Source organism: Actinomycetota bacterium (assembly GCA_030682655.1).
In the GTDB taxonomy this organism is placed as follows: domain Bacteria; phylum Actinomycetota; class Coriobacteriia; order Anaerosomatales; family JAUXNU01; genus JAUXNU01.
In genome coordinates this window covers 1-57,671 of the sequence record JAUXNU010000045.1, presented here as the reverse complement: position 1 = coordinate 57,671, position 57,671 = coordinate 1, and the positions used below count along the sequence as shown (strand labels likewise).

At 64.1% G+C, this 57,671-nt stretch carries 52 protein-coding genes, 2 tRNA genes and 2 pseudogenes (1 of these 56 running past the window's edge); 46 read left to right on the top strand and 10 right to left on the bottom strand.

Annotated features, from left to right (window positions below; translation table 11 throughout):
- The 10 genes from Q8K99_02555 to holA form a co-directional block, all read left to right on the top strand.
- Positions 1-615, top strand: partial view of a hypothetical protein gene (locus Q8K99_02555; protein MDP2181434.1) — the 3' portion only. 405 nt of this gene lie to the left of the window's left edge; the window shows 615 of its 1,020 coding nt (coding positions 406-1,020); its start codon lies beyond the left edge, outside the window; the stop codon is at positions 613-615.
- A 10-nt stretch (positions 616-625) separates the two neighbouring features.
- Positions 626-1,486: a nucleotidyl transferase AbiEii/AbiGii toxin family protein gene (locus Q8K99_02550; GenBank protein ID MDP2181433.1), complete on the top strand. Its 861-nt coding sequence runs from the start codon at positions 626-628 to the stop codon at positions 1,484-1,486.
- A gap of 174 nt (positions 1,487-1,660) precedes the next feature.
- Positions 1,661-5,107, top strand: coding sequence for a type ISP restriction/modification enzyme (locus tag Q8K99_02545; GenBank protein MDP2181432.1), 3,447 nt, complete (start codon positions 1,661-1,663; stop codon positions 5,105-5,107).
- 1 nt (position 5,108) lies between these two features.
- Positions 5,109-6,017 carry a restriction endonuclease gene (locus tag Q8K99_02540; protein MDP2181431.1) on the top strand — a complete coding sequence of 303 codons (909 nt, stop codon included), beginning with the start codon at positions 5,109-5,111 and terminating at the stop codon, positions 6,015-6,017.
- 133 nt (positions 6,018-6,150) lie between these two features.
- A complete protein-coding gene (locus Q8K99_02535; GenBank protein MDP2181430.1) occupies positions 6,151-6,288 on the top strand; it encodes a hypothetical protein in 138 nt (45 codons plus the stop codon).
- Between the two features lie 250 nt (positions 6,289-6,538).
- Positions 6,539-6,937 carry a protease inhibitor I42 family protein gene (locus Q8K99_02530; protein MDP2181429.1) on the top strand — a complete coding sequence of 133 codons (399 nt, stop codon included), beginning with the start codon at positions 6,539-6,541 and terminating at the stop codon, positions 6,935-6,937.
- 110 nt (positions 6,938-7,047) lie between these two features.
- A complete protein-coding gene (gene leuS, locus Q8K99_02525; protein MDP2181428.1) occupies positions 7,048-9,582 on the top strand; it encodes a leucine--tRNA ligase in 2,535 nt (844 codons plus the stop codon).
- A 123-nt stretch (positions 9,583-9,705) separates the two neighbouring features.
- Positions 9,706-10,401 carry a ComEA family DNA-binding protein gene (locus tag Q8K99_02520; protein ID MDP2181427.1) on the top strand — a complete coding sequence of 232 codons (696 nt, stop codon included), beginning with the start codon at positions 9,706-9,708 and terminating at the stop codon, positions 10,399-10,401.
- 6 nt (positions 10,402-10,407) lie between these two features.
- Complete coding sequence (locus Q8K99_02515) at positions 10,408-12,729, top strand: DNA internalization-related competence protein ComEC/Rec2 (protein MDP2181426.1); 2,322 nt, start codon at positions 10,408-10,410, stop codon at positions 12,727-12,729.
- An 88-nt stretch (positions 12,730-12,817) separates the two neighbouring features.
- Positions 12,818-13,798: a DNA polymerase III subunit delta gene (holA, locus tag Q8K99_02510; GenBank protein MDP2181425.1), complete on the top strand. Its 981-nt coding sequence runs from the start codon at positions 12,818-12,820 to the stop codon at positions 13,796-13,798.
- Here holA and rpsT read toward each other — a convergent pair.
- Positions 13,795-14,061: a 30S ribosomal protein S20 gene (gene rpsT, locus Q8K99_02505; GenBank protein MDP2181424.1), complete on the bottom strand. Its 267-nt coding sequence runs from the start codon at positions 14,059-14,061 to the stop codon at positions 13,795-13,797. The genes holA and rpsT overlap by 4 nt on opposite strands.
- 164 nt (positions 14,062-14,225) lie before the next feature.
- On the opposite strand from rpsT, the gene lepA reads away from it, so the two are divergent.
- The 25 genes from lepA (at position 14,226) to rpoD (ending at position 44,399) form a co-directional block, all read left to right on the top strand.
- The gene (lepA, locus tag Q8K99_02500) at positions 14,226-16,028 is read left to right on the top strand and encodes a translation elongation factor 4 (GenBank protein MDP2181423.1); all 1,803 of its coding nucleotides are present in this window, start codon (positions 14,226-14,228) and stop codon (positions 16,026-16,028) included.
- Complete coding sequence (gene hemW, locus Q8K99_02495) at positions 16,021-17,250, top strand: radical SAM family heme chaperone HemW (GenBank protein ID MDP2181422.1); 1,230 nt, start codon at positions 16,021-16,023, stop codon at positions 17,248-17,250. Before lepA ends, hemW begins: the two co-directional genes overlap by 8 nt.
- A 72-nt stretch (positions 17,251-17,322) precedes the next feature.
- Entirely contained in the window at positions 17,323-18,336 is a 1,014-nt protein-coding gene (hrcA, locus tag Q8K99_02490; protein ID MDP2181421.1) for a heat-inducible transcriptional repressor HrcA, read from the top strand.
- 50 nt (positions 18,337-18,386) lie between these two features.
- Positions 18,387-19,505: a molecular chaperone DnaJ gene (dnaJ, locus tag Q8K99_02485; protein MDP2181420.1), complete on the top strand. Its 1,119-nt coding sequence runs from the start codon at positions 18,387-18,389 to the stop codon at positions 19,503-19,505.
- Complete coding sequence (locus Q8K99_02480; GenBank protein ID MDP2181419.1) at positions 19,505-20,278, top strand: RsmE family RNA methyltransferase; 774 nt, start codon at positions 19,505-19,507, stop codon at positions 20,276-20,278. Before dnaJ ends, Q8K99_02480 begins: the two co-directional genes overlap by 1 nt.
- On the top strand, positions 20,271-21,626 hold the full coding sequence (gene mtaB / locus Q8K99_02475; protein MDP2181418.1) for a tRNA (N(6)-L-threonylcarbamoyladenosine(37)-C(2))-methylthiotransferase MtaB: 1,356 nt from the start codon (positions 20,271-20,273) through the stop codon (positions 21,624-21,626). Before Q8K99_02480 ends, mtaB begins: the two co-directional genes overlap by 8 nt.
- Before the next feature lie 85 nt (positions 21,627-21,711).
- Entirely contained in the window at positions 21,712-22,710 is a 999-nt protein-coding gene (locus Q8K99_02470; GenBank protein MDP2181417.1) for a PhoH family protein, read from the top strand.
- Entirely contained in the window at positions 22,703-24,817 is a 2,115-nt protein-coding gene (locus tag Q8K99_02465) for an HDIG domain-containing protein (GenBank protein ID MDP2181416.1), read from the top strand. The genes Q8K99_02470 and Q8K99_02465 overlap by 8 nt, the downstream gene beginning before the upstream one ends.
- Complete coding sequence (gene ybeY, locus Q8K99_02460; protein MDP2181415.1) at positions 24,783-25,229, top strand: rRNA maturation RNase YbeY; 447 nt, start codon at positions 24,783-24,785, stop codon at positions 25,227-25,229. The genes Q8K99_02465 and ybeY overlap by 35 nt, the downstream gene beginning before the upstream one ends.
- Before the next feature lie 26 nt (positions 25,230-25,255).
- Positions 25,256-25,957: a diacylglycerol kinase gene (locus Q8K99_02455; GenBank protein ID MDP2181414.1), complete on the top strand. Its 702-nt coding sequence runs from the start codon at positions 25,256-25,258 to the stop codon at positions 25,955-25,957.
- A 30-nt stretch (positions 25,958-25,987) separates the two neighbouring features.
- Positions 25,988-27,265, top strand: a complete 1,278-nt coding sequence (locus Q8K99_02450) for a hemolysin family protein (protein MDP2181413.1) — start codon at positions 25,988-25,990, stop codon at positions 27,263-27,265.
- Positions 27,258-27,677: a cytidine deaminase gene (locus tag Q8K99_02445; GenBank protein MDP2181412.1), complete on the top strand. Its 420-nt coding sequence runs from the start codon at positions 27,258-27,260 to the stop codon at positions 27,675-27,677. The genes Q8K99_02450 and Q8K99_02445 overlap by 8 nt, the downstream gene beginning before the upstream one ends.
- Before the next feature lies 1 nt (position 27,678).
- Positions 27,679-28,593 carry a GTPase Era gene (gene era, locus Q8K99_02440; protein MDP2181411.1) on the top strand — a complete coding sequence of 305 codons (915 nt, stop codon included), beginning with the start codon at positions 27,679-27,681 and terminating at the stop codon, positions 28,591-28,593.
- Between the two features lie 5 nt (positions 28,594-28,598).
- Entirely contained in the window at positions 28,599-29,279 is a 681-nt protein-coding gene (deoC, locus tag Q8K99_02435) for a deoxyribose-phosphate aldolase (GenBank protein ID MDP2181410.1), read from the top strand.
- A gap of 10 nt (positions 29,280-29,289) precedes the next feature.
- A complete protein-coding gene (gene recO, locus Q8K99_02430) occupies positions 29,290-30,039 on the top strand; it encodes a DNA repair protein RecO (GenBank protein MDP2181409.1) in 750 nt (249 codons plus the stop codon).
- On the top strand, positions 30,036-30,539 hold the full coding sequence (locus Q8K99_02425) for a YcxB family protein (protein ID MDP2181408.1): 504 nt from the start codon (positions 30,036-30,038) through the stop codon (positions 30,537-30,539). Before recO ends, Q8K99_02425 begins: the two co-directional genes overlap by 4 nt.
- A 106-nt stretch (positions 30,540-30,645) precedes the next feature.
- Positions 30,646-31,584 (top strand): glycine--tRNA ligase subunit alpha, encoded by a 939-nt coding sequence (locus Q8K99_02420; protein MDP2181407.1) that lies wholly within the window; start codon positions 30,646-30,648, stop codon positions 31,582-31,584.
- A complete protein-coding gene (gene glyS, locus Q8K99_02415; protein MDP2181406.1) occupies positions 31,581-33,680 on the top strand; it encodes a glycine--tRNA ligase subunit beta in 2,100 nt (699 codons plus the stop codon). The genes Q8K99_02420 and glyS overlap by 4 nt, the downstream gene beginning before the upstream one ends.
- 6 nt (positions 33,681-33,686) lie before the next feature.
- A complete protein-coding gene (locus Q8K99_02410) occupies positions 33,687-34,505 on the top strand; it encodes a pyruvate, water dikinase regulatory protein (GenBank protein ID MDP2181405.1) in 819 nt (272 codons plus the stop codon).
- Positions 34,506-34,589: 84 nt separating this feature from the next.
- On the top strand, positions 34,590-37,307 hold the full coding sequence (gene ppdK, locus Q8K99_02405; protein ID MDP2181404.1) for a pyruvate, phosphate dikinase: 2,718 nt from the start codon (positions 34,590-34,592) through the stop codon (positions 37,305-37,307).
- A 62-nt stretch (positions 37,308-37,369) separates the two neighbouring features.
- Positions 37,370-37,735: a hypothetical protein gene (locus tag Q8K99_02400; GenBank protein ID MDP2181403.1), complete on the top strand. Its 366-nt coding sequence runs from the start codon at positions 37,370-37,372 to the stop codon at positions 37,733-37,735.
- 14 nt (positions 37,736-37,749) lie between these two features.
- On the top strand, positions 37,750-38,784 hold the full coding sequence (locus tag Q8K99_02395; protein MDP2181402.1) for a deoxyguanosinetriphosphate triphosphohydrolase: 1,035 nt from the start codon (positions 37,750-37,752) through the stop codon (positions 38,782-38,784).
- A gap of 127 nt (positions 38,785-38,911) precedes the next feature.
- Entirely contained in the window at positions 38,912-41,008 is a 2,097-nt protein-coding gene (locus tag Q8K99_02390) for a sodium-translocating pyrophosphatase (GenBank protein MDP2181401.1), read from the top strand.
- Positions 41,009-41,161: 153 nt separating this feature from the next.
- Positions 41,162-42,997 (top strand): DNA primase, encoded by a 1,836-nt coding sequence (gene dnaG / locus Q8K99_02385; GenBank protein MDP2181400.1) that lies wholly within the window; start codon positions 41,162-41,164, stop codon positions 42,995-42,997.
- A gap of 16 nt (positions 42,998-43,013) precedes the next feature.
- Positions 43,014-44,399 (top strand): RNA polymerase sigma factor RpoD, encoded by a 1,386-nt coding sequence (rpoD, locus tag Q8K99_02380; protein MDP2181399.1) that lies wholly within the window; start codon positions 43,014-43,016, stop codon positions 44,397-44,399.
- A 20-nt stretch (positions 44,400-44,419) separates the two neighbouring features.
- Here the strand turns inward: rpoD and Q8K99_02375 are convergent, their stop codons facing one another.
- Together Q8K99_02375 and Q8K99_02370 are read right to left on the bottom strand one after the other, a co-directional pair.
- Positions 44,420-45,901: a response regulator gene (locus Q8K99_02375; GenBank protein MDP2181398.1), complete on the bottom strand. Its 1,482-nt coding sequence runs from the start codon at positions 45,899-45,901 to the stop codon at positions 44,420-44,422.
- A 120-nt stretch (positions 45,902-46,021) separates the two neighbouring features.
- Positions 46,022-46,097, bottom strand: a tRNA-Asn gene (locus tag Q8K99_02370).
- Positions 46,098-46,193: 96 nt separating this feature from the next.
- Between Q8K99_02370 and Q8K99_02365 the strand changes: the two genes are divergently transcribed.
- A tRNA-Ile gene (locus tag Q8K99_02365) sits at positions 46,194-46,268 on the top strand.
- An 88-nt stretch (positions 46,269-46,356) separates the two neighbouring features.
- Here Q8K99_02365 and Q8K99_02360 read toward each other — a convergent pair.
- Both Q8K99_02360 and Q8K99_02355 read right to left on the bottom strand, forming a co-directional pair.
- Positions 46,357-47,571: a tyrosine-type recombinase/integrase gene (locus Q8K99_02360; GenBank protein MDP2181397.1), complete on the bottom strand. Its 1,215-nt coding sequence runs from the start codon at positions 47,569-47,571 to the stop codon at positions 46,357-46,359.
- Between the two features lie 2 nt (positions 47,572-47,573).
- Positions 47,574-48,458, bottom strand: coding sequence for a hypothetical protein (locus Q8K99_02355; GenBank protein MDP2181396.1), 885 nt, complete (start codon positions 48,456-48,458; stop codon positions 47,574-47,576).
- A gap of 80 nt (positions 48,459-48,538) precedes the next feature.
- Here Q8K99_02355 and Q8K99_02350 point away from each other — a divergent pair, with 80 nt between their 5' ends.
- The 7 genes from Q8K99_02350 to Q8K99_02320 all read left to right on the top strand — a co-directional run bounded on the left by Q8K99_02350 (position 48,539) and on the right by Q8K99_02320 (position 51,792).
- Positions 48,539-48,739, top strand: coding sequence for a helix-turn-helix transcriptional regulator (locus Q8K99_02350; protein MDP2181395.1), 201 nt, complete (start codon positions 48,539-48,541; stop codon positions 48,737-48,739).
- The gene (locus Q8K99_02345; protein MDP2181394.1) at positions 48,736-49,083 is read left to right on the top strand and encodes a hypothetical protein; all 348 of its coding nucleotides are present in this window, start codon (positions 48,736-48,738) and stop codon (positions 49,081-49,083) included. Before Q8K99_02350 ends, Q8K99_02345 begins: the two co-directional genes overlap by 4 nt.
- Positions 49,080-49,379: a hypothetical protein gene (locus Q8K99_02340; protein ID MDP2181393.1), complete on the top strand. Its 300-nt coding sequence runs from the start codon at positions 49,080-49,082 to the stop codon at positions 49,377-49,379. The genes Q8K99_02345 and Q8K99_02340 overlap by 4 nt, the downstream gene beginning before the upstream one ends.
- On the top strand, positions 49,376-49,588 hold the full coding sequence (locus Q8K99_02335; protein ID MDP2181392.1) for a hypothetical protein: 213 nt from the start codon (positions 49,376-49,378) through the stop codon (positions 49,586-49,588). Before Q8K99_02340 ends, Q8K99_02335 begins: the two co-directional genes overlap by 4 nt.
- 60 nt (positions 49,589-49,648) lie before the next feature.
- On the top strand, positions 49,649-50,569 hold the full coding sequence (locus tag Q8K99_02330; GenBank protein MDP2181391.1) for a DUF3631 domain-containing protein: 921 nt from the start codon (positions 49,649-49,651) through the stop codon (positions 50,567-50,569).
- Positions 50,570-50,722: 153 nt separating this feature from the next.
- A complete protein-coding gene (locus Q8K99_02325) occupies positions 50,723-50,899 on the top strand; it encodes a hypothetical protein (GenBank protein MDP2181390.1) in 177 nt (58 codons plus the stop codon).
- Positions 50,896-51,792, top strand: coding sequence for a hypothetical protein (locus Q8K99_02320; protein MDP2181389.1), 897 nt, complete (start codon positions 50,896-50,898; stop codon positions 51,790-51,792). The genes Q8K99_02325 and Q8K99_02320 overlap by 4 nt, the downstream gene beginning before the upstream one ends.
- On the opposite strand, the pseudogene Q8K99_02315 reads toward Q8K99_02320, so the two are convergent.
- Positions 51,741-52,276: pseudogene (locus Q8K99_02315) on the bottom strand (helix-turn-helix domain-containing protein). The gene Q8K99_02320 and the pseudogene Q8K99_02315 sit on opposite strands and share 52 nt — an antisense overlap.
- A gap of 210 nt (positions 52,277-52,486) precedes the next feature.
- Here Q8K99_02315 and Q8K99_02310 point away from each other — a divergent pair.
- The gene (locus tag Q8K99_02310) at positions 52,487-53,278 is read left to right on the top strand and encodes a type I restriction enzyme HsdR N-terminal domain-containing protein (protein ID MDP2181388.1); all 792 of its coding nucleotides are present in this window, start codon (positions 52,487-52,489) and stop codon (positions 53,276-53,278) included.
- Between the two features lie 67 nt (positions 53,279-53,345).
- Here Q8K99_02310 and Q8K99_02305 read toward each other — a convergent pair.
- Positions 53,346-53,516 (bottom strand): annotated as a pseudogene (locus Q8K99_02305) (helix-turn-helix transcriptional regulator).
- 172 nt (positions 53,517-53,688) lie between these two features.
- Here Q8K99_02305 and Q8K99_02300 point away from each other — a divergent pair.
- Together Q8K99_02300 and Q8K99_02295 are read left to right on the top strand one after the other, a co-directional pair.
- Complete coding sequence (locus Q8K99_02300; protein ID MDP2181387.1) at positions 53,689-54,312, top strand: DUF4352 domain-containing protein; 624 nt, start codon at positions 53,689-53,691, stop codon at positions 54,310-54,312.
- A 216-nt stretch (positions 54,313-54,528) separates the two neighbouring features.
- Entirely contained in the window at positions 54,529-55,089 is a 561-nt protein-coding gene (locus Q8K99_02295) for a hypothetical protein (protein MDP2181386.1), read from the top strand.
- Between the two features lie 267 nt (positions 55,090-55,356).
- Here the strand turns inward: Q8K99_02295 and Q8K99_02290 are convergent, their stop codons facing one another.
- From Q8K99_02290 to Q8K99_02280, 3 genes are all read right to left on the bottom strand, one after another.
- The gene (locus Q8K99_02290) at positions 55,357-55,728 is read right to left on the bottom strand and encodes a hypothetical protein (GenBank protein MDP2181385.1); all 372 of its coding nucleotides are present in this window, start codon (positions 55,726-55,728) and stop codon (positions 55,357-55,359) included.
- Between the two features lie 343 nt (positions 55,729-56,071).
- The gene (locus tag Q8K99_02285; protein MDP2181384.1) at positions 56,072-56,953 is read right to left on the bottom strand and encodes a carboxypeptidase regulatory-like domain-containing protein; all 882 of its coding nucleotides are present in this window, start codon (positions 56,951-56,953) and stop codon (positions 56,072-56,074) included.
- Positions 56,954-56,962: 9 nt separating this feature from the next.
- Positions 56,963-57,671, bottom strand: a 709-nt coding sequence (locus tag Q8K99_02280; GenBank protein ID MDP2181383.1) for a helix-turn-helix domain-containing protein, incomplete at its 5' end; no start/stop codon positions are given.

The following is a 57,671-nucleotide window of genomic DNA, read 5'->3' as shown; positions in this document are numbered from 1 at the left end:
GCTCTGCTGTCGGACTCGAAACGGGACTGGAAGGTCACTGACCTGGCGGCTGAGGGTCGCGCGTCGCTCGGGGCTGCCCAGAACACGGTCGTCGCACTTGAGGCCGCAGGTCTGCTGGAGCGTTCGGGCCGCGGACCCGCGACGCGTCGTCGCGTGATGGATCCCGCCGGCCTGCTTGATCTGTACGCCCGTGATGCAGTGGCCGATCGCAAAGTGACCGCACGGGGCTTCCTTCTCAACAACGGTGCAGAAGAGACCATGCGCACGGTGGCACAACATCTGACTAACGATGGCCACGGCGTTCAGGCTTACTTCACCGGTGTGGCTGCGGCCCAGATGGTAGCTCCACACGTCACGGCGGTGCGGACCTTCGAGGCTTGGGTGGCCACTCCACATCGTGCCGACGTGGTCTTGAGCGCGATGGGGGCGATGCCCGCCGACGACGGTGCGAACCTTGTCGTACTGCGGGGTCACAAGGGCGTCCTTGTCGGGTCGGAGTACGACCGAGGTGTGCGCCGGGTGTCCTTGTTCAGAATCTACGCCGACGCGCTTGCCGATCCGACTCGCGGCGAGGAACAGGCGGAGCACCTGCGCGAAACTTCCATCGGCTTCTGAAGGGGATTGCATGGTCGAGCAGTACAACAGTGAGGCAACCAAGCGCTGCGAGAGGGTTCTCGGCACGCTGATGCGCGGAATCGGGCAACCGTGGAGAGAGAAGGTCTGTTTGGTCGGCGGACTCGTCCCGCTATACCTCGTACGGGGCGACGGCTATGCCCAGCCGGTCCACGTTGGTTCGACGGATGTTGATGTTGCTCTCAGACTCGCGGTCGAGGCGGAGGATCTGGGCGCATACACGACACTCGAGACGAACCTGAAGAACAACGGGTTTTCGAGGGTGGACGGAAGCTCATGGCGCTGGTCCGCCACCGTTGACGGTGATGTCGTCGTTCTGGAACTTCTCGGCGACAGGGAAGACGTCGAGCCCGGAACCGTGTTTCGACCCAAGGTCACGCCACCCGCCGGTGCGGGTGGCGTGGGTTTGCTGTGCGTGAGGGGTCTTGAGCTTGCGTTCAGGGACTCCATCACGATCACGCGCGACCTTCAGCTGCTTGACGGAGCCTACTCGGAAGTGGACTTCCAGGTTGCGAATCTGGCGCCGTTTGTGGCGCTGAAGGCGGACGCCTATTTGGACCGGCGCAAGCCGAAGGATGCCTACGACCTGGTCTACGTGCTTCGATGGTGGCCGGGTGGGCCCGAGGCTGCGGCCGTCGCGGTTGCGGCGAGTCCGGTCGCGAGCGACCCATTCCTTGCTGACGCATTGATTCGAGTCTCCGGGGATTTTTCGGAATCGAATCGGGTCGGGGCTGTGGACTACGCCAGTCTCGTGGCTCGGGGCGGCTCTGCGACGGAGATGGCCCAAGCGGCGAACGAGGCAGTGCTTGTGATTCGGCAGTTCGTCGGGAATCTGAGTCCGCCCAGCACCTAGCTCGTCGTTCTCTCGGCCGCCCAGAGCGATGTTGCAGTCCGCGTCACGATAATCACCTCCAGAACGTGACTATCTAGCAGCCAACTATATCTGGCCGCCTGTCCCATGTGCTCCAGGGATCCTTCTTGTATGCTGGGCTTCGAGGTCGTTCTGGCATGCCGAGGGGGCAGACGCGTGGGGGAACCAGTCGAGGCGTATTTCACGCAACTACGCGACATCCGCGCATCAGGCGCAGGCGTCGCCGAGACCAGCTACTACGCGCCGCTCGCCAACCTTCTCGATGAGGTCGGCAAGCACCTCAAGCCGAAGGTCCGCGCCATCATCAACCTGCGCAACACCGGCGGCGGAATCCCGGACGGTGGCCTGTTCATGGCACCGCAGCTCAAGGGCTGGGAGCTGGGCGAGAACCCGCTCCAAGGCCAGCTTCCCAACCGCGGCGCGATTGAGGTCAAGGGCGCCAGCGACGATGCATTCGCCGTTGCTGAGTCCGAGCAGGTCGCCCGCTACGTCGAGCGGTACGGCCTCGTGCTGGTCACGAACCTGCGCGACTTCGTGCTGGTGGGCCGCAACGTCACCGGCGCCGGCGTGCGCACGCTCGAGACCTGCAGCCTCGCCACGAGTGAGGCCGCCTTCTGGGCTCGCGTCACCCAGCCCCGCAACTTCGCCGACACCGCGGCCGAGGGCCTGACGGAGTTCCTCCGCCGAGTCCTGCTCCACAACGCACCGCTCTCCGACCCCAAAGACCTCGCCTGGTTCCTTGCGAGCTATGCGCGCACCGCACGTCTGCGTCTGGAGCATCGCCACGAGCTGCCCGCGCTCGACCAGCTCCGCAGCCAGCTCGAAGACGCGCTCGGCCTGAAGTTCGAAGGCGAGAAGGGTGACCACTTCTTCCGCTCTACGCTGGTCCAGACGCTCTTCTACGGCATGTTCGCGAGCTGGGTCCTGTGGGCGCGCGATCGCGACCACACGCAGGCGATCCCGTGGGAGTCGCGCTTCCAGTGGGAGACGGCGACGGCGACCCTGCACGTCCCGATGGTCTACGAGCTCTTCCGCCAGTTCGCCGACGTTCGCCAGCTTGGCGCGCTTGGCATCTCCGAGGTGCTCGAGTGGGCCGAGGAGGTCATCTGGCGCATCGATCGCGCCGCTTTCTTCGAGAAGTTCCGTGAGGAGCACGCTGTCCAGTACTTCTACGAACCATTCCTCGAGGCGTTCGACCCACAGCTGCGCAAGGAGTTGGGCGTCTGGTACACGCCCGACGAAGTCGTGAAGTACATGGTCGCTCGCGTCGATACCGTCCTGCGCGAGGAGCTCGGCATCGCCGACGGGCTCGCCGATGAGAGCGTGGTCGTCCTCGACCCGTGCTGCGGCACCGGCGCCTACCTGGTCGAGGTGCTGCGCAAAATCGACGAGACGCTGCAGGCCAAGGGAGCTGATGCGCTCACCCGCCAGGACGTGAAGCGCGCCGCGATGAGTCGCGTCATCGGCTTCGAGATCATGCCCGCGCCATACGTCGTGGCGCACCTACAGCTCGGCATCCTCCTGGCCGAACTCGGCGTGCCGCTGCGTGACGCCGGCGAGCGCGCACCGATATACCTAACGAACGCGCTAACCGGCTGGGGCGACGGTGCCCAAGTCGCATCGCCCAAGGATCGCCGGGTCGGCGAGGGTCAGATGCACTCCACCCTGCTGTTCCCAGAGTTCGCTCATGAGCGCGACGCAGCGGACCGCATCAAGCGTGAAGAGCAGATCCTCGTGGTGATCGGAAACCCACCGTACAACGGGTTTGCCGGGATGGCGGTTGACGAGGAGCGAGACCTGTCGGATGCCTACCGCACCACAAAGCGAGCTCCCAAACCCGAGGGCAGGGGCCTCAATGACCTGTACGTCCGGTTCTTCAGGATCGCCGAGCGCCAAATCGTGCAACACATGGGGAAAGGCATTGTCTGCCTGATCTCCAACTACTCGTGGCTCGACGGGTTCTCGTACACCGGGATGCGAGAGCGGTTTCTCGATGTGTTTGACTCAATCTGGATCGATAGCCTCAACGGAGACAAGTTTCGAACAGGCAAGGTGACTCCGGACGGGCGTCCAGATCCGAGCGTCTTTTCGACGGCGGCGAACAGGGAAGGGATCGGCATCGGGACTTCGATCTCGGTGTTGTCGCGCAAGGGAGGGGACACTAAGCAGTCCGCCCAAGTGATGTACCGCGAGTTCTGGGGTGCATCGAAACTGAGCGACCTCGCCTCGGAAAGCAGCGATCCCTGCAGGCCTTGGCAACGCCTTGACCCGGACGCCGATCCAATGCTCGCCTTCTCGCCGAGAACCACCGACCCGGATTTCACGTCGTGGCCAACCGTGGAGGACCTCTTCGCCGACTGGTCTCCGGGAATCACTACGGCTCGGGATATCGACCTAGTGGCGATCGACCAGAGCACTTTGCAGGGTCGAATTGATGAGTACCTCGACGCTTCGCGAGGGCTCGACGACCTTCGTGCTCATCTTCCGCAGCTGGCTACGGCCACGCCACAATTCAATGCCCGTGAGGTTCGGGACGCCCTGCTCAGCGCCGGGGACGAAGCGGGCCGCATCATCCGGTACGCATACCGGCCTCTAGACACTCGCTGGGTCTTCTGGACAGATCGCGCCCGCCTGCTCGATCGTCGCAGAGACACGCTCGTCGGTGCTGTCGCCGACGGTCAGGTCTTCGTGGTCTCCCGCCCGAAGGCGGAGCGATCACGCGAAGGTCTACCATTCTGCATCGTCTCGGAGCCCTGTGACCATCACTTCATTCGCCCCAACGGCGCTGCCTTTCCGTGGCTACAGACAAGGGGCAGCGCTACCTCGCTATTCGAGCAAGTGCCCGGTCAGGCCAACGTTTCTGAACGAGTCGCCTGCTACCTGGGGGACGGCGGTACTCAGCGCGAGAGCTTTGCGCTGATGCCCCATGCCGTCGCCGTCATGGCTGCGCCCGCCTACTTGGGGGCGAACGCGGACGGCGTGGCAGCTGGTTGGCCGCGAATCCCGCTGCCAAAGGACTCAGAGGCGCTTGCGGCTTCTGCAGCACTCGGGGAAAGGGTCATTCGGCTTCTAGACCCTGATGCCCCGGTTGGCCTGGCAGCCGCGCAGCCGCAGATTCGCGTCGGCACGCTCTCTTCTTCGACGGGGGATTCGCTCGATTCCGGAGATCTGGCTGTGACCGCTCGGTGGGGTGTCGCTGGGCAGGGTGGCGTCTGCATGCCATCGACCGGCAAGCTCACCGAGCGGCCCTACACCGACGACGAGTGCGCCGCGGTTTCCCGGGAGGCGGAGCCGCTCGGCATGTCGGCCGAAACTGCGATCGCCCTCCTCGGCGAGTCGTGCTTCGACATCTACCTCAACGACGTTGCGTACTGGCGTTGCGTGCCAGCCAACGTGTGGCGCTACACGATTGGCGGCTACCAGGTCATCAAGAAGTGGCTGAGCTACCGCGAGCGCGCGCTCCTCGGCCGCGACCTCAAGCCCGAGGAGGCGCGCTACGTCACCGAGATGGTGCGTCGCATCGCCGCGCTCGTGCTCATGCAGCCCGAGCTCGACGCCAACTACGAGTGCGTGAAGGCCGACGTGTGGGAGTGGGGGAAGTAGGATGACCGTTCCGGACTACCAGTCGATGATGTCGCCACTGCTCAAGTCGCTTGGTGACGGGGGCGATTGGAGATGGGCCGACGCGAAGGATGCGCTGGCGACTGCCACCGGTGTCTCCGAGACGGACCGCGCCGAGCTTCTTCCAAGCGGCCGTCAGGCAACCTTCGACAATCGCGCGGGATGGGCGGCGACGTACCTGAGCCAAGCCGGCTTGGTGGAGCGCCCTGCCAGGGGAATCCTGCGCATCACTGAGCGCGGGCGGGACACGCTGGCTGCACACACAGGACCCATCAACAACGCATTTCTGAAGCAGTTTCCGGAGTTCCTAGAGTTCAAGAATCGGTCACACACGCAGGCAGAGCACTCCTCGGCGGGCGAGGACGCGAGCGACCAGACTCCAGAAGAACTCATGGAGAACGGCTACCAGTCCCTGCGCTCGGATCTCGCGCAGCTGATGATGGAGCGGGTGGGTGCGGTTTCGCCTCGGTTCTTCGAGCAGCTGGTGGTCAAGCTGTTGGTGACGATGGGCTACGGCGGCTCGCTTGCAGACGCTGGTCAGGCCGTCGGCCGCAGCGGTGACGATGGCATCGACGGCATCATCAAGGAAGACAAGCTCGGACTCGACGTCGTCTACATCCAGGCGAAGCGTTGGGCCAACAACGTGGGACGGCCGGAGATTCAGGCTTTCGCTGGCAGCCTCATGGGGCAGGGCGCGAGCAAAGGTGTCTTCATCACCACGTCGAGGTTCTCGGCCGAGGCGCGTGACTACGTTCGGCGCATCGACAAGCGAATCGTTCTGATCGACGGCGAGCAACTGGCCGAACTGATGATTGATCACGGCGTCGGCGTGACGGAGGCCGCGACGTACGTCGTGAACCGGCTCGACGAGGACTTCTTCATCGAAGAGTAGACGTCGCGGCGGTTCGGGCCGGCGGCGGGCAGCTGAATCAACCGACCGCTCGCTTCGCTTCCGATGTCAGACTCGGGGCGCAGACTGATCTTCGCGGCAGTGCAAGACGTTGCGTGCGGAGGGAGGTGTGGTAATGCCGACCACGGGCGAGAAGCCGGGCAAGGGCACGTACAAGTGCACGAACTGCGGGCAGCTGGTTCACTTGGACGACACGACGGATACGCTCCCGCCGTGCCCCAACTGCAGCAAGACGGTCTTCGTTAAGCAGTAGACTGGCGTGCGTCACGGCCCGACGGTGAGAACCTGAACCGTTCGGGCCTTGGCGTGGCGTCACGCGCGTGCTCGCGCCCGGCTAGGCGAGATCCTCTCGACCGACCATGCCTTGGCTCCACCGAGAGGACTTCGAAGCCCGTCGGGAAACCGGCGGGCTTCTTTGCGTGCGCCCTTTGCAGCCGTGCGCGAACCTGCACGCCGTTTGTGGCGTCACAGTGATGGGGACGGACTTCCATAGGGAGGAACACATGCGCACAAGGCTCACATACGTGCTCCTGGCGACACTCGCGGTTGCCGCTGTAGTGCTCGCTGGCTGCAGGTCCAGCGACGTCGTGAAGATCGGCGTGGACGACGAAGGCTCTATCGTCAAGATGCGGCAGGACCAGACCCTGGATGTCTCGCTGCCGGCGAACCCGAGCACGGGCTACAACTGGACGGTCGCCGATGATGGAGGGGTACTCACGCTCGTCGGCGAGCCGGATTTCCAGCTCGATTCGAATGCCATCGGCGCGCCGGGTATCCTCACGATGCACCTGGAGCCATCGGGGACGGGCGAGGGGTCGCTTCGTCTCGAGTACCGCCGTTCGTGGGAGACCACGCAACCGGCTCAAGACGCCTTCACGGTCGGGGTCGTGGTCACCGAGTAGTGCGCCGCGCGCCGTCGTGCACGCAGCGTGTCAGCCGTCCGCCGTTTCGCGCATGCCTCTCCTCGGCTATCATGCCAAGGAGTCCGTTCCCGCATTTCACGGAGGCCGTTGTGGCATCGAAGTACGACCCGCATTCGATCGAGGAGAAGTGGCAGCAGGTCTGGGAGAGCGACCGGCTCTACTCGGTGATCGAGGACGAGACCAAGCCGAAGTACTACCTCCTGGAGATGTTTCCGTACCCCTCGGGCGACATCCACATGGGCCATGTGCGCAACTACACCATCGGCGATGTCGTGGCGCGGTACTTCACGATGACCGGGCGCAAGGTGCTTCACCCGATGGGGTGGGACTCGTTCGGTCTGCCAGCGGAGAATGCCGCGATCAAGAGCAATACTCATCCGGCGACCTGGACGCACGCCAACATCGCACGTCAGGAAGCGTCGTTCCGGCGCATGGGGTTCAGCTACGACTGGGACCGCAAACTTGCTTCGAGCGACGTTGAGTACTACCGCTGGGGGCAGTGGATCTTCCTGAAGTTCTGGGAACGCGGTCTGGTCGAGCGGCGTAAGTCGCCGGTGAACTGGTGCCCCAGCTGCAAGACCGTGCTTGCGAACGAGCAGGTCATCGGCGAAGGCGTGTGCTGGCGCTGCAAGAGCGTGGTGGGGAAGCGTGACCTCGAGCAGTGGTACTTCAAGATCACCGAGTATGCCCAAGAGCTGCTCGACGACCTCGACACGCTGACGGGCTGGCCCGACCGCGTCAAGACGATGCAGGCGAACTGGATCGGGCGCTCCGAGGGCGCCGAGGTCGAGTTCACGCTCTGCGATGCTGCCGGTGAGCCGACCGATCAGAGGATCGCTGTGTTCACGACGCGGCCGGACACGCTCTTTGGCTGCACGTTCTTCCTGCTTGCACCGGAGCACTCGCTCGTTCACGAGCTCGTGCATGGAACCGAGTACGCGGCTCCCGTACGCGCCGTGGTGGACACGGCGGCACGTGAGACGGCGGTCGAGCGTGCGAGCGGCGAGGCGGAGAAGATCGGCGCGTTCACGGGACGCTACGTGGTGAACCCTGTCAACGGCGAGAAGGTGCCGATCTGGGTGAGCAACTACGTGCTGATGGACTACGGAACCGGCGCGGTCATGGCCGTTCCGAGCGGTGACCAGCGCGACTTCGAATTCGCCCGGAAGTATGGGCTGCCGATCCCGCCGGTGGTGGTGGCCGAGGACGACGCGCTCCTTGGCGAGCTTCGGGATGTTCCGCAGCGGCTGCGCGAGGACGTGCCGTGGGATGAGGCCTACGACGGCCCCGGCATCATGGTGCAGTCCGGCGAGTTCACCGGCATGCCCGGTGGCAAGGCGAGCGAGGGCATGCGCGCGGTCACCGAGTGGCTCGATGAGCGTGGCCAGGGCCGGTTCTCGATCAACTTCCGCCTGCGCGACTGGCTGATCTCTCGGCAGCGCTACTGGGGCAACCCGATTCCGGCGGTCCACTGCCCGGCGTGCGGCCTTGTGCCGGTGCCCGAGGAGCAGCTGCCCATCGAGCTGCCGGGAGGCGTCGACATCACCAAGGGCGAGACACTGGCGGACCATCCCGAGTTCTACGAGACGACGTGCCCGAAGTGCGGCGGCCCCGCCAAGCGCGAGACCGACACCATGGACACGTTCACGTGCTCGAGCTGGTACTACCTGCGCTACACCGACGCGCGCAACGCCGAAGCGATCTGGGAGACGTCGAAGGCCGACTACTGGATGCCGGTAGATCAGTACATCGGCGGCATCGAGCACGCGATCCTGCACCTGCTCTACTCGCGGTTCTTCACGAAAGTCTTCCGCGATATGGGGCTCGTGCAGTTCGGCGAGCCGTTCACGAACCTGCTCACGCAGGGCATGGTGAAGATGGACGGCGAGGTCATGAGCAAGTCCAAGGGCAACGTCGTCGCCCCCGAAGACATGATCGCCAAGTACGGGTGCGATGCACTACGCGCTTACATCCTGTTCATGGCGCCGCCCGACAAGGACCTCGAGTGGTCCTACGAGGGGCTCGACGGCATGTTTCGCTGGCTCGGCCGCGTCTGGCGCCTCGTCGCCGAGTCTGCCGAGGAGACAGCGGCGGGCTGCGGCGTCGCCGCGTCGGGTGACGAGACGGCCAAGACGCTGCACCGCGAGATGCACCGCGTCATCGACAAGGTCGAGGGCGACATTCGCCGATTCCAGCTCAACACCGCGATCGCCGCGCTGATGGAGCTCACGAACGCCGCTTACGACTACCGCAACGCTGTTGCCGCGGGTTCGCGCGACCTAGCACTCGTGCGCGACGTCGCCGAGACGATCACGCGCCTACTCGCGCCCTTCGTGCCGCACATGGCCGAGGAGCTGTGGCGCGAGGTCCTTGGCCATGGGGATTCGGTGCACCGCGAATCGTGGCCCGCCTACGACGCGAGTGCCGCCGCCGCCGACGTGACCGAGATGGCCGTCCAGGTCAACGGGAAGGTCCGCGGCAAGATCACCGTGGAGGTGGGCCTTGCCGAGGAGGACGTGATCACGGTTGCGCTCACCGAGGTCGCGAGCTGGGTGGAGGGCAAGGACGTGAGGAAGGTCGTTGTCGTCCCCGACAAGCTCGTGAGCGTGGTGGTCGCGGGGTAGTCACCGCGCGTGGGGCAGCGCGGGTCGGCGTGCTCGCCGGCTCGCGCGGGTTGGATTGCGGCAAGAGCGCGGAAAGGTCGTCGTGTTCCCATGGTCTCCGGCGAGAGACGATGGGACGTACAGGTGGATCTCCGAACTCGAATCGATGAGCTTGCGACACGTGCCGGTCTCTCCGGCGTGCGCCGAAACGTCGCGGTCGCTGTCGCGGCGGTGCTCGCGCTTGCGGTTGCCTGGACGCTTGCGCGTGGTGGCAGGACCGGCGGGGGCGAGGAAGTCAGCTACGAGGGCGCAGTATCCGCCGAAGCCGCAGCGAGCAGTGTCACATCGGCGGTCGCCCCCGCGGTGGAGACCACATCGACTGTGTGGGTGCACGTGGTCGGCGCGGTGAGGGTTCCCGACATCTACGAACTCCCCGCAGGCTCTCGGGCAGGCGATGCGATTCGCGCCGCGGGGGGGCTCCTTGGCAATGCGGCGCAAGAGGGTGTGAACCTGGCGCGCCTGGTTGTCGACGGCGAGCAGGTGCGAGTACCCACGCAGGATGAGTGGGATGCTGCCGGCGGTGCTGACGTGGGAGGCGGGAGCAGCTCCGGTGTGGCCGCCGGGGGAAGCGAGGGCGCGTCCGGGGCGCTCGTCGACCTGAACACGGCTGACTTGACGGCGCTCGACACGCTTCCGGGTGTGGGTCCGGCCACCGCGGCGCGCATCGTGCAGGACCGCGAGGAGAACGGGCCGTTCGCCAGCGTCGACGATCTCGCACGGGTGTCTGGCATAGGCCCCAAGAAGCTTGAAGCGCTGCGGGACCTGGCCTGTGTGAGGTGAAGACGGGTGACGGCGGACCTTGGGAGAGCTGGAAGTAGAGCCCGTCCGACCGCTACGCGACCTTCGATTCCCGTCCTGGCGTGGATCGCGGTCGGACTCTGGGCCGGGACCATCGTTGGCTGGGGTCGCCCGGAGTGGCTCATACCGGCAGCCGCAGCCGCGGCCGCGGGGTCGGCCGTCGTAGCGATTCGTGGTGCCGAGGCGGTTCGAACGGCGGCACTGATCGCGCTCGCCATTTGCGCCGGCGTTGCCGTGGGTTGCGCGAAAGCAGACGGTCTCGAGCGGGACGGGTTGGCACTTGAGACGCAGCGCTCGCGCCAATGGACCGGGGCTGTGGCCTCGGATGCCCGGCGCGTCGGCGACGGCACGCTTGTGGAGGTGCGGCTCCTCGACGGACCGGTTCCGGGCGCAGCAGTGTCGCTGTGGTGGCCGCGAGACATAGCCCCGCCCGCGTGCGGTCAGCAGGTGGGATTCTCGGGACGTCTTGCCCCCGCCGAGGACCGTCTCGTCCGTGCTCGCGCGCTGACGTCGGGCGTTGTGGCTTCGGGCAGCCCGTACCGCGCGACCGTGACTGGATGGGCACCCGGGCTCTCGGGCGCGGTCATGCGTCTGCGAGAGCGTGCGCGCGAGCGCATTGAGCGGATAGGCGGGCGGGGAGAACCGCTTGCCCTTGGCATCCTGCTCGGCTACCGCGAGGGGATACGAGGCACCGATCTTGAACGTGACGTCGCCACGACGGGCCTGTCACATCTTCTGGCGGTCTCGGGCACGCACCTGGCGATCGTGGCGGGCTTCTGCGCAGGCGCTTGCCGGGCGTTTCAGGTGCGCCGGGGCGCTTCGATAGCGGCGGTCATGGCAGGGAGTCTGGCCTACACGCTGATGAGCGGATGTCAGCCGTCGTCGCTGCGTGCTCTCGCCATGGCCGGTGTCGCGGCGGCGGCGGCGATCGGCGCGCGGCGTGCCGATCCGCTCGCCTCTCTTGCGGCGGCAGTTCTCGTTCTGCTGTCCTTCGACCCAACGAACGCGTTCTCGGTCGGCCTGCGTCTGTCTGTCGCCGCTGTCGCGGGCCTGGTGTCTATCGCTCCGTTGGCCGAGGAGTGGTTGGCAGTAGCCCTGCCTTCCCGCGTCCGCCGGATCGCAGGCCCCCTGGCCGTGTGCGTCACAGCGCAGTTGGTCACCTTGCCTCTGGCGATTCCTCTCTTCGGCACGCTTTCGCTCGTGTCGCCGATCGCCAATCTCATCGCGGTGCCGGTGACTGGCGCGGCACTCGCTGGCGGGCTGGCAGGTCTTCTCGCGAGCGGTCCGCTGTCCGCTCCCGGGAATGCGCTCCTGTGGACGGCCTCCCGGGTGCTTGGAGCGCTCGCGTGGGGGATCGAGCGCCTGGCACGGGTCCCATTCGCTGCCATTGCGGTGGGAGGCCATGCGTGGCTGCTTGCGGGAGGGATTGGTTCGGCGTGTCTCCTCGCGTGGGCAGCATGGCCGCACCCCCGGACGCCGGGTCGCATACGGACAACGGGCGCGGCTTGTCTGATGCTTGCAGTGCTGTGGGTGGGGATGCCTGCGACGCGAACCGCCGAGATCGTCGTGCTCGATGTCGGCCAAGGAGACGCGATTCTCGTTCGTGACGCAACCCATGCTGTGCTGATAGACACCGGCCCGGACCGGCGCGAGCTGAGAGAGGCCCTTGCACGTCAGCGCGTGCGTGCCCTCGACGCGGTCATTCTGACTCACGGGCACGAGGATCACACAGGTGGTGCGGCCGCGCTTGCCGGAGTTGTACGGGTTGAGCGCGTGTTCGTGAGCGCCGCCGGTGATGAAGAAGGACTTGTGCGCGCCGCGAAGACGATCAGGGCCCGCAATCCGGACACGGCTTTTCTGGCGTACCCAGATGTGCTCGACTTTGGGACGTGGCGTCTCCGCGTGCTCTCGCCTGAGCGCGGCACGACGTGCGAGTCGGAGAACGAGGCCTCGCTAGTGATCGAAGCATCGAGCGGATCCTTCCGAGCTCTCTTGACCGGGGATGCCGAGGAACCGATCTACCGGTATCTGATGCGCAGCGGGGAGCTGACCTCGTGCGTGGTCGTGAAGGTCCCGCACCACGGCAGCTCCGGGGGCATCGACGGAACGGCATGGGGAATCCTCGGCGCAAGCGTGGCGGTCGTGAGCGTGGGAGCAGACAACGACTTCGGTCACCCGGCGCCCTCCACCATCTCCGAACTTGCCGGAGCGGGAGTCAGGACCTTCCGGACGGACCACAGCGGCGACGTCGTAGTCATCCCTGGTCGATCAGGCATGAGGGTCAGGACCGACCACGGCCCCGCGCCCTGACAGGCGTCGTGGCATCGGCGGCGCGAGGTGTGCGACAATTCTCCGGCACGCGTCCCCCTTCACGACTCCCGTCGGACCGAGGATAACCATGTCGTCAGGGCTTGCTGACCTCAAGACCGTATACCTCATCTACGGCCCCGAGGACCTCCTTCTCGACCAGGCCGTGGATCGCCTGAGGAAGCGACTTGCAGACGGCGCCGGCGCGGACCTCGAGTTCAACATGGACGTGTTTGACGGCGAAAGCGCCGATGCGCACCAGATCGTCGCTGCGGCGAACACGCTACCGTTCATGTCCGACCGCAGACTTGTCATCGTACGCAAGGCCGACAAGCTGGCCACCGACGATCTGGGCGTTCTGGCGGACTACGCCAAGGACCCCAATCCCGACACGACACTCGTGCTCGTGGCCGAGAAGATCGCCAAGAATCTGCGCATATACAAGGCCGTCGACTCACTTGGCGGGGTCGCCGAGTACAAGGCTCCCACCAAGCGCGAGTATCCGCGCAAGGTCGTGGAGATGTTCGGCGAACGTGGCAAGAGGGTCGGAATCGACGGTGCGGAAGTCCTCGTTCGCGCGGTCGGCTACGACCTGCGCAAACTTGCGATCGAGATGGACAAGGTCATCGCGTTCAACCCTGCCGATGACACGCTGTCGCGTGAAGACATCGAGCAGGTCATGTCGACCACGGCGCCGACTTCGATCTTCGACTTCCTGGATGCCATCGGCTCTCGCGACTGCAAACAGGCTCTCCGGCTCCTTTCGGGCCTCATGTCGGAGGGGGAGTCCATCCACGGCGTCCAGGCCATGACGTTGCGCCACGTCCGCAACCTGCTTTCGACACGCGCCCTCGTCGATCGACGCGGTGGGACACCGTCTCCCGAGAGCATCGCCCGTGAAGTGGGCGTGGCTCCTTGGCAGGGGAAGAGTCTGATGCGGCAGGCGGCGCGTTTCTCTTCCGATGAGCTCATCGATGCCCTGCGGGATGCCGCGCGAACCGACGCGGAAATGAAGACGAGCCGGGATCCCCGGCTCGCGTTCGAGAGATGGTTGGTCGGAGTGTGCAGCTAGGCGTCGACCGAGTTCGCGCGCTTGGTGAGGCCGGACTTGCGGTTGGCGGCGTGATTCTTGTGGACGACGCCCTTACTCACGGCCCTGTCGAACATGCGAGACGCCTCGGCGGCAGCCTGCTTGGCAGTGTCCGCGTCGCCCGCGGCGACGGCGGTTTCGACCTTCTTGGCAGCCGTCTTCAGTTCGGACTTGACCGCCTTGTTGCGCAGCCGGGCCTTCTCGTTGGTGAGGATGCGCTTCTTCTGGCTCTTGATGTTGGCCACGTTCAGTCGTTCCTTCCGATTCAGGTGGTGCCCTCCGCAGTGGGGTGCGGACGAACCCTGCGATGTTAGCACACGGCGTCAGGTGTGGCCAACCGTCACGCATGAGGCGGACCAGGCGTCTGCTTCTTCCTCCGCCCCGATGCCCCTGATATGCTAACGCTCCCATGACTGACCCCAAACACATCCGCAACTTCTCGATCGTCGCGCACATCGACCACGGCAAGTCCACGCTCGCCGACCGTGTGCTCGAGCTGACGCACACTATCGAAGAGCGCGACATGAAGGAGCAGGTCCTCGACTCGATGGACATCGAGCGGGAGCGCGGTATCACGATCAAGTCCCAGGCGGTGCGTGTCCTCTTCGAGTCGAGCGATGGTGTGACCTACCAACTCAACCTGATCGACACTCCGGGCCACGTCGACTTCACCTATGAGGTCAGCCGATCCCTGCAGGCGTGCGAGGGCGCGCTTCTGGTTGTGGATGCAGCCCAAGGAGTCGAGGCGCAGACCGTCGCCAACGCGCAGCTCGCCATGAACGCCCACCTCGAGGTCATCCCGCTTATCAACAAGATCGACCTGCCCGCCTCCGATCCCGATCGCGTGCGTCACGAGATCGAGGAGGTGCTCGCGGTACCTGCCCAGGACGCGATTCTGGCGTCGGGCAAGACCGGCGAAGGCGTACGCGAGGCGCTTGAGGCCGTCGTTCGTCGCGTGCCGCCTCCGAAGGGCGATCCGGACGCACCGCTGAAAGCCCTCATCTTCGACTCGTACTTCGATGCCTACAGGGGTGTCGTCGCCCTCATCCGGATCATCGACGGCAGCGTGTCCAAGGGCATGAAGGTGCGCCTCATGGCCACGAAGACCGTCACCGAAGTGGAGGAGGTCGGTGTGCGCCGACCCGCCAACGTGCCGGTGGACACGCTCGGTGTCGGCGAGGTCGGATACCTTATCACCGGTCTGAAGGACCCCGCCCTTGTGAAGGTAGGCGACACGGTCACACTTGCGAAGAACGGAGCCCAGGAGCCTCTTCCGGGCTACCGCGAGGTCAAGCCGATGGTCTACACGGGACTCTTTCCGATCGACGGCGACCAGTACCCGGATCTGCGGGACGCACTCGACAAGCTCACGCTCAACGACCCGGCGCTGATCTACGAGCCCGAGACGAGCCATGCGCTGGGATTCGGATTCCGCGTGGGCTTCCTTGGCCTGCTTCATATGGAGGTCATCAAGGAGCGGCTCGAGCGGGAGTTCGACCTGGATCTTCTGGCTACGGCTCCGAGCGTGGAGTTCCACGTCTACAAGACGAACGGTGAGCATGCGGACGTGCACTCGCCCCAGGACATGCCCGACGCCGGCGCGATCGAGCGCATCGAGGAGCCCTACTTGCGGGCGACGATTCTTGTGCCTCCTGACCACGTCGGCGCCGTGATGGAACTCTCCGAACAGCGTCGTGGCACCTTCAAGGACATGCAGTATCTATCGGCGACCACCGTCGAGATGCACTACGAGATACCGCTTTCCGAGCTCATCATGGACTTCTTCGACCAGCTCAAGAGCCGCACGCGGGGGTATGCCTCACTGGACTACGAATTCATCGGGTATCGATCGAGCCACCTCGTCAAATTAGACATACTGCTTGCGGGCAAGCCTGTTGATGCGCTGTCGTTCATCGTCCACAAGGACAAGGCCTACCAACGAGGCAAGGTGCTCACCGAGAAGCTGCGCGCGATCATCCCGCGGCAGATGTTCGAGGTGCCCATCCAGGCGGCCATCGGCGGACGCATCCTGGCGCGAGAGACCGTGCGCGCGAAGCGCAAGGACGTGCTGGCGAAGTGCTACGGCGGCGACATCACGCGGAAGCGCAAGCTGCTTGAGAAACAGAAGAAGGGCAAGAAGCGCATGAAGGCCGTCGGCAACGTCGAAGTGCCACAGGAAGCTTTCATGGCCATCCTGAAGGTCGATGAGTAGCGGGCCCGATACGTCGGACCTCGCAGGGGAGCTCGCGGGACCGCGCCTGCCCTCCCACGTCTACCTTCACGTGCCTTTCTGCCGCTCAAAGTGCTCGTACTGCGACTTCTACTCGGTTTCCGACCCCGCACGAGCAGACGTCGACGCGGTCTTGCTAGGGCTTGAGACAGAGGTGCACCGGTGGGTGCAAAGCGGACTTCCGGGCGTGCTCGAGACCGTGTACGTGGGTGGCGGAACCCCCACATTCGCCATGCCTCATCTCAGGGATGTTCTGGGGAACCTCGTTGACGAGATCCCGCTTCGCGCTGGTGCAGAGATCACGGTTGAAGCGAACCCGGACTCGCTTGACTCGAGCGTCGCGCGTGCGCTGCGCGGGGTAGGGGTCACGCGCATCAGCGTGGGCGTGCAGTCCTTTGACGACCACAGCTTGAGGGTCCTTGGCAGGGCTCATGACGTGCAGCAGGCGCAGGAGGCGTGTGAGACCGTGCTCGATGCCGGACTCGATCTCTCGATCGACCTGATGTGCGGAGTGCCCGGGCAGAGCGTGTCATCGTGGGTAGAGACGCTCGACCGTGCGGTGCGCACGGGCGCCCGGCACATCTCGGTCTACCCGCTGACGCTTGAGGAGGGCACGCCGCTGGCCGTGGCCTGCGACAGCGGTCTGCTGGATGAGCCCGATCCCGACATGGCCGCAGAGATGATGGTGCTGGCCGAGGAAGCGCTGGCGTTGGCAGGCATCGAGCGCTACGAAGTCGCCAACTACGCCGTCCCGGGGCATGAGTCCGCGCACAATCTCGCGTACTGGACCGGTCATAGCTACCTGGGCGTGGGTCCCGCCGCACACGGCATGCTCGATGCGGCGACCGCACGGGCGGTCGGGCTCGTGGCAGGGCCGCAGCTGCCGGTGGGAACGTCGCGTGTCCGCTATGCCTACGCTGCGGACTTCGAGGCGTGGCTGCTTCAGCGCGACCCGCCGGAGATCGAGACGTTGTCCGAAGACGAAGCGCGCCGCGAAGACGTCATGCTGGGTCTTCGGCTCGTGCGAGGGGTGCCTGCGTCGGCGATTCACGGCGCCCGGTTGGACAGCGTTGTCGAGTCGCTCGCCTCGCAGGATCTGCTCGAGGCCGTCGACGATCAGCGGGACGAGCGGCGCTGGCGGACGACAAGGCGCGGCTGGCTCCTTGGCAACGAGGTCTTTCGCAGGGTGTGGACGCAGGAGTAGCATGCATCGGGTTGGCCTTTCGCCACGGCCGTTAGCACTCGTTATAATCGAGTGCTAGTGAGGTGAACCTGGATGTTGAACGAAAGACGCCGGCACGTGCTGCAGGCACTTGTCGAAGAGTACATACACAGCGGGCAGCCCGTGGGCTCCCGGAGCCTGGTCGACAGGCACCGGCTGGATTGCAGTCCGGCGACTGTGCGCAACGAACTTGCAGCGCTCGAAGAGACCGGCTACGTCTACCAGCCGCATGTTTCGAGCGGGCGAATTCCGACCGACCTCGGCTACCGTGAGTTCGTCGACGACATCCTGCAGGACAGCGCAGCAGCCAGCAGTCTCGGCGCGAGGGAGATGACGCAGCGCTACGCGCGGCTCGCCGGAGAGATCGACGACCTCATGCGCCAGACCTCGACGATGCTTTCGCACCTGACGCACTACGTCGCCGTCGTGCTCGCTCCGACAGTTTCGCTCGCGACAGTGCGCCGCATCGACCTCGTGTCGATGTCGCCCACCCGCGCGCTCGTCGTGCTGATCACCGAGAGCGGCCAGGTCGTGAACCGCCATATCGAGCTGGCCGAGGAGACTTCTCAGGAGCGGTTCAGCCAGGTCGAGGTCGCCATCAACGCCGCGCTTGCGGGCAAACGGGCCTCCGAGGTTCGCTCGTTGCGCGAGGCGCTGGACCCGGCTCGCCCGGGCGACGGTGTCGTGGCCGGCGTCATGGAGGAGCTGCTGGAGTGCCTCGAAGAAGCAGACCGGGACCGCCTGTACCATGTCGGCGTGCCAGAGCTTCTTGCGCTTCCCGAGTTCGCCGAGTCAGCGAGACTGCGCCCGCTCCTCGGCCTGCTTGAAGACGGCCTGGCGATGCTGGACACTCTGTCGGAAACGATGCAGGCGACGGGACTAACGGTAAGCATCGGCAGCGAGAATCGGCGCAGTGAGCTTGGGGGCATGAGCCTCGTTGCTACCACGTACGCCACGCCGTCTGCCGACGGGGTGATCGGGGTCATCGGCCCCACCCGGATGGACTACACCCGGAGTATCGCTGCGGTCCGCGCCGCCGCGGAGGGTCTGGAAGACGTCCTCGGCTAGGCCGGGACGAAGCCGCTTGATCGACGCGAACCCGAAGGGACAACGCTGACGTGTCTGCAGGTACGAAGAACTACTACGAGATCCTCGGTGTGGCGAAGGATGCGTCCGAGTCCGATATCAAGAAGGCATTTCGCCGCAAGGCGCGCGAAACGCATCCGGACGTGAGCCCCGAGCCCGACGCCGAGGAGCGCTTCAAGAGCATCAACGAGGCCTACGACGTGCTGTCCGACCCGCAGCGTCGGCAGACCTACGACACGTACGGCACCGCGGACCCGCGCGCGGGCGGCATGGGCGGGGCCGATTTCGGCGACGTGTTTGCCGGCTTCGGCATGGAGGACCTGTTCTCGGTCTTCTTCGGTGGCATGGGTGGGGGAGGACGCCGCGTTCGGATGGAAGGTCGCGATGTGGTCGCGTCTCTCACCGTCACGCTTGACGAGGCATTCGCCGGTGTCACGAAGGAGATCGTTCTCAATCGTCTTGTCGGATGCGACGATTGCGGTGCGACCGGATCGGTCAGTTCGCACGGGCCGGAGAGCTGTCCCGAGTGTGGCGGCTCGGGTCAGAAGCAGACGTATCGCAAGACATTCCTCGGCACGATGCAGACCCTCACGCCGTGCGACCGGTGCTCGGGGACGGGTGTGGTCGTTGCCGATCCGTGTCCGGAATGCCAGGGCCAGGGCCGCGTCCCCGACCGCGAGCACGTGCCAGTAAAGATACCGGCGGGCGTGGCCGATGGTATGCAGCTGCGCGTGCGCGGCAAGGGTGAGGCCGGGATCCGAGGGGCAGCCCCCGGCGATCTCATCGTGAACGTGCGCGTCGCCGAGCACGAGTTCCTGCACAGACAGGGAGACGACCTGCACTGCCGCGCCAGCATCAGCATCGCTGCCGCATCGCTCGGGGCTGACATCGACGTGTGCGGTTTCGACCCGGACACGCATGCAAGCATCCCTGCGGGCAGTCAGCATGGCGAGACGGTGAGGCTCCGTGGTCACGGAATGCCTCGTGTTCGCGGTGGCGGCAGGGGAGACCTGATCGTGCACGTGGCGGTCGAGGTCCCTCGCAAGCTCAGCAAGCGCCAGAAGGAGCTGCTGGGCGAACTCGGTGAGTCACTGGGCGATCCCGAGCGCCGCTCAACGATCCAGAAACTCAAGGAGTGGCTGACGGGCTGATGTCGCCACACCGATTCTTCCTTGGGGCTGCCCTTCCCGAAGGCGATGGCCCTGTCGAGATCCCGCTTGCCGATGCCGACCGGCATCATCTGGCCGACGTTGCGCGCGTCCGCGTTGGAGAGCGCATCGCGGTTGTGGATCCGGACGGGACCGCGTGGGAGGTCGAGGTATCTCGCGTTGATCGTGCCGGTGTCGAGGGCTTGCGCCTACTGCGTCTTGACGAGGATCCTGCGTGGCGCGTGACGCTCGTGCAGGGGCTGGCCAAGGGGGCCAAGATCGATCTCGTCGTGGAGAAGACGACCGAGATCGGTGTCGAGGCCGTGGTGCCCGTGCTCACGGCTCGCAGTGTCGTGAGACTGGACGGGGAGAAGACCCACGATCGCGGCGAGCGTTGGCGGCGTGTCGCCCGTGCCGCAGCGCAGCAGTCGCAACGTTCCACGATCCCGCGCATTCACGATCCGCAGCCGCTTGCAGTCTTCGTCGAGCAGATTCCCGCCTACGACGTGGTACTTGTCACCGCCGAGGACGCTGCGGACGCGCCCGGGGTCGGCGAAGCACTTGCTTCTGCCGGTGCGCACGCCAGATCGCGTATCGCCGTGGTGGTCGGGCCGGAGGGCGGAATGACCCCCGATGAGGTGCGTACGCTCGTGGACGCGGGGGCCCTGCCGGTCTTCCTTGGAAGAAACATACTGAGATCCGAAACAGCCGGTATCCTCGCAGTCGCGTTGTGCGTTTATGAGATTGGCGGGCTCGGGGGCCGGTCTCGTGGCTGAGTCGTTCGCCAGCTCCTCCACCCAGACCGGTCATTCGGTCCGGCCCCCGGCCGCCGTCCCTGTCTCGCTGCGCACCCTCGGGTGCAAGGTCAATCAGGTCGAATCCGAAACCATCGCATCGAGTCTCCTTGGCATGGGGTGCGTGCTGACTGCCGAGGACGAGGCGCGGATCGTCGTCGTCAATTCGTGCACCGTCACCGCCGAAGCCGATCGCAAGGTGCGCAAGATCGTTCGGCATGCGCTGCAATCTCGCATGGCTCCCGTGGTTGTCGTAACAGGGTGTCTTGCCGCGCTGGACGCGGAGGGAATCACCGCCCTTGGCGAGCGCGTGATGGTGGAGCCGGACAGCTCGCGGGTCGGAGAGCGCGTGGCGCGTCTGCTGGGTGATGTCGCGAACGTCGGAGGAGCGGCAGGTGCGGACACTGGGGCCGGGGCGGTGGACATACGGCCACCCGCCCAGACGGTCTTCCACACGCGGGCAATGGTGAAGGTGCAGGACGGCTGCGATGCTTTCTGTGCGTACTGCGTCGTCCCGTTCGCCCGCGGTGTACCCCGCTCGGTTGCCATCGGTGACGTGATCGGGCGTGTGCGGCAGCTTGTCCGAGCCGGGACGCGGGAGATCGTCCTGACCGGTATCAACATCGGCAAGTACGACGATGCCCCCGGCGGACTCGCCGGGCTGTACCGCGCTGTTGCCGAAACCGGAATCCCGCGGATACGTCTGTCCAGCATAGAACCGCTAGACCTGGACGATGAGCTGCTTGCAGCTCTGAGCGAGACTCCGGCGACATGCGCTCACCTGCACGTGCCATTGCAGAGCGGTAGCGATGCGGTTCTTCGGCGGATGGGCCGGGGCTACACCGCCCATGAGTACGAGGCGCGTGTCGCTGCGGCGCGTGAAGCTCTGCCCGGACTGGCGGTGACGACAGACGTGATCGCGGGGCTTCCCGGTGAAAGCGTGGCCGAAGCTGCCGCTACCCGGCAGTTCTGCGAGCACATCGGGTTCTCGAAGCTGCACGTCTTCAGATACTCGGCCCGCGCCGGAACCGTTGCCGCGCAAATGGACGGACAGGTGGACCCGGGCGAGCGGTCGCGCAGGGCACGCGGGCTACGGGAGGTTGGCCTCCGTCTGCGGGATGCTGCGCTCGGCGCGATGGTCGGCGCACATGCCGAAGTGCTCGTCGAAGAGACGACGGTCGACGACACCGTGCGGCGGCGCCGCATCGGAACGACGCGAGACTACGCACGCGTCGAGATCGAGCGTTCGGAGGCGTGCGCCGGCGATATCGTCGAGGTCGAAATCGTCGGGCGTGGAGTGGATGCGGAACTCCTTGGCAGGGCGCTTTAGCGGGGAAGACCGGCCAAGGGTGGTAGAATCGCAGCAAATGGCAGGTGCGTGCCGTGCTGTCACCGGTGAGGGTGGAGTGGATGGCATGCCCATGACAAGAGGTGCTCGCTTGGTGGAACCGACTCAGATACGGCTCGTTGTCCCGCCCGAACTGAATATGACCGAACTGCTCGGACAGAGCGACAACCTGCTCCGGGTGATCGAAGACCAGTTCGAGTCGCAGATATCCGTACGCGGGAACCAGATCACCATCACAGGCCTGCCGACCGAAGGTCAGGCGGTGTCGTCGCTCTTTGCAGAGATGATCACGCTCGTTGAGCGCGGTGAGCACCTGACCGAGGAGGGCGTCGAACGCTCCATCGAGATGATGCGCGACGGCGAATGCACGCCCTCGTCGCTTGCGTCTGACGTGATACTGGCTCACAAAGGCACAACCATCAGGCCGAAGACCGCGGGGCAGAAACGCTATGTTGACGCGATTCGCTCCAACACCGTCACGTTCGGAATCGGTCCTGCCGGCACCGGCAAGACATATCTCGCTATGGCGATGGCCGTCGAGGCGCTCAAGAAGCGCGAGATGGGCAGGGTCATCCTCACGCGTCCTGCTGTCGAGGCGGGCGAGTCGCTCGGCTACCTGCCGGGGACGCTGTTCGAGAAGGTCGATCCATACCTGCGGCCGCTTTACGATGCGTTGTTCGACATGATGGATGTAGACAAGTCGCAGCAGCTGATGGACCGTGGGGTGATCGAGGTTGCGCCGCTTGCGTTCATGCGCGGACGCACCCTGAACGACAGCTTCATCATTCTCGACGAAGCGCAGAACACGAGTCCGGAGCAGATGAAGATGTTCCTGACCCGACTCGGTTTCGGCAGCAAGGTCGTGATCACCGGCGACGTCACTCAGGTGGATCTGCCCAACGGCGCCTCGGGCCTGAAGCAGGTGCGCGGAATCCTGCAGGGCATTCCGGACCTCGAATTCGTCGAGCTTGGTGCGCGCGATGTCGTCCGTCACAAGCTAGTGCAACGCATCGTCACGGCGTACGGCGAGTATGAGGAGGCGAAGGCGGAACGCCGTCATGGCTAGCCTTCTGGACAGACTGATGCGCCTCGCTCCGACCAGAGGCCCACTTCGCAGTGCGCTTGCGCAACGCGTAGCGCTGGGCTTCGCTGTGATTGCGATTGCCTCGGGCCCACTCGTAGTGCAAACGCCCCCCGTCGGACTCACCGAGGGAGCCCCGGCGCCACGTACATTCCGCGCCAATCGGACGGTGCAGTTCATCGACGAGATCGCCACTCGGGACGCGCGCGATGAGGCAGCCGCGTCCGTGAAGCCAGTCACGGTCTTTGATGCGACCGCACTGACGAATGCTCGAGGGGAGATTCGCGGGTTCTACGACGATGTCGTGGGTGCCAAGGCACAGCACGGCCAGAGCACCACCGCGACAATAGCTGCCCTTCACGGGGAGCTTGCGGCATACGAGCAGGCCTGGATCGAGACGGCCGTCGGTCTCGACGAAGTGACGCTGCAGCAGGTACGCGTTTCCTCGGAGCAGCTTGTGACGACCGTCCTGTCGCGCCGATTCACCGCCGATGAGATCGAGTCCGCCATAGCCCAGATGCGCGAGAGCGCCGATTCGATGCCGTATGATGCCGCGGTTCGGAAGATGATTGCAGGCGTCATCGAGCAGTCGATTCGACCCACCGTGGCCGTGGACCCGGCGGCAACAGTGGCAGCGCGCGAGGCCGCCGCTGATGGTCTCGACGCGGTCGTGATCGTGAAGCAGGCCGGTGAGAATATCGTCCAGCGTGGCGAGATCGTATCAGCGGAGCAGATAGAGATCGTTCGGCGCCTTGGACTGCTCGAGCAGGGCGGGTCCTTCGGCTCTTTGGCGGCTCTAGTCACCCTGTTCGCGTCGATGGTCGCTGTCGCCGGAACGTTCGTGTGGCGCTATGACCCCGGGGTGTGGGAGCGCTTCCGCGATCTTGTGATCATATCGGTGCTGCTGGTCGGCATGGTTTGGATCACACGCGGGATGCTGTGGATCGTTCCGGAACTTTCCGTGTACGTCTTCCCGATTCCACTTGCAGCGATGCTCGCAACCCTGCTGATCGGCCCCCGTGAAGGAATGCTGGTCGCTATCATCACGTCGCTCTCCGCGGTCTTGCTCGGGTTCTCAGGCGGTTCGGCGGTCGTTTCGATGCTGGTATGGAGCCTCTCTGCAGTTGTGGCAATGGCGTTCATGACGGATCGGCGGCGTCTGTTCTATGTGGGCTCGTATCTGGTCGGATCGGGCATGGCGATCGGATTCATCGCCTCCCTCGCGGGAGGTGTTCAGTTGCAGGAGGCATTGACTGCGGCTGGCTGGGCCTCCCTCGGCGGGATGATATCCGCGGTCCTTGGCTATGGGCTCCTGCCGTTCTTCGAGCACATCTTCGGCGTGACCACCGACATCCGGCTTCTCGAACTCGGCAGTCCTGGGCATCCGTTGATGCGGGAGCTAATGACCAAGGCGCCCGGAACGTACAGCCACTCGGTGATGACAGGCAACCTCGCCGAGGCTGCTGCCGAGGCTATCTCGGCGAATCCGTTGCTTGCGCGCGTCGGGGCCTACTATCACGACATCGGCAAGTCGCGACGGCCGGGATTCTTCGTCGAGAACCAGGCCGGTTCGGAGAATCCCCATGACTCCACGGCGCCGAACCTCTCCGCGCTCATCATCACCGCGCACGTTCGTGAGGGGCTTGAGCTGGCAGAACAGCACGGGCTGCCGCGAGAGATCGTCGACATCATCAGGCAACACCACGGCACCTCTCTGGTGTCCTACTTCTACAGCAAGGCGGCTGAGGGCGAAGGCCCCGTCTACGAGGCGGACTTCCGCTACGACGGTGAGCGCCCGCAGTCGCGGGAAGCGGCCCTGGTGATGCTTGCCGACTCCTCGGAGGCCGCCGTACGCGCGGTTCGCAAGCCGACATTGCCCCGCATCGAGGCGACAGTGCGCAAGATCGTTGATGGGAAGGTGGCCGACGGACAGCTTGTCGACGCCCAGCTGACTCTCGCTGACATCGAGAGAATCGTGAAGGTCTACTCCAGGATGCTTGCGAGCATGTACCATCCACGCATCGAGTATCCCGACGCTACTCCGAGGAAGGCCCAGCATGCGAATCCGCATCACGAGCCATCGCGACCCTGAGCCGCTGGACTTGGCGGCCTTCGAGAACCTTGCGGCGTTCGTGCTCGACCGCGAGGACGTACCCGAGCAGGCCGAGTTGTCGCTGGCGGTCGTGGAGATCGCCGAGATGGCGAAGCTCAACTCCGGCTACCGTGGCATCGAAGGTCCAACCGACGTGTTGTCCTTCGGGTGTGATGATCCGTGCCCGGTGGACAGCGACGAGCCGATCACTCTCGGCGACGTGATCGTCGCTCCAGAGGTCGCCGAGACGCAGGCCGAAGAGTACGGGCACACCGTCGAAGAGGAGCTCAATCTCCTCGTAGTGCACGGCATACTGCATCTCCTCGGCTATACGCACGACACCGAGGAAGACGCGGCTGCGATGGAGGCTCGCGAGCGGGAGCTTCTCGACGCGTACGCGGACAGCCTGTAGCGGTAGGACGAGGAGACGGTGCATCCGTGACGAGCAGGTCGCTGCTATGGAGCTTCAATTATGCGATCGCCGGCATCGTCTACGCGCTACGCACCCAGCGCAACATGCGGCTGCACACTCTCGCGGCAGCAACAGTGCTGGTCGGAGCGCTCGTGCTCAACGTGGCACGCTGGGAGCTCGTCGCGTTGCTGTTCGCGATCGGCTTCGTACTCGTGACGGAGCTGGCAAACACCGCGCTCGAGGCGACGGTGGATCTTTCGATCGACCGGTTCGACCCGATGGCCAAGGTCGCGAAAGATGTCGCGGCAGGTGCCGTGCTCATCGCCTCGATCAACGCAGTGGCCGTCGGCTATGTGGTGTTCTATGATCGTCTCGCGCTGGTCGCCGAGGACGGACTGACGCTGGCGCGCCAGTCTTCGGCAGGTCTGACCGTGATTGCGCTGGTGCTCACGAGTCTGGCGGTCGTCGTCGTGAAGGCGGCGACACGCGAGGGATCGTTCCTCCGCGGGGGATGGCCGTCCGGCCACACGGCGCTTGCGGTGGGAGCCGCGACGGCGATCGCCTTCACGACCAACAGCGCCAAGACCGCCGTACTCGCCCTGTTCATCGCGGGCCTCGTGGCACAGAGCCGCGTGGAGAGCGAGACACACACGATTCCTCAGGTCATGTTCGGCGCGTTGCTGGGGTTTCTCATCACGACCGCCGTGTTTCAGATATTCTTTGCCTGACGGACGACTGAATCGGGAGAGTGCCTGATCTTGGTACCACTGCTTACACTTGGTGCTATCGCTGTTGCCACGGCCCTTGCCGCCGTCTTGGCCGCCGAGGAGGCCGCTTCGGCTCTGGTCTCTCCCGGGCGCATACTGCGGCTCGTCGAGGCGGAGAAGCCGGGTGCCCTGGCCCTTGACCGGCTGGTGGACCGGGCCTACCGGTTCCGGGCCGCTGCCGCGTTCTCTCTCGCGCTGGCGTATGGGACCGGCATAGCGATGTCCTCGTGGGCCGTGCGCGACCTGTACGCGGATGCACCGGCGTTCGTCTCGGTCTCCATCGGTGTGGCCGCGGGCGTCCTCGTCGTGTTCAGCTTCGGGCAGGCCCTTCCCAGGACCGTGGCTGTGCAGAACCCCGAAGGGGTCGCTCTCGCATTCGCACGCGTTGCGCTGTCGCTCAGCAGCTTGCTGTACCCCTTCGCAAAGGTCCTTGGCTCGCCGTGGAGTTGGGGTGTGCGACTCGTGACAGGTGAACCGCCGGTGCGGCCATGGATCACCGAGGACCAGTACCGCGCGGGCTCCGTCGGCAACGGCGAGGAGTCAGCGCGCGAGGAGACCGAGGAGGCGTTGCTCGAGGCGCTCTCCGACTTCGCGGAGAAAGTCGTCCGCGAGGTCATGGTGCCAAGAACGGACATGACGTGCGTGCCGGACACTGCGACAGCGCTCGAGGCAATCGAGGTCATCGAGGGTGCGGGCTGTTCGCGGATACCGGTGTACCATGAGACCGTCGACGACATCCGCGGCGTGCTCTATGCGAAGGACCTGCTCGCCGCCGTCGCTCGCGACAGTACGGTGCGGCCCGCGACGATTGCTCGTGCCGCCTACTTCGTCCCGGAGACCAAGCCGGTACAAGAGCTTCTAATCGAGATGCGCCTGAGAACCCACATCGCGATCGTGGCCGACGAATACGGCGGTACAGCCGGTCTCGTCACCATCGAGGACTTGCTCGAGGAGATCGTGGGAGAGATATTCGACGAGTTCGACCTCGAGATCCGGCTCGTTTCCGAGATCGGTGACGGACGGTACCGCGTCGATGCGCGGCTGCCCGTCGATGAACTGAACGAGCTGTTCGACACCGCTGTCGTCTCTGACTCGGACAGTGTTGGTGGTGTGGTTGCCGAAGTCGCAGGGCGCATTCCGGATGTCGGCGACTCGGTGGAGGTCGAGGGCCTCAGGATGACCGTCGAGGAACTCGAAGGAACTCGAATCCGTCAGCTGATAGTGGAATCCGCCGGACCTGCGGCAGACAAGGAGAGGGACGATGCGTAACCTCACACAGACCGACCTGGCGCTCCTCGCGTTTGCCCGCGAGGTGCAGGAAAAGGCGTACGCACCGTACTCGGGTTTTCGTGTCGGAGCCGCTGTCTATGCCGGTGGCGAGATCTTCCAAGGAGTGAACGTGGAGAACGCCGCCTACGGTTCTACCGTGTGCGCGGAACGGGGAGCCGTGATGGCTGCTGTGGCCGCAGGATGCCGCGAGATCGACGCGATCGCTGTTGTGGGCGATTCAGAGGCACCCACGGTGCCATGCGGCGCGTGCCGTCAGTTCTTGGCCGAGTTCAACCCGGAGATGCGCGTGATAATGGGGGGACGGACCGACGAGGTCATGGTCATGACTCTCGATGAGCTGCTTCCCGAGGCGTTCGTTCGCGGGTATCTCGATCAGGACGACGCGAAATAGCGTGACCATCAACGGCCAGGAATCGGTTCTGAGCGGGTTCGTGGCTCTTGTCGGGCGCCCGAACGCCGGAAAGTCCACGCTCGTGAACGCCGTGGTGGGAGCGAAGGTCGCAATCACTTCGGACACGCCGCAGACCACACGGCACCGTTTGCGCGCTGTGCTGGATCGCGATGATGCGCAGGCCATCCTTGTCGACACCCCCGGGCTGCACAAGCCCCACGATGCACTGGGCGAGGAGCTCAACCGTTCGGCCCTGAAGGCGTTGAGCGATGTGGATGTCGCGTGCTTCGTCGTTGACGCGTCCAAGCCCGTGGGCAGGGGAGACGAGTGGGTGGCCAAACATGTGGCTGCCGCGCGCAGCGCCCGGGTCCTGGTCGTGACGAAAGCCGATCTCGTGGATCAGGCGACGGTGACCCGGCAGATAGATGTGGCATCCGCGCTTGCGAAGTTCGACGACGCGCTCGCGGTCTCGGCGAAGACGGGCTTCAACGTGGACGGATTCGCGGACACCGTCATAGGCCTGCTCCCGCAGGGGCCGCGATACTTCCCGCGCGATATGGCCACTGACCAGCCGGTCGAAGTGATGGTCGCGGAGTTCATCCGGGAGAAGGTTCTGCGCACCACGCGAGATGAGGTGCCTCACGCGGTCGGAGTCGCACTCGAAGACATGGTCTTCGAGGAGAAGCGTGACCTTACGACCATCTACGCAGTGATCTTCGTGGAGCGGGAGTCACAGAAGGGCATAATCGTTGGCAAGGGCGGCGAGATGGTCAAACGTGTCGGCACCGAGGCGCGAGCGGACCTTGAGCGTCTCCTTGGCAGTCGCGTGTATCTCGATCTCGTCGTGAAAGTGCGGCGCAACTGGCGCCGCGATGCAAGCCAGATTCGACGGTTTGGCTACGGGGAAGGGCTGTGAACGCCATGGATGCCACGACATTGGCTGCCCATATCGACCAGACTCTGCTGAAGCCGACCATCGGTTTCGCAGAGGCGTCCGAGTGGATGGACGCAAGCTGCGACCAGGGCTTCGCTTCACTGTGCGTGTCTCCGTTCCTCGTACCGCTCGCCGCGCAGAAGCTCTCCGGCACGTCCACGGTGGTGTGTTCCGTGTGCGGGTTCCCCCTCGGGTATGCCAACACAGAGACGAAAGCCGAGGAAGCGGCGTTGCTAGTCGATCTCGGCTGCGTCGAGGTCGACATGGTCATGAACATAGCTGCCTTCCTCGAAGGGGAGTTCGAGTTCGTGCTCGACGACATCCGTGCCGTCGTCGATGCAGTTGCCTCCGTCTCCGACGGGGCGGGGATCGTGAAGGTGATTCTGGAGACTGGATACCTCGACGAGGCCGGTATTGCGCAGGCAAGCCGGATCGCCGTCAAAGCGGGGGCGCAGTACGTCAAGACGTCGACCGGGTTCGGGCCACGCGGCGCGTCCGTGCGCGATATCGAGATCATGCGCGCCGCAGTGGGACCCGACATCGGAGTGAAGGCGGCCGGTGGCATTCGCGACCTGGACACTGCGCTCGCGATGATCGATGCAGGCGCGACGCGTCTGGGCGCTTCTGCGGGAATCGAGATCGTCGCGGCCCTGCCAGTCCAAGACTAGTCGCTCCGCGATGGCCGCATACTCCGTCCGTGCGATCGTGCTTCGCAAGACCAAGCTCGGGGAGACCGACGTGATCCTCAGCGTGCTTGCCGAGGACGGTCGGCAGATACGCGCCGTTGCCAAGGGAATGCGCAAGCCGGGATCGAGGACGTCTGGTCGCCTTGAGCCGTTCAGCGAGGTCGACCTGCTGGTCCACTCCGGGCGCTCGCTCGACGTGATCTCCGAGGTCGAAGTGCTTGTGGCGCATGCACGCTTGCGCGAGGACTTGGACCGGTCCGCTGCCGCATCGGTCGTGGCGGACGTTCTCGACAAGATATCGCTTGAAGGCCAGATCGAGGAGCGGCTCTTCAGCCTGGCACAGGTGACGTTGGCCTCCCTGGAGTCAGGTTCGCTGGAGACCTTGTGTGCCCTCGTCACCGCGTTTCTCGTGAAGGCCATGGCGATGCAGGGATACCGCCCGCAGCTGGAGGCGTGTGCCGCCTGCTCGGAACACGTCAGCGGCGGGAAGTTCTTCTCGCTCGCGTCCGGAGGGGTTCTATGCGCGGAGTGCGGCGACGCAGACTCCTCGGCATTGCGCCTGAGCGAAGCCGGGCGCGTACTGCTGGTGCGGCTTCTGCGCTCGACGATGGCCGATATCGCCGAGATGCCTCCGCCGGAGGCGGACGTGCGCGAGGCTTTCGAGCTGATGCGCTCTTTCGTCGCCTATCACTTGCATGCGCGGCTGAAGGCACTGGACTTCTATGCAGGGCTTCTGACGTGAGCGAGGAGGGGCGGACGGCAACGGTTGTCGCGGACGTACACCTCACTGAGGTCGGCTACCGGCGCGCTCTGGTGCACCTCTCGGCTCTTCGGCTTCGCTATGTTGCTCCGATGCTGACGGCGGTCGTATTCGCGTCGGTTGCGTCGGGGGACTCCGGAGCGGGTGTCCTGTCAATCTACTCGTTCGTCGGCTTCTTGCTCATCGTCTGGGCGTACGTCGAGTGGCAGGTGCGCTCGCCCGTGAATCGCTCGATCTATGAGCCCGTCCGCTACGAGTTCGCCGAGGACGGGGTCTCCTACCGCACGACGGACGGCGAAGGTGAGATTCCGTGGTCCTCGATCGTGCGCTGGCGAGTTGCAGCCGGTCACTACGTATTGCATGCAGCGTGGGGGGCGTTTCTGCTTCTGCCTGATGATTCACTGGTTGTGGGCACACCGGAGGACCTGGAAACGTTACTGCGTGCACACGTTGCACGAGGCCCGCGAGGTCGCGCTCGTTGACCCTGCTTCCGACCATCCGATAGCATGACCTACACACTGCAGGAGGCGCTGATCGCGCGTACCTGCCATCCGCTTCACCGCCGGAGGGGTTCCCTTGACGAACGGCATGACGTTCCAGGACATCATCCTCACCCTGTCACGCTACTGGGCTGATCAGGGATGTGTCGTGCTCCAGCCCTATGACAGCGAGGTCGGGGCGGGGACGTTTCACCCAGCTACCACACTGAGGACGCTGGATCCGACGCCTTGGCGCACGGCCTATGTGCAGCCGTCGAGGCGGCCTGCGGACGGGCGGTATGGCGAGAACCCGAACCGTCTCCAGCACTACTACCAGTTCCAGGTCATCCTCATGCCAAGCCCCGACGACGTGCTGGACCTGTATTTCGACTCGCTGCGCGCGATAGGGATCGAGCCGGCGGACCACGACGTCCGCCTCGTCGAGGACGACTGGGAGTCGCCGACGCTCGGTGCGTGGGGACTCGGCTGGGAGGTCTGGCTCAACGGCATGGAGGTCACCCAGTTCACCTACTTCCAGCAGGTCGGAGGGTTCGACTGTCGCCCGGTGCCGGCGGAGATCACCTACGGGCTTGAGCGTCTCGCGATGTACATCCAAGGCGTCGACAGCGTATACGACATCGTCTGGTCGGTCGGACCGGACGGCCTCACGTACACCTACGGCGACGTCTTCCTCGAAAACGAGCGGCAGTACTCGAAGCACAACTTCGAACTTGCCGACACCGAGATGCTCTACCGGCTCTTCGACACCTACGAGGCCGAGTGCGTGCGGCTGCTGGATGGCGGCGTCGTGCTTCCCGCCTACGACTACGTGCTCAAGTGCTCGCATGCGTTCAACCTGCTCGACGCACGCGGCGCGATCGCCGTGACCGAGCGCGTGAGCTTCATCCTGCGGGTGCGTACGCTGGCCAAGGCGTGCTGCGAGGCCTACGTCGCCCGGGTACGCGGTGCGCTGGCCGAGGAGAACGGCGCAGAGGCGCAAGATGCCGCCGAGACTGCTCAGGTAGCCGAAGGCGGTGATGCGTCATGAGCCGCGATCTTCTGTTTGAGATCGGCGTCGAGGAGATTCCCTCGGCTCCGCTGTATGAAGCCATCTCCCAGCTCCGGACCGATGCGGAGAAGGCCCTGAATGATGCCCGTCTCGGCTACGATACGCTGCAGACGTTCGGTGCCCCGCGGCGGCTCGTTCTCCAGGTGACCGGACTTGCCGAGCGTCAGGACGACCAGACGCTGCGTGCGAGGGGACCGGCAGTCAAAGCAGCGTTCGATGCCGAGGGGATTCCGACGAAGGCTGCAGAAGGCTTCGCCCGCGGCAAGGGCGTGGACGTGTCCGCGCTCGAGCGCGTCACTGACGATTCCGGCTCCGAGTACGTCTACGCTGTCGTCGAGCAGGTCGGTCGCGACGCTCGGGCTGTGCTCCCCGAGATACTGGCGGAACTTGCGGAAGGGCTGTCATGGCCGAAGTCGCAGCGCTGGGGATCGGGAGCGGCACGGTTCATCCGGCCTGTGCGGTGGCTGCTGGCGATCTTCGGCGAGGATATCCTGCCGGTGGAGTTCGCAGGATTGATTGCAGACCGCTACACGAACGGCCACAGGTTCCTATCGAGTGACCGGCGGGTTCCGGTCGCGTCCGCCGGGGACTACGACGCGGCGGCGCGCCGGGGGATGTTCGTCTACGACCACGAGGAGCGTGCGCGCCTCGTGCGCGAGGGCATCGCAGCCGTCGAACAACAGCATGGGGTGCGGGCGGTCGTGCCCGAAAAGACTTTTGCCGAGGTCGTTAACCTTGTGGAATGGCCGACGGTCGTCGTTGGCAAGTTCGACGAGGAGTTCCTTGAGGTTCCGCGCGAAGTAATAGAGACCGCGATGACCAAACACCAGAGGTACTTCCCTCTGGAGGGTCCCGACGGGGCGCTCACGAATCTCTTCGTCGTTGTACACAATGGCGATCCTGCATGCACCGATGGCATCGTCTCGGGTCACGAACGCGTGATCCGTGCGCGCCTGGCTGACGCTACCTTCTTCTACCGTGAAGATCTGAAGGTCAACATGGAGGACTGGGTCACCCGGCTGGACGCGATCACCTTCCAGGAGAAGCTTGGCAGTTCTGGAGCGAAGGTGTGGCGCAACGAGCAGCTAGCTGGCACGCTGGCTGAGCTTCACGGCGCCGACCCAGGAGAGAGTGCCGAAGCAGTCCGCGCGGCCCACCTGTGCAAGGCGGATCTGGTTTCGCATGTTGTGGTGGAGTTCCCTGTCTTGCAGGGGGTGATGGGGCGCTACTACGCCCTGGCCGCTGGAGAGACCGAGCCGGTTGCGAATGCGGTTCTCCAGCACTACCAGCCGCGTTTCGCGGGCGATGCGCTTCCTCCGTCGACCGTCGGCATGATCGCTTCAGCGGCCGACAAGCTCGACACGATGGTCGGCATCTTCGCCATTGGCCAAGGACCGACGGGTTCGGCCGATCCGTACGCGCTGCGGCGCGGGGCCATCGGGATTCTCACGATGATTCTCGACGGTGGGCTTCGGCTCGATCTCACGGCGGCGATATCGGCCGCCTTGGCCGGCTACGAGGGCGTTCTCGAAGGTCTCGCCCCCAATAGCGTCGGTGAGAGCGTGCGGTCGTTCGTCGTTGGCCGCCTCGAGGTCATCATGCGCGACCGGGGCATCGAACCGGACGTTGTAGACGCAGTGATCGCGGCAGCGTTGCGCCACGTCGGCGAGGTTCTGGATCCTGCCGATATCATGCGGCGAGCAACTGCGCTCCGGGCCTTCCGTGAGAGCGAGGCGGGCAGGGATCTTGCAGTGGCATTCAAGCGCGCCGCGAACCTGGCCCAACCGGATCTCGGCACCGAGCCGGATCGTGACTCGCTTGTCGAGACGGCCGAGACGGTGCTCTTCGAGGCGCTGGATCGAGCTGCGTCCGGCGTGACGCTCCTCATGGCGGATCATGACTACGAAGGTGCATTGGCGCTGCTTGCAGAGCTGCGAGAGCCGGTCGACACGTTCTTCGACGACGTGCTGGTGATGGCCGAGGACGAGGCGGTCCGTGCGAACAGGCTGCGCCTTCTCAACCGGTTGGTTGGACTCATCGAGGATTTCGCGGATTTCACGCGCCTGACAGGGTAGGTCACAGTGCTGGAGCGTCCCATCTCGATCCATGTAGTCTCCGATTCGCTCGGTGAGACCGGCGAGATGGTCGCGCGGGCCGTGGCGGCTCAGTACGAGCCCGAGACGTTCGTGATCGAGCGACTAATGAAAGTGACGACGCCTGAGGCGCTCCGGGAGTCCGTGCAGTCGCATTGCGGCAGTCACTGCGTGTTCTTCTACACGCTTGTTGACGACGCCCTCCGTGTCGAGATGGAATCGCTTTGTCGTGGCGGCGTCAACGGCGTCGATCTGCTCGGGCCGGCGATAGCGCTGCTGTCCAGGGCGACCGACATCGAGCCGACCGGCGTTGCGGGCGCGGTTCGCCGTACCGATCAGTACTACTTCGATCGCATCGAGGCGATGGAGTTCGCTGTCAAACACGACGACGGCCGCAATGCCGAAGGACTGATCGATGCGGACATCGTTCTCATAGGCGTCTCACGCACGAGCAAGACGCCGTTGGCCATGTACCTTGCTTTCAAGGGTTGGCGTGTGGCCAACGTGCCGCTTGCGCCGGGGGTAGCCAATCCGCCACAGTTGTTCGAACTTGACCCGCGACGTGTCTTTGGCCTTGTCACGAATGCCGACGTCCTCCTGGAGATCCGGGGAGCGCGGATGAAGGAGCTTGGCGCGTACGTGCCCGGGTACGCGGAGCGAGAGGCCGTGGAGAGCGAGCTCGAAGAAGCACGGGCGATAATGCGGCGAATCGGGTGTCTCGTGGTTCACACGGACAACCGGGCGGTCGAGGAGGCTGCGCAGGAGATCGTCCGTCACATTCGGGGTAGTCTGACGACAAGGGACTAAGGCCGTGCGCCGCACGCCCCCGGCGGGGGCGCAGTGCGGTATCATGCGGTTCACATCGGGTCCCCGAAAGAGAGGGAGAGGGAGTTGTCCGACGTCAAGCGAGTGTACGCTTTCGGTGGGGGACGCACCGAGGGCAACAAGGACTTGAAGTTCATCCTTGGCGGCAAAGGTGCGAACCTGGCCGAGATGGCCAATATGGGTCTCCCGGTGCCTCCAGGGTTCACGATCAGCTGCCAGGCGTGCATGGAGTACTACAACTCGACGCCACCCGCGTTTCCCGCAGGACTTGCCGCCGAGATCGCGGAATACGTCGCCGAGCTCGAGGGCAAGATGGGCAAGAAGCTCGGCGACACGGACGACCCGCTTCTTGTGTCGGTTCGTTCGGGATCACCGTTTTCCATGCCCGGCATGATGGACACGATCTTGAATCTGGGCCTCAACGATCTCTCGGTCCAGGGCGTCATCGCCCAGACCGGCAACGAGCGTTTCGCATGGGACAGCTACCGGCGTTTCGTCCAGATGTTCTCCAAGGTCGTGCTCGACATAGAGGGTGACCTCTTCGAGAACGCTATCAGCCAGATGAAACTCGACCGCAACGTCTCGAGCGACACGGACCTCTCTGCCGAGGACATGCGGGAGCTCACCGGCACCTTCAAGGATATCGTCGCCGAGCATGTGTCCGCCGAAGATTTCCCGGAGCTCGCCATCGATGGACGAATCGCCTTCCCGCAGGACGTCGCGCTTCAGCTCCACCTGTCCATCGAGGCCGTGTTCAGGTCGTGGAACAACCGTCGTGCGATCGACTATCGCAAGATGGAGAGGATTCCCGATGACCTCGGCACTGCGGTCAACGTGCAGACGATGGTCTTCGGCAACAAAGGCGAGACAAGCGCGACCGGCGTTGCGTTCACGCGCAACCCGGCTGATGGCACCAACGAGATATACGGCGACTTCCTCACCAACGCCCAGGGCGAGGACGTGGTGGCCGGCATCAGGGTGACCGAGTCGCTTCCGGACCTGCACAAAGTGCTTCCTGAGGCCGGGGCGGAGCTTTGGAAGGTCTTCGAGACCTTGGAGAATGCCTATCGCGATATGTGCGACATCGAGTTCACGATCGAGCAGGGCACGCTGTGGATGCTGCAGACCCGCGTCGGCAAGCGCACCGCCCGGGCAGCGCTCAAGATTGCCGTCGATATGGTCGAGGAAGGTCTCATCGATCGTGAAGAGGCCGTCTTGCGCATCGATCCGGCACAGCTCGATCAGCTGCTTCACCCGCAGTTCGATGCGTCAGCGCACTACGACGTACTCGCGAAGGGCCTCAACGCTTCTCCCGGTGCTGCTGTGGGCGAAGTGGTGTTCTCCGCCGACACTGCCGTGGAGGCTGCCGCCGAGGGCCGCAAGGTCATCCTCGTGCGCTGGGAGACCACCCCTGACGACCTGCACGGCATGATCGCCGCGCAAGGCATCCTGACCAGCCACGGTGGCAAGACGTCGCATGCGGCCGTTGTCGCGCGTGGAATGGGCAAGCCGTGCGTATGCGGCGCAGAGAAGCTCAAGATCGACGCGCGGAGCAAGCAAGCTACCGTCTCAGGCACCGACATTGTGCTGCGAGAGGGCGACATCATATCCATCGACGGCACGAGCGGCATCGTGGTCACGGGTGCGGTATCTCTCATAGAGCCCGAGGTGTCCGGGGACTTCGACACGATCCTCGGCTGGGCGGACGAGTTCCGCACCATGGGTGTTCGTGCGAACGCCGACACGCCAGACGACGCTGCTCTCGGCCGCAAGTTTGGGGCGGCAGGCATCGGACTATGCCGTACCGAGCACATGTTCCTCGGCGAGCGCAAAGACATCATCCAGGACTTCATCCTGGCCGACGACCAGTCGGTGCGCGATGGGGCGCTCGAGAAGCTTATGAAGGTCCAGACCGAGGACTACCTCGGCATCTTCGAGGCCATGGACGGGCTACCCGTTACCGTGCGCCTTCTCGATCCGCCTCTGCACGAGTTCCTGGACTCGCCGCGCGAGCTCGAAGTCGCTATCGTTCGCGCGGAGTGCGCTGGCGCTTCCGCCGAGGAGCTCGCTCCCAAGAGGAAGCTCCTCTCGCAGATCGATTCGATGACCGAGGCGAACCCGATGCTCGGCCTTCGCGGGTGTCGGCTCGGGATCATGTTCCCCGAGATCTACGGGATGCAGGTCCGGGCCATCACGCTCGCCGCATGCCAGCTCAAGAAGGCCGGCAAGGACCCGCGGCCCGAGATCATGATCCCGCTCGTTTCGCTCATGACCGAGCTTGAGATACTGCGGGCCGAAAGCGAGATCATCGTCGCGGAGGTCAAGGCCGAGTGCGGGATCGAGATCGACATCCCCATCGGGACGATGATCGAGCTCCCGCGTGCGGCGGTAATGGCCGAGAGGATCGGGAAGGTCGCCGACTTCTTCTCATTCGGAACGAACGATTTGACGCAGACTACCTTCGGTTTCTCCCGCGACGATATCGAGGCGAAGTTCCTTCCGCGCTATCTGGAGCGAAAGGTCCTGTCTCGCAACCCGTTCGAGACGATCGACGATGGTGTCGCAGAACTGGTTGCGCTCGGTTGCGCGGGCGGACGTGCCGCGAACCCGAAGATCAAGCTGGGAGTGTGCGGGGAACACGGCGGCGATCCGGAAAGCGTGAAGATATTCTTCGACATAGGGCTCGACTACGTGTCGTGTTCGCCGTACCGAATCCCGCTTGCACGGCTGGCGGCAGCGCAGGCGGCGCTTGCAGCAAAGACGAACGCATCGGACAACAGGTAGCGATCGCGGCGGTCAGGCCCGCATTGGGGGGCCGCCGCGGGTGCGACTTAGGGCGGGTGGCCGTGGGAAGATCCACGAGGCTGTTCCAGAGGACTGGTTCGCCGCTGATCCAGGGAAGCTCCAAGAGCGTCCGACCCTGGTGGCAGGCGCTTGCCGGTTCAGCCGCAGCCGGTGTGTTCGGACCGCTTCCCGTCTGGTGGTACGTGGCCGTATCAGACGGTCGGACTCTCCCTGGTGCGGCGCTTGATGCGCTTCAGACGTGGTTCGAGCGCAGCCCTGGAGTTCTGCTGGGCTCACTGATCGGAGCGGTGCTCGGCGTCGCGCTTGCTAGTTCGTGGGGCGCGCGCCGCAGGTGGATCCCGGGAGTGGTGCTCGCTGTCGCTGGCTCACTGGGAGGAATCTGGGTGTTTGGGATGCTCGCAAGCTGAAGCACGGAGGCGTCTTGGAGATCAACACGAGTGCCCGGTACGAGGCGCAAGAGCACGAACGCCTCTCCCCGCGCGCGGCGTTTGCCGATCACACACGGGGCCGTGCGAGCGTGCTGGCTCCCGATCCGTACCGAACCGAGTTCCAGAGAGACCGGGACCGTATCATCCACTGCAAGGCGTTCCGTCGTCTGTCGCACAAGACGCAAGTCTTCCTGGCTCCCGAAGGAGACCACTATCGCACCCGTCTCACCCACACTCTCGAGGTCGCGCAGATCGGGCGCTCCATCGCGCGAGCGCTTCGCCTGAATGAAGACCTCACGGAGGCTATCGCGCTGGGGCACGACCTCGGGCACACGCCCTTTGGCCATATCGGCGAAGACGCGCTGAACGCGACGCTTGAAGCGCTGGCCGAGGAGTACCCGTCCGCGCCGCGACCGTTTCGCCACAACCTGCAATCGCTGAGGATCGTGGAGAAGCTCGAGTACGATGGGAAGGGCCTGAACCTCACCTGGGAGGTCCGCGACGGCATCGCGCACCACACCGGGGGCCAGCGAGCGCAGACTCTGGAGGGCCAAGTCGTGGCGATCGCCGATCGGATCGCCTACATCAATCACGACATCGACGACTCGATCCGAGGCGACATCCTGCACGAAAGCGATCTGCCGGCGGGGCCCACGGACGTCCTTGGCCACCATCACGGGGCACGGATCACCACAATGGTGAACGACCTTGTGGAGCACAGCCTCGAAGGTGACGAGATCCGGATGTCGGACGAGGTCCGGTCCGCGATGCTCGATCTGCGGCAATGGCTCTTCGACAACGTCTACCTGTCCGAGAAGGCCAAGTCCGAGGAGCCGAAGGCGTTCGGAGTCGTGAGGCGCCTCTTCGAGCACTACATGCAGCATCCGGAACTGCTCGCCGAGGAGTTCGGCGCATCAACCGCCGAAGAGCTGCCGCAACGTGTCGTGGACTACGTCTCGGGCATGACAGACCGGTTCGCCCTGCGCCAGTTCGAGAGCCTCTTCATGCCAAAGAACTGGATGTTCTAGCCCGTGGATGCGGCATGGGTGCCGTTCTGTTGCCGCGTTTCGGGGGCTCCGGTATCATCAGCCGAGCGCCAACCGCCCCGGGAGGGGTATGGGAGAGGTCCATTCGTGGATCGAAAGGAGAGGGTGTATGAATGAGGCAGTAGCGTGGCTTGCGCCTGCCGCTGCGGTCGTCGGCCTGGCCGTCGCCGCGTTTCTTGGCTCGTGGGTCCTGAAGCAGGATCCGGGCAACTCGAAGATGCAGGAGATATCGAAGGCCATCCAGGAAGGCGCTATGGCGTTCCTGAAGGCGGAATGGCGCGTGCTGATCGTCTTCGCCGCCGTGGTCTTTGTCGCACTCGCTGTGAGCGGCACGGGTATCAGAGAGGGTGTGCTGACAGGCGCAGCGTTTCTCACGGGCGGTCTATTGTCCGCCACGGCGGGCTTCGTGGGCATGTACGTGGCCACCCGTGCGAATTCGCGTACGGCCCAGGCTGCCACCACCGGCATCGCCAAGGCGCTCAACGTTGCGTTCCGCTCCGGTCTGACGATGGGCCTCACGGTCGCTTCGTTCGGTGTACTGGGTCTGTCCCTGTGGACTATCGTCTTCATCGTTACCGGCGAGAATCCGATCGCTGACCAGGCCATCGTGAACGGCTTCGCTCTGGGTGCCAGCTCGATCGCGCTGTTCGCACGTGTCGGCGGTGGCATCTACACCAAGGCCGCTGACGTGGGAGCCGACCTTGTGGGTAAGGTTGAAGCCGGTATCCCCGAGGACGATCCCCGCAACCCGGCCGTTATCGCCGACAACGTGGGCGATAACGTGGGCGACGTCGCGGGTATGGGCGCCGACCTGTTCGAGAGCTTCGTCGGCTCGATGCTTGCCCCGATCGTGCTCGCTCTGTCCCTATGGGCGACCGGCACGGTCGACTTCGCGTTCGGCGTCACTATGCCGCTGCTTATCGCGGCCGCGGGCATCATCATGTCGATTATCGGCCTGTTCGCGGTTCGCGCCAAGGAGGGCAGCAACCTGCACCTGGCTCTTAACACGGGGACGTACGTTGCTGCGATCCTCGAGGTCGGAGCGATGGCGGGCCTGTTCTACTGGTGGGCCTCTACCGTTGGTGACATGTCCCGCTTGTGGTTCTTCGGCTCGGTCGTCATAGGCCTTGCTGCGGGTATCGCGATCGGTCAGATCACCGAGTACTACTGCTCGGATCACTTCAAGCCGGTCAAAGGTATCGCCGAGGCGAGCAAGACCGGCGCTGCGACGAACATCATCGCCGGTCTCGGAGTCGGTATGATCTCGACGGTTGGCCCTATCCTCGTGGTGGCGGTCTGCATCTACGGCGCGTACTACATGGGGAACCTTGCGGTTCCGGACAATGCCGTTTCCGGCATCTACGGTATTGCTTTGGCCGCACTAGGGATGCTGTCGATCACCGCGATCACTGTCGGCGTCGACGCATACGGTCCTGTCGCCGACAACGCCGGGGGCATTGCCGAGATGGCGCACATGGATCCGGGTATCCGCAAGATCACCGACTCGTTGGATTCGGTCGGCAACACCACGGCCGCCATCGCCAAGGGCTTTGCGATCGGTTCTGCCGGTCTGACCGCCCTGGCGTTGTTCACTGCATTCCGCACCACAATAGCCGCGGGCGGCATCACGCTCGACCTGTCGCTCGAGAATCCGCTGGTCGTCGTCGGACTGTTCGTGGGCGCGATGCTCCCGTTCCTGTTCGGAGCGCTCACCATGAACGCCGTCGGACGCGCGGCCTTCGCCATGATCGGCGAAGTGCGCAGGCAGTTCAAGGAGATCCCCGGTCTGCTTGAAGGTGTCGAGGGCTCGCGCGCAGACTACGCTTCGTGTGTCGAGATCGCGACCAAGGGTGCGCTCAAGGAGATGGTTGTTCCCGGCATTCTGGCCGTCGTCATCCCGATCGGGCTCGGCCTTCTCAACCTCGAGATGCTCGGTGGCTTCCTCGCCGGTGCGGTCGTTTCGGGCTTCCTGCTTGCCATCATGATGGCGAACGCCGGTGGAGCCTGGGACAATGCCAAGAAGTACATCGAGGGTGGCGTACACGGTGGAAAGGGTTCTGCTGCCCACCATGCGGCCGTCGTCGGCGACACCGTGGGTGACCCGTTCAAGGACACCTCCGGTCCGGCGATGAACATCCTCATCAAGCTCATGACAGTCGTGTCACTGGTATTCGTGCCGCTGTTCCTCAAGATTCACGGCGCCTAGATTCAAGCTCCCGGCGGCTCACTTGCGTGAGACTGCCGGTCATGTCGGCGAGTGCTCCCGGACGGATCCCCGTCCGGGAGCACCGTCGTTTCTTCCCGGGGGCCGCCAGGACCTCCGGACGGGGTATAGAGAAGCAGGTCGAAAGGAGGGCGTGTGGGTCGCATACCTGACGAAGACGTGCAGCGCGTACGTGACGCCACGGACGTAGTCGCCCTCATATCCGAGTCAATCGTGCTCAAGCAGAAGGGCCGCCTGTACTGGGGGTTGTGCCCGTTTCATGGTGAGAAGACCCCGTCGTTCAAAGCGGATCCCGCTACCCAGCTCTGGCACTGCTTCGGGTGCGGTGAGGGCGGAGACGCCATCGGGTTTCTGATGCGTCAGGAGCACTACGACTTCCCCGATGCCGTGCGCGCGCTTGCCGACCGCGCCAGGATCGAGATTCACGAAGTGGGCGACGCGACGCCGCGCGGTCACAAAGAACGCCTCATCGAGGCGTGTGAGGCGGCAGCCGACTTCTACCACAAGGTGCTCGTGTCCGGACGCGAAGAGAGTGCGAAGACCGCGCGGGCGTATCTCGCGACTCGCGGGTTCGGCATCGACGTCGCCAAGGAGTTTCAGCTCGGCTTCGCGCAGGGCCGAGGAACGCTCACCCGTCACCTTCGCGAGCTCGGCTTCACCGCCGAGGAGATCGTCGAATCGAACCTGGGCTTTCGCACCGATCGTGGGGACTTGCGCGACCGCTTCTTCGACCGCGTGATGTTTCCGATCCAAGACCTGCGCGGACGGGCCATTGCTTTCGGGGGGCGCGTCCTTGGCGAGGGGGAGCCGAAGTATCTCAATACGAGCGAGACGGCCGTCTTCCAGAAGTCGCGCAACCTGTATGCGCTTGACCGGGCGAAGAACGAGATCGTGCAAAGCGGAACGGCTGTGGTGGTCGAAGGGTACACGGATGTCATCGCGCTACATGTAGCCGGCGTGCGTGACGCGGTGGCGACGCTCGGGACAGCGCTCACGCGCGATCACGTGAAGCTCCTTGGCAGGTTCGCCAAACGCATCGTGTATCTCTTCGACGCGGACGAGGCCGGACTGCGAGCTGCGGAGAGAGCAGCTGAGTTCATCGACGTGAGCGTGGAGGGAACCGCCGGACGCGATCCGATCGAGCTGGCGGTTGCCGTGGTACCGGAGGGGAAGGACCCTGCGGACTACGTTGCGCTACACGGCGCCGAAGGCGTCCGGGGGGTTATCGAGTCCGCTGAGCCGCTCATGCAGTTCGTGCTCGACCGCCGTCTGGAGAAGCACGAGCTCGACAAGCCGGAAGGCCGTTCGCGGGCGCTTGCTGCCGCGGCGTCGGTACTCGCGTCTGTGAAGGGAACGCTCCTGGCGCAGGACTACTCGAACTACGTGGCGGACCGGCTGCTGGTAGACTACGCCACGGTCGCCGAGGCGGTGCGGCATGCGCAGCCGTCCGTTGTGCGTGGACCGGAGTCGGTCGATCGCGAAGACGCTCCAGGTCCGCGGCGCACGGAACGACCGGCGCTCAGAGATCCGCGTCTGGCGGCCGAGCGGGAGTACGTGTCGCTTCTGGCGGCTGACAGCTCGCTGCGGTCCGAGGCACGGGAATTGCTTGACAATGATGTCCTTGGCGACCAAGAATTGCGGACGCTGCTCAGATTGGTCGTGGAAGCCGGTACGGCAACGGGTAGAGACCTCTACAACGCTGTTGTGGCCGTCGATTCCGACGCTGGAGAGCTGCTCAGCGGACTTGTCGTCGGGGGCGACGACGAGGAAGACACGGGCGATATCTCCAAGGAATTGTTAAGTAAGCTCAAGGAGTTTGCCCTCGAGCGTCAAATCATAGAGAAGAAGACCCGTTTCAAGCGACTCGACCCGGCAAGTGACCGCGTCGAATTCGATGACCTGTTCAAGGAAATCGCGGCTTTGCAGCAACGCGTGGACAAGCTGCGCCGCGGAGCCGGGAAGAACGAGTAGGAAGTGTGGGACAAGCGTGGCTGACGAGCCAAGGAAGATCGCATCACCGGCGAAGTCGAAGCGGAAGAGGGCAACCGCAGAGCCGCCGGCTGCAAAGACGAAGACGCGCGCGGCGCGTGGTGCGGCGAACAAGGCGGTCGCAACTGTCGCCGGACCCGAACTTGAGCTCGCCGAGGTCAAGACCCTGACCAAGATGGGCAAAGGCAAGGGCAACCTGACCGACGAGGAGATCCAAGCCGCGATAGGGGACATGGATCTCTCCGACGAGCAGATCGACAGCGTGTACGGGTTCTTCCGCGATGCGGGCATAGAGATCGTTGACGAACCTGCGAGCACCGGTCAGGGCTCGGGTTCCGATGACGTTGAGGACGACGACATACCCTCGGAGGAGAAGGAGCACATCGAAATTCCGCTGCCAAAGCCAGCCAAGGCCACCAAGAAGAAGGCGAAGCGTAGGAGCGACACATCCAGTCTCGCCCCGCTGACGGGCGACCCCGTTCGCATGTACCTGAAGGAGATCGGCAAGGTACCGCTGCTCACCGCAGCCCAGGAGATCGACCTCGCAATGAAGATAGAGGCCGGACTCGAGGCGACGGAACGTTCCGAGCAGGCCGAGGACCGCGGTATCGAACTGGATCGCGGCGAGCGCCGCCGCTTGCGCCGCATCGAGGCCGTCGGTCTCGATGCGAAGCAGCAGCTCGTCGAGGCGAACCTGCGCCTCGTGGTCTCGATCGCGAAGCGCTACGTTGGTCGCGGGATGCTGTTCCTGGACTTGATCCAGGAAGGGAACCTTGGACTGATTCGTGCGGTTGAGAAGTTCGACTACACGAAGGGGTTCAAGTTCTCGACCTACGCGACATGGTGGATTCGCCAGGCGATCACGCGCGCCATTGCCGACCAGGCCAGGACGATCCGCATCCCGGTGCACATGGTCGAGACCATCAACAAGCTCATCAGGGTGCAGCGCCAGCTGCTCCAGGAGCTCGGCCGGGAGCCTAGTCCGGATGAGATCGGCGACAAGATGGAGATGACCGCGGAACGCGTGCGGGAGATTCTCAAGATTTCCCAGGAACCCGTGTCCCTCGAGACTCCGATCGGCGAGGAAGAGGACTCGCAGCTCGGGGACTTCATCGAGGACGGTGAAGCCATCGTGCCGCCGGATGCTGCATCCTTCTCGATGCTGCAAGAACAGCTATCCAAGGTGCTGGACGGGTTGTCGGAGCGCGAGCGCAAGGTCATCGAACTGAGATTCGGGCTCACAGACGGCCACCCGCGGACCTTGGAGGAGGTCGGCCGAGAGTTCGGCGTCACCCGCGAGCGGATACGGCAGATCGAATCCAAGACGCTGTGCAAGTTGCGCCACCCGTCGAGGTCGAGCAGGCTCAAGGACTATCTGGAGTAGTCGGCGGATCCGGCCGGGTGCTACGCGAGTGTCGTCACCTGCAGGTCGTCGAGGCTGAGGCCGCGCGTCCGGAACCGCGTGACGCAGGCTCGCACGGCTTTTTCGTCGTAGCGGCTGCCCGCCCCGGATTCGATCTCCTCGAGGGCCGCGTCGATGCCGGAAGCGACCTTGTAGGGCCGGTGCGACGACATAGCCTCTACCACGTCCGCTACCGCGAGGATCCGCGAACCCAGCAGAATCGAGTCGCCTCGCAGCGCCCCCAGGTATCCCGAGCCGTCGAGCCGTTCGTGGTGCTGCACAACATAGGTAGCGATCGGCCAAGGAAACTCGATGGCCCCCAAGACATCGTAGGCGACCTCGGGATGCATCTTGACGATGCTGAACTCCACATCTGTGAGCCGCCTGGGCTTGGCGAGTATCTCGGCAGGTACGTAGACTTTCCCGATATCGTGAATCAGTCCTGCGACACGAATACCCTCAACGGCGTCCCCGGGTAGGCCCATTTCCTGCGCTATGCCCTCGGCGAGCGCTGCGACACGCTCCTGGTGGCCGGATGTGTACGGGTCACGCGCCTCGACGATCTTCGCGATGGCGTTGACCGTTCCCTCCATCATGTTCGAGAGGCGCTCGATCGTGGCCTCGAGGTCGTCTTTGGTCGCGTGCTGCAATGTGACGTCCGTGATGATGGCGAGGAGACCATCATCTCCCTCGCCGGGGAAAGGCGCAGCTGAGACGCTCACTTCGACCAGGTGGCCGTCCTTGGCGCGGAACTCCGTCTCGTGGCCGGAAACCGGTGCGTTGACGGCCTTGAGGAGCTGGATGCACTCAACGCCGGAAGGCTGCTCGATGAGCGGACAGGTTCGCCCGAGCAGCTCCTCGGACGACCAGCCGAACATCTTCTCCGCTGCAGGGTTCCACATGAGCACCTTCCCTGTGGCGCTGATCGTGATGATCCCAACGGGGGCCGTCTCGACTAGACGTGAGAGGTTGCCCTGGGTCTGCGCCAGGCTCTCGTTGGATGTTCGAAGCTCCTCGATCTGCTGTTCGAGCTTGTGGACGAGTCGCGTGTTGTATTCGCGGAGTATCTCGGACTCGTCCACCTCCGGGGTATGCGGCTCGATGACTCCCGTCTCAGCAAGCTGCAGGAGGCGCTCGAGTTCGTTCAGGAGTTTGTGCGGATCCATGGGTTTGATGAGGAAGCGGTCGGCCCCAAGGTTCTTGGCGAAGCGTTCGTCGCCGACGTCGGTGTAGTTGGCGGTGTAGAAGACGAAAGGGACCTGGGCGAGAGCTTCGTCCGCACGCCACTCGCGGCAGAGCTGGTAGCCGTCCATCGTGGGCATGAGGATGTCGCTCACGATGAGGTCCGGCGGCTCCTGTCGTGCGAGACGGAGCGCTTCGACGCCGTCCTCGGCCGGAACGGGTTCGTGGCCGACAGCGCGGAGCATTGCAGTCATCATGTAGCGGCTAGACTCGTCGTCATCGGCAACGATGACTCGCATCATGTAGCCCTTCGTGTGTCGTCCCGTGCTCCCCGTTTGTGTCCTACCCGCTATTGTAGCTGGGATAACGATGCTTGTGCGGCAAGCAAAGGACCACCGCATGGCGGTGGTCCTGAAGTCGCTTGGCTCCCCGGGTAGGACTCGAACCTACAACCCTCCGGTTAACAGCCGGATGCTCTGCCGATTGAGCTACCGAGGAGTGTTTTGTGCCTGCACAGGCTGTCAGGGCACGGTTGAGGATTATACGAGAGCTTGCGCTACACTACAACTCTGCGTTCTGCCGTCGACCCCGAGTGGGCCCGTAGCTCAACGGTGGAGCAGGGGACTCATAATCCCTTGGTTGCAGGTTCGAATCCTGCCGGGCCCACCACCATCTATCTGCGGGAACGTTCCCCCGGGAGCGTTCCCGTTCATCTACTCAGGCCTGAGATTCGCCCGAAATTCGCCATGTGGCACGTTCACAGCGCGTGAGCGGTTCCGTAGATAGCCGACGCGACCGTATCGGCGGCTTCCTGGTCCTGTTTCGGTAGGACGTGCGCGTAGACGTCCAGGGTGAAGCTGGCCTTGGTGTGACCGAGACGTTGCGAGACGACCTTGACCGGCATCCCGGCCGCGAGCGCGAGCGTCGCGTGGGTGTGTCGCAGGTCATGGAAGCGGCACGGTTTGGACAGGGGCCCGCTCTTCGGCTCCGGCTCCGGCGTCCTGCGTGTGGCCTTCGGCGTCGGCGGGTTCACTAGCCGCCCGAAGTGCCGAGAGACCGTGGACGGCCGTACAGGTTCGCCACAGGCGCTACAGATGACCAGATCGTTGCTAGCCCATCCCGGTCCCATCGCAAGGCGTTGCGCGGTCTGCGCGCGCTTGTGTTCGCGCAGGAACGCCACGGTTGGACTGGCAAGGGCGATGGTCCGCCGTCCGGCCTTGGTCTTGGGCCCTTTGAAATCGAGGCCGGTTCCCGCTGAGGACAGCTCGAGTACCGTCTGGTTGACCGTGAGGCGTCCGGCGTCGAGTGACACGTCCGACCATCGTAGACCCAGAATCTCGCCCAAGCGCATTCCGGTATCGAGTGCGAGGCGGACAGGGACCTCCAGGCTCGTGCCCGTCGCTGCGGCGATCAGGGTCGCTGCCTCTTCGCCGGTGAGGAAGCGCATCTCCCGATGCTCGGCCTCCGGCACGTCGGCGTCCTTGGCCGGGTTCGTCGCGATGAGGTGGGACTTGACCGCGTACTCAAGCGCCTGCTGTAGCGCGACGTGGCGATGATGCACGGTCGCTGCGCTGACGTGCTCCAGACTGGCTGCGTAGAAGGCTTCGATGTGCTCAGTGGTGAGCTTCTGGATGGGCCACGCGCCGAGCGATGGGATCACGCTGCCGTTCAGAAGGGACTTGTACCTCTCAAGCGTCCTTGGTGAGCCCTTCTGCCCGTTCTTCGCGGCCATAGCCGCGCTCTTTTTGTTCAGCCATGTGCGGCAAACGTCGGCGACCGTCGAGGATGAGCGCGCGACATACTCGCCACGCTGTATGTCCACGAGCAGCTGGGAACACAACGCCTCGGCCTGGTCGCGCGGGCCGTGGACGGTGTGACTCTCGCGCCGCCGCTTGCCCGTCATGGGATCGGGCTTGAGCTCGATAGTGACGATGTAGTGTTGCCTCGCGACCTTGCGGATTCGGTTGCTCATGACTACTCGCCCGCTTTCTTCTTCGCTCCGTTTAGGGACTTGATATACGCGCGGTATTCTTCTTCGGTCTTGATCCGCAACGGCGGACGCCGGGCGTTCCACACCTTCACGAGCGCGTCGTGTTCCCTGCGCCCGATGCCGTCCGACTCGACAGCGCTCTTGATCTCGTCGTCAGTTGCGTCCCAGAAATGGCGGACGGCGGAATCGTAGTACCAGGCAAGGCCCTGCTTGATCCCAGTGAGAGAGGCCTCGGCCCTGGCGAAGTCGCTCTGCATGGCTGCGGAATCCCGGTAGCACCAGTTGGGATGGACTTTGTTCCAGCGGTCCAGACGGCCGCGCCATGACTCATCGGGAGTGCTGTCCAGACACACGAAGCGCACGAGCGTGAGCTTGCGCTCCCCTAGGGGCCGAGACGGCCGAACCCAGCCTTTCGATCTCAGGTCGGGCCACATCTGTGTGATCTCGCGGAAGAGGGCTTGCCGTGAGAGTCGGGAGTCGAAGGTGATCGAGACAAGCCTTGCAGAGCCCAATCCGACCCTCGATACCCACATGCTCAAGCCCTCCGCTGCTAGAGGCGGCGGCACCTCATCCCCGATCGCTTTCCCTAAGTCCGCCAGCAGCTCCCATCGGCCGTCTCTCTTGCCAGAGCCGTCATGCGGTCTCTTCACGCGGCCCAGGTCCGTGGGGCTATCGGACGGCCTCCTTAGGCGGGAGACAAACTTCACGGCATCACCGAGCGTCTTCTCGCGGAGGTATAAGTTGCCCGCTGCCTGCGTGTACTCCTCCAAGTAGCCCTCCTGCGTGACGAGGCTACGCTCCAGGTCTGACAGATGACCGCAGTCCCTCGCTAGGTCGCGTAATAGGGCGTCCTCTTTAGGCTTTGGCATTTAGCATCCCTTTCAACGGCTGTTACACTAGTATGTGCCAAGAAACAGACGCAAGCAAGTTTCAAAGGAAGGAGGCCGCGATGCTACTGATTGAGAAACTGCTCGCCGACCGTGAGATGAGGCAGAATGCGCTCGCCCGCGCGGCTGGGATGAGCCCCGCAACCGTCTCGTTGATCATCTCGGGGCGTCTGCTTCCATACGACAAGCAGCTCGTCGCTATGGCACAGGCGGTCTCGTACAAAGGGCAGCCCGCAGACCTGATCGAGCAGGTGGACGGATGAACGCGCCGACGATCATCGTCCTCGGTCGGCGCCTACGGCCGCTGGAGCCGGTCAGTACGATTGCCGAACTCCTGTCGATGGGCAGGGGCGCCGCCTTCCGTGCGTGCCGAGACTGGCCCACCACCGGCACACCCGGAGCTCGCAAGGTTGTCGTTCCTGCGCTCTTGACCCGTCTGGAAATCCCGTTCGAAGTCGAGACCGCCGACGAGGTTCTCGTGACGCATGGCGGACGCATGGCGGATTCGTGTGCTGAACACTCTGTCTGCGGCGACGGTTCCGCAGGTGAAGGCCCTAGCGACGAGTGCTGTCCAAGGGATTCGCGGTCCGTTGCGCGGTCCCAATGAGCATGGCGACGCTCTTTCCGAGGCGCATCGGCGACTACCAGTTGCCGGAGGGTGTGCGGACCGAGGAGGACTACTTGTGCGCTACCGGGCGCGATCTTGAAAGCAAACAGGCCGTCGAGTTGTTCGCGGAGGAACAGAGGTTGCGCCGGGCGATCGGCATGGCGACCGGCCGGCGTGCATACGTCCTGGCGCCCGGCACGACAACTGGCTCCATACCCGTCGACGCGTGGCTGCGCTGGCGACTTCGCGCGGTCCGGGACGAATCTGCACGGCGGCGGGCCGGGCGGACAGCATGATCGACGAGCGAATCCCCTTCGATGACGTCGAGGTGCTCGACTGGACGGATGACGCCGACGTGCCCGATGAGCCGATCCGCGTTCCTGACGGAGCGGCCCTACTCGAGGAGCTGCATGTTGCGCTAGGCCGGTATGTGGCGTTCCCAAGTTGTGAAGCACATGATGCGATGACCGCATGGATCGCGGCGACGCACGCGCAGAGGGCATGAGAGCACGCTCCCAGGGCGGCGGTTGTCAGCCCGGAGAAGCGGTGCGGGAAGTCCCGCTTCATGGACATCGCGGAAGCCACCTGCCGTCGGCCGCTCATCACGACGAACTGCTCTCCGGCCGCGCTCGTGCGTTCCATCACTGTGGATGACCCGCCTACGGTCCTCATCGACGAGGCGGACGTCGTGTTCGGGAGCCGCCGTGTCAGCGACACCGGCGAGGACCTGAGAGGCATCATAAACGCCGGGCATCAGCGCAACCGCCCGTATGTGCGCTGGGACATGACCACCCGGACCCGCGAGGACTGTCCCACGTTCGCCATGGCGATGCTCGCCAGCATCGGCGACCTGCCCGACACGATCATGGACCGCGCGATCGTCGTGCGAATGCGTCGCCGTGGTCCGGGTGAGCAGCTCTCGCCGTACCGCACACGCCGCGACGGTCCCGCTCTCCACAGAATATCGGAACGCCTCACGGCTTGGGCCGATGCCCACATGAGCGAGCTGGAGAAGGCCGAACCGCACATGCCGGTCGAGGACCGGGCAGCGGACACATGGGAGCCTCTCGTCGCGATCTGCGACCTCGCAGGCGGCGTGTGGCCGGGGCGCATCCGCAACGCCTGCATGGTGCTCGTCGCCTTCGCGGACTCCGCACTCGTCGACGGGTCGCTCGGACAGAAACTCATAGCCGATGTCCACGACGTCTTCGAGTCATCGGTGAGCACGTTCCTCACGTCACGCGAGATGGTGGAGCGCCTGTGTGCGCTGGACGAATCCCCTTGGGGCGATCTCCAGTTGAGCATGAACCGACTCGCGCGGCGGTTGCAGCCCTACGGCATCCGTCCCCGGCAGGACCAGTCGAAGGCGGTGCGCGGCTACCACCGGGGCGACTTCGCCGACGCATTCACGCGCTACCTACCGTCCCAGACCGTCCAACTGTCCGTAACGCCGGATGACCTGCGGGAACAGGCGGACAGATCATGAGGATGCAACTGTCCGGGCAACTGTCCCGTTCATCGGCCGGACACTTCGGAGGACACCTTGGAAATCGCAAGTGTCCGAGCATATGTGCAGGTCAGAGCCCCTGCGGGACAGTTGGACAGTCTGGGACGGTTGTGGTTGACGAGAGGAGGAGTGATGACCGATGAGAAGCACTTGAAAGAGCAAGAGGAGAAGAAGGATCTGGCCGCGTTCTCCCGTGGCCTGGGACTTCCCGATGAACCCGATGAACCCGATGAGCCCGAGTCCGGCGATGCCCTGTTGAGAGCGCTTCGGGCGGGGCTTCGGACTTCCGAGAGTGAGGAGCGATCATGAGCGACACCTACACCATCAGCACACTGTATGACCGACTGACCGCGCGGGGGTTCAAGCCCTCCAAGGACGCGCAGCGCATCTATGGGGCGATGACGACGTGCCGCACGCCCGACGCGATCCTCGGTGATGCCCGGTCCGAGCTAAGAGCCGCGCTGCTTGCAGGCGACCAGGACGCGACAGACGCCGCGCAGGCCGCCGTGAGCGCCGCCTCGAACGTCCGCGCAAGCTGGGAGAGTTTCGAGGCCATGCGCCGCGAGTACGCGGATGAGCTCTCCGGCGTCATCGGCGAACCCGCGTTCACGTTCGTGAGGGGCCTCTACGACGCGGCGGGAAGCGCGCTCACCGCGGCGCTCGCGACCGTCGACCCCGACACGGCGCCCGATACGGTGATGGTCGATGGAAGCAAGGCCGAGCGCGAGGCGTGGGTGAGCGTTCCCGGCATCGTGGCCGAGCTGGACGATCTCGCCGTGCTCCTGGGAGATGTCGTGAAGCGTATGGGCCGTTCAAGCTACTGCCAGAACTACCGCAGCGTGAAGGACGTGAAGTACGTCGCCTACCCGCTCGGACTGTTCGTGACCGTGGGCAGCGCTCATCCTCGACGGTTGGCCGAGGCGTGGTGCTGGACCTATCAGCCGCCGAGGCATGTCAACCCGACGCCGCCCACCCCGCTCGACACGATCAGCGGCGGGCGTGGCGGCAAATGGGCCGCGCTGGTGCGCCTGGGCGGCGTGCTCGCGTCTCCCTGCGAGAGTCTCGCCACGTATGCGCCGTTCGATCTTGCGCCCCTGACCCGTGGAGTCAGCGGCGTGATCGACCCGCACGACGGGCCCGCGCAAATGGCCGCATACAAGAGACACGTCGCCGTGGCCGTGTCGACGACGTTGAGCCCGTAGAAGCGTATCGGCCCCTTGAGATAGCACGGGCCGACCAGATCCGCTTGGTGGGTCTGGTTCGGCAGCAGCGCCGGAAGTCTGGGATAGGGTGTTCCCTTGGCCTCATACCTTCCGGTCCGGCGATGGGTCAGCTCATTCCGGCTCAAGATGCGACCGATGGTCCGCAACGAGGGCAGAGGCGCGACCCGAGATCCTCCAGCTCCCAGAGGATCGCCTGTGCGCCGCAGAACAAGTCCTGGTTGTAGAGACTGAGGCGCACCATCTTGACGATCTCCTCGATCTCCATGGACGTGCGGGAACCCGCGGCAAGCGGCCGGCGGGACCGGCTCTCGCTCCATGAGTCGTCATCCCCTGTGCAACGTGAGACCCACTTGTAGAGCCATGCTCTGGACCGGCCGAGCGAAACGCAGATTGATTCCGGATTCTCGCCATCACGAAAGCGCTGAACTGCCAGGACTCGTTGTCGCCGGGCTCCATCCATCATGAACACCTCTCGATCGGGTTGGATGTTCAACAGGATGACGAGATGACTATTCGATTGTCAGAGAGCGGTGTCCACGATGTCGTGGCACATCTTCTTGTCCACGATGTGTTGGCACTCAACACATAGTGACTAGGTAAGACACTTGTGACCTCGGTGCCGGGGTCTTCGGCTACACTCGGTGTGAAGGCAGTCGTTCGGAGGGGGACTCTGATGGCGGTTTACCAGGACAAGGCGCGCGAGCGCGTCGCGAAGGGGATTCGTAGGTTCAAGATTGTCGCGCAGAAAGCTCGGGCGAACGGTGCCAAGGAGAGCGACACCCGCATGATTGTCTCTTCGATGGTGAGCGACGCTCTCGGCTGGGACGCCTTCGACAACCTCACTGGTGAGTACCGCATCAAGGGCAGTTTCGCCGACTTCGTTATCCGGAAGGATGGCAAGCATTTCGTCATCATTGAAGTGAAGGCGGTTTCCTCGCGTCTCAACGACAACCATCTCTACCAAGCGGTTTCCTACGCCGCCAGCGAGGGCGTCGAATGGGTCATCCTCACCAACGGCGCTGAGTGGCAGCTGTATCGCGTCCTCTTCAACAAGCCGGTCGAGCATGAGCTGGTCTTCGAGGTCAGCCTCCTCGATGAGGACCAGAAGCCCAAGGACAAGGTGGACTACTTGTACTTGCTCACCCCGGAGGCGCAGCGTAAGGACGAACTCGAGATGTTCTATCAGCGCAAGCGTGCGCTGGCGGCCAGCAACATCGCCAAGCTCATTCTCACGGAGTCGGTGCTCACCAAGTTGCGCGCAGAGATCAAGTCGGACTCGGGCAACCGCGTCGCGTTGGATGAGCTCGCGGAGATGCTCGTTGCCTGCGTGATCCGCCCCGATGCGCAGGGTGACCATGTAGACAAGCAGCTGAAGCGGGTTCAGCGTGCGGCAAAGGTGCCACACAAGTTGGCCGCCGAAGCCAAGCACAAGCAGGAGATACGGCGCCTGGGCGGCATCGCGTAGGACGCGACATGAGAGACGAGAGAGGTCCAAGGGCAACGCGCCCAACGCGCCCAACGCTGCCGCTGACCTCTATTTCGAGGGCGGCAGCGAGGCGTTCCAGCGTCTTGATGGTCGCGTTGCGCCGCCCGGCCTCGCAGCTGCTTACGTATGTCCGGTCAAGTCCGGCGAGGTGAGCTAATTGCTCCTGCGACAGACCCCTCTCCTGGCGCAAGGCGCGCAGTCGCCGCCCGAAAGCCATGCAGCGAGGGTCTGGCGTCAGTTTCTCCATGCCAGAAGTGAAGATGGGTGCTGACCATAGGTCTACGGACTATGCGTCACGTATCGGTTCGGCTAACATCGACCGCAGTTGACGCATAGTCGACATTCAGGGGGCACAGACGTCACATCCGATTTGTCGCGAGGGAGGCGTAATGGCGGAAGAGACCGTTGGAAAGCCCAAGAAGCCGTTCTACAAGAAGTGGTGGTTCTGGCTCATCGTTGTAATCGTCGTGGCAGCGGCTGCATCAGGTGGCGGTGGCGGCGGCACCGAGACCGCAAAGGCTCCACAGTCCTCCGAGTCGACGGCAACTGAGACCGAAGGCGCCGCGACCGAGGACGGCAAAGCGGAAGAGGCGCCCGCCTTGCCCAAGGTCGGCGACAAGTACACGACGGAGAAGTTCGAGATCTCCATCATCTCGGTCGAGACGAAGGAGAAGGTGGGCTCAGAGTTCTTCGAGGAGAAGCCTGCTGAGGGCGGGGAGTATGTTGCGGTGCGATGGAAGTACAAGAACATCTCCAAGGAGCCCATCGGGATGTTCTCGACTCCGTCGCTCAAGCTCCTGAACCCTGACGACGTCAAGTTCGACGCCGACATCGGTGCATCGAGCGCATACGCAACGGAACTGGACTTGACGGCGAAGATCGTCAGCGACCTCAACCCGGGTATCACGGTCGAGGACGCGCAGGTGTTTGAGGTTGAGAAGGGCTCGTTCGACAAGGCCACTTGGCAGGTTCTTGTCGATGCGGATAAAGACGTGACGTTTGCGCTGAAATAGTCGCCAGTGTGTTCGCTTGCGGGAGCCCCTCGACCGACCTCGAGGGGCTCCCCTGCACCCCGACTTCACGGTTGATGCAGGTGCCCCTAACCATGAGATCGAGCGGACAACGCTTCGCGTTGCCGCTCATCTCAAACACGTTAGGCCTGGAGTCGCTGACGTGACACGGGATACCGGTACTTCGGCTGGTGGGCGATGCGTTCGACAGGGGGCGGGATGAGCAAGAACATCAAGATAGCGATTGCTGCTGCTGTAATCGGGGTGGTGCTGCTGTGCGGATGCGCACTTTGCAGCACCTTGCTCTTCTCGCTAGGTGGCGACTCGACCGCCGAGCAGGAGGCCGTGATTCCCCCGCCATCGGGGGACCCGACGCGCCCTGCTGACGATTCCACGAACAACCCGTCGACTCAGCCCGTGCCGGACGAACCAACGCCACAGGCGGAGCCCAATAGCGAACTCGCGAAGCGTACTGAAGAAGCTGCCCTAGAGGCCTTCGGGGTCGATTCGTTCACCGAGCTGCTTGGGGCAGAGGGTATGGAGGGCAGTCTTGTTCCCTACATCAGCGGCTTTGAGGTCGTGGGAGGGGACACGGTTCAGGTGACGGTCCAACTGACACGAAACGACGTGGCTAGGGAAGAGCTCGAGCGCACGGCGTTTACCATTCATTCGCTAACCGGCGAGCAGGTTGAAGACCTCAATAGGGTCGAGGTTTGGACAGCGGATCGTGAGCTGTATGGAGTCAGCAACAGACGCGATGTACCTCTGCTGAATCGGTGACACGTCAGTGAGTCTAACGGCTCAGGCCTGACAAGCGCTTCCACACAGACGGCGCGGCCATGCGGCGGTATCCTGAGACGACAGCGCAGTGAAGGGCCGCGCCGCTGGTGAAGCGTAAGAACGTTTGACGGAGAATCAAATCCTGAGGGGGATGCTGTGAAATTGGGATCTTGTGACACAAGATCCCCTTTTCTGTGCCGAGAACAGGTCCGTACCGTTACCCCAGGAACCCCGTGCTGCACCTGCCCTCCGGCGATTCGGCTTTCGTCATTCCGCGCCAGAGATGATTGCCTCTGCCGCCTGCAGTCGCGCTTCCTGCTCCCTGTTAGCCGCATTGATCTCCTGTTGCGCTTCGTTGTGTCGTCCGTTGCGCGCTGCACTGATGGATGATCTAAGGTGCCGAGCTTCTCCCAGCAGATGAGTGTGATAGTCGGCGAACAGGGCAGGCGGGCGAGTCTCACTCAGCTCGCCGTATAGCACGTCTACTCTCGTCTCGACTGCCGCCAGGTCGAAGAATCTCCCGGTCGCCAAGGCGGCAACAGTGGATAGACGGGCATCTCGGAGCACGGCAGCCGCAGCATCGGCCTGCGTCGCGTAGGCGACTGCGCTCTGTTGTTCGCGCCGTTCGCCAATGAACACCACTGCCCTCCACGCTCCAAGCCCAAGGACAGCGACAAGGACCGCGGCGACGATAGCGATTGTACGTCGGGACCATCGTCGGCCGGGACTCGGCGACTCGCAAGGGGTCGCCACGGAATCCACATGCACGACCTCGACTGGGGGGAGCGGCCCACCGGCTGGCGCTGGTTGTGCAGTGTATTCTCCACGGATACAAGATCGTGCGTGACCGTTCACGCAACCGCCATCCTTGCCGATCCAAACGTACTTGTCGCACTCGCTGCAGTGACCCGCGTTCGGCATCGCCCCCCCTCTCATGGTCGAATCATCCCGACGGCGTGAACGCCGCCAACCTGCTCTAGAACTACTTCGCGTGCACGATGTACCACAGCCCGTCGAGCTTCACCCAGTGCTGATTGCCGTTGTTGGTGATGACCTGACCGTAGTCGCTGTACTCCGTACCAGTAACCTGATACTCGATGCTTCGGTCAATCTCGGCGACGTTCTTGTATGTCTTGTTCGTAAGCTGGGACTTCCAGCTCTTCAGCATTCGCACATTCCCGAGAGCGATCGACTTCATGTCGAGCCCTGACCGAGCTTTGGTCCATTCCTTCAGGGTGAGCAGCTTCCGCTCGTCTGGGTGGATGTAGGAGTACGCGACCTTGTTCCGATGGAACTTCCCTGCTTCGAGGAATCGCCTGTACGTCTCGAGAGGAGTAAGAGATAGCTCGACCTTCACTGTGGACTCGCCAGGCTCAAGTGTCACCGTCGCCTCGTGCGTCTCGTGGCCGTCAGCCGCTACCGTCAGAACGTGGACTCCTGGAGCAACACGTCTGAAGGCTGCTGGTGTGCTGGTTGTCTCGATCCCGTCCAGCGTCACGGTCATCGTCGCTATCTCAGCTGGCTCGAGGGCCTTCTCTTTCACCTCGACCGTCAGCACATAATCGGGAATCTTGAGAGTCAGGGACTGGTTGCCCTTCTGGAGATCCGTGCTGAACTCGTATGGCGGGAAGCCCTCGACCTCGACCGTTCCCGTGATGTCCTGGCGCTTCAGACCTTCGAAGGTGAAGGCTCCCGTGCCGTCTGTGGTTGAGGTAGAGTCCGCAACCTTCACCACGGCGCCAGCGATTGGCTCCCCCGTTGAAGCACTCACGACCTTGCCCTCGAGACGCGAGGTGCAGCCAGTCAAACCTATCGCAGCCGGCAGGACTAGCGCTACAACACACAAACGAATGAAGCGTCCCATTTGCCCCCCTCAGATGGTTGCCACCTCGCAGTCTATCCTGTTCCGAAACGGGTGGCTCGCAATCCGCACAGTAAGACTTTGGACAGACACGGGCAAGACGACTCCCGTGTCGTGTGCTCGGGGCCGCTCTCTCCGAACCCTCGGGAGGCGGCGCCCGGTGTCGTGACATACCACCACGGTCAGATAGCGATGGCCTCTCCGGTAGCTGGTCTCGTCGATACCTATCCGGCTCAGGCCGTCGAGCAGGTCGATGTCGGCCCTGCGTTCATCCACGACTCGCCTCAGGCACCGCCCGACGGTCCTCCAGGAGATCCGCATCAGCGCACCGACCGCACTCTGGCTCGTATTCGTCGAGAGCCAGGCGACCTGGTCCTCGAAGTTGTGCGTGAACCCCGAGCCGGTCCGCGCCCAGGTGACCCGTGCGATCACCACCCCGTGCCTGGGGCAGCGCACTCGCGGAGCCTCGGCTTCGAGCCAGACCATGACCGTGCCGAAGTCCATCACGCGCCAGCGGCGACGTCCCCGCCCGTTGTCATGTCCGCAGCACCGTCGTCCGCACCGGCTGCAACGCCTTTGTTGGCGCTTGTGGAGCCGCACCTTGATCACCACGTCGTCGCCCTCGAAGTCAAAGCCCTCGATCACGACTTTCTCGACACCCAATATCCGCTTCAATAGACTGGCTGTGCGCACGTCGTCCTCCATGGCTCGGTTTCCTGAC

What these genes read in the sequence shown, in the direction of transcription:
- Q8K99_02550 (MDP2181433.1), top strand. Translation starts at nt 626, where the DNA reads ATGGTCGAGCAGTACAACAGTGAGGCAACCAAGCGCTGCGAGAGGGTT.
- Q8K99_02540 (MDP2181431.1), top strand. Translation starts at nt 5,109, where the DNA reads ATGACCGTTCCGGACTACCAGTCGATGATGTCGCCACTGCTCAAGTCG.
- Q8K99_02535 (MDP2181430.1), top strand. Translation starts at nt 6,151, where the DNA reads ATGCCGACCACGGGCGAGAAGCCGGGCAAGGGCACGTACAAGTGCACG.
- Q8K99_02530 (MDP2181429.1), top strand. Translation starts at nt 6,539, where the DNA reads ATGCGCACAAGGCTCACATACGTGCTCCTGGCGACACTCGCGGTTGCC.
- holA (MDP2181425.1), top strand. Translation starts at nt 12,818, where the DNA reads ATGTCGTCAGGGCTTGCTGACCTCAAGACCGTATACCTCATCTACGGC.
- lepA (MDP2181423.1), top strand. Translation starts at nt 14,226, where the DNA reads ATGACTGACCCCAAACACATCCGCAACTTCTCGATCGTCGCGCACATC.
- hemW (MDP2181422.1), top strand. Translation starts at nt 16,021, where the DNA reads ATGAGTAGCGGGCCCGATACGTCGGACCTCGCAGGGGAGCTCGCGGGA.
- hrcA (MDP2181421.1), top strand. Translation starts at nt 17,323, where the DNA reads ATGTTGAACGAAAGACGCCGGCACGTGCTGCAGGCACTTGTCGAAGAG.
- Q8K99_02480 (MDP2181419.1), top strand. Translation starts at nt 19,505, where the DNA reads ATGTCGCCACACCGATTCTTCCTTGGGGCTGCCCTTCCCGAAGGCGAT.
- Q8K99_02470 (MDP2181417.1), top strand. Translation starts at nt 21,712, where the DNA reads ATGCCCATGACAAGAGGTGCTCGCTTGGTGGAACCGACTCAGATACGG.
- Q8K99_02465 (MDP2181416.1), top strand. Translation starts at nt 22,703, where the DNA reads ATGGCTAGCCTTCTGGACAGACTGATGCGCCTCGCTCCGACCAGAGGC.
- ybeY (MDP2181415.1), top strand. Translation starts at nt 24,783, where the DNA reads ATGCGAATCCGCATCACGAGCCATCGCGACCCTGAGCCGCTGGACTTG.
- Q8K99_02445 (MDP2181412.1), top strand. Translation starts at nt 27,258, where the DNA reads ATGCGTAACCTCACACAGACCGACCTGGCGCTCCTCGCGTTTGCCCGC.
- deoC (MDP2181410.1), top strand. Translation starts at nt 28,599, where the DNA reads ATGGATGCCACGACATTGGCTGCCCATATCGACCAGACTCTGCTGAAG.
- recO (MDP2181409.1), top strand. Translation starts at nt 29,290, where the DNA reads ATGGCCGCATACTCCGTCCGTGCGATCGTGCTTCGCAAGACCAAGCTC.
- Q8K99_02420 (MDP2181407.1), top strand. Translation starts at nt 30,646, where the DNA reads ATGACGTTCCAGGACATCATCCTCACCCTGTCACGCTACTGGGCTGAT.
- glyS (MDP2181406.1), top strand. Translation starts at nt 31,581, where the DNA reads ATGAGCCGCGATCTTCTGTTTGAGATCGGCGTCGAGGAGATTCCCTCG.
- Q8K99_02390 (MDP2181401.1), top strand. Translation starts at nt 38,912, where the DNA reads ATGAATGAGGCAGTAGCGTGGCTTGCGCCTGCCGCTGCGGTCGTCGGC.
- Q8K99_02375 (MDP2181398.1), bottom strand. Translation starts at nt 45,901, where the DNA reads ATGATGCGAGTCATCGTTGCCGATGACGACGAGTCTAGCCGCTACATG.
- Q8K99_02360 (MDP2181397.1), bottom strand. Translation starts at nt 47,571, where the DNA reads ATGAGCAACCGAATCCGCAAGGTCGCGAGGCAACACTACATCGTCACT.
- Q8K99_02355 (MDP2181396.1), bottom strand. Translation starts at nt 48,458, where the DNA reads ATGCCAAAGCCTAAAGAGGACGCCCTATTACGCGACCTAGCGAGGGAC.
- Q8K99_02350 (MDP2181395.1), top strand. Translation starts at nt 48,539, where the DNA reads ATGCTACTGATTGAGAAACTGCTCGCCGACCGTGAGATGAGGCAGAAT.
- Q8K99_02345 (MDP2181394.1), top strand. Translation starts at nt 48,736, where the DNA reads ATGAACGCGCCGACGATCATCGTCCTCGGTCGGCGCCTACGGCCGCTG.
- Q8K99_02340 (MDP2181393.1), top strand. Translation starts at nt 49,080, where the DNA reads ATGAGCATGGCGACGCTCTTTCCGAGGCGCATCGGCGACTACCAGTTG.
- Q8K99_02335 (MDP2181392.1), top strand. Translation starts at nt 49,376, where the DNA reads ATGATCGACGAGCGAATCCCCTTCGATGACGTCGAGGTGCTCGACTGG.
- Q8K99_02330 (MDP2181391.1), top strand. Translation starts at nt 49,649, where the DNA reads ATGGACATCGCGGAAGCCACCTGCCGTCGGCCGCTCATCACGACGAAC.
- Q8K99_02325 (MDP2181390.1), top strand. Translation starts at nt 50,723, where the DNA reads ATGACCGATGAGAAGCACTTGAAAGAGCAAGAGGAGAAGAAGGATCTG.
- Q8K99_02320 (MDP2181389.1), top strand. Translation starts at nt 50,896, where the DNA reads ATGAGCGACACCTACACCATCAGCACACTGTATGACCGACTGACCGCG.
- Q8K99_02310 (MDP2181388.1), top strand. Translation starts at nt 52,487, where the DNA reads ATGGCGGTTTACCAGGACAAGGCGCGCGAGCGCGTCGCGAAGGGGATT.
- Q8K99_02300 (MDP2181387.1), top strand. Translation starts at nt 53,689, where the DNA reads ATGGCGGAAGAGACCGTTGGAAAGCCCAAGAAGCCGTTCTACAAGAAG.
- Q8K99_02295 (MDP2181386.1), top strand. Translation starts at nt 54,529, where the DNA reads ATGAGCAAGAACATCAAGATAGCGATTGCTGCTGCTGTAATCGGGGTG.
- Q8K99_02285 (MDP2181384.1), bottom strand. Translation starts at nt 56,953, where the DNA reads ATGGGACGCTTCATTCGTTTGTGTGTTGTAGCGCTAGTCCTGCCGGCT.